The sequence below is a fragment of the Neorhizobium descurainiae genome (genome assembly GCF_051400715.1).
GTDB lineage: Bacteria > Pseudomonadota > Alphaproteobacteria > Rhizobiales > Rhizobiaceae > Neorhizobium.
Genome location: NZ_JBLFFK010000018.1, coordinates 54,177 through 110,541, shown reverse-complemented (window position 1 = coordinate 110,541; position 56,365 = coordinate 54,177). Strand labels below are relative to the sequence as shown.

General features: G+C 63.7%; 48 protein-coding genes, 1 tRNA gene and 1 riboswitch (1 of these 50 running past the window's edge). Of the genes, 17 read left to right on the top strand and 32 right to left on the bottom strand.

Annotated features, from left to right (window positions below):
• The 3 genes from ACMGE0_RS25110 to ACMGE0_RS25100 form a co-directional block, all read right to left on the bottom strand.
• On the bottom strand, positions 1–1,425 hold the 5' portion of the coding sequence (locus ACMGE0_RS25110) for a tannase/feruloyl esterase family alpha/beta hydrolase (protein ID WP_436818618.1). The gene continues 150 nt to the left of window position 1, outside the view; 1,425 of the gene's 1,575 nt are visible here — the first part of the coding sequence; it begins with the start codon at positions 1,423–1,425; its stop codon lies beyond the left edge, outside the window.
• 111 nt (positions 1,426–1,536) lie between these two features.
• Positions 1,537–1,929, bottom strand: a complete 393-nt coding sequence (apaG, locus tag ACMGE0_RS25105; RefSeq protein ID WP_436818617.1) for a Co2+/Mg2+ efflux facilitator ApaG/CorD — start codon at positions 1,927–1,929, stop codon at positions 1,537–1,539.
• A gap of 153 nt (positions 1,930–2,082) precedes the next feature.
• Positions 2,083–3,276, bottom strand: coding sequence for an O-succinylhomoserine sulfhydrylase (locus ACMGE0_RS25100; protein WP_436818616.1), 1,194 nt, complete (start codon positions 3,274–3,276; stop codon positions 2,083–2,085).
• A gap of 48 nt (positions 3,277–3,324) precedes the next feature.
• Positions 3,325–3,403, bottom strand: a riboswitch (SAM riboswitch).
• A 73-nt stretch (positions 3,404–3,476) separates the two neighbouring features.
• Here ACMGE0_RS25100 and ACMGE0_RS25095 point away from each other — a divergent pair.
• A complete protein-coding gene (locus ACMGE0_RS25095; protein ID WP_436818615.1) occupies positions 3,477–4,571 on the top strand; it encodes a 2'-deoxycytidine 5'-triphosphate deaminase in 1,095 nt (364 codons plus the stop codon).
• 52 nt (positions 4,572–4,623) lie between these two features.
• Positions 4,624–4,697, top strand: a tRNA-Gly gene (locus ACMGE0_RS25090).
• 8 nt (positions 4,698–4,705) lie between these two features.
• Here the strand turns inward: ACMGE0_RS25090 and ACMGE0_RS25085 are convergent.
• Both ACMGE0_RS25085 and ACMGE0_RS25080 read right to left on the bottom strand, forming a co-directional pair.
• The gene (locus ACMGE0_RS25085; protein ID WP_436818614.1) at positions 4,706–4,978 is read right to left on the bottom strand and encodes a hypothetical protein; all 273 of its coding nucleotides are present in this window, start codon (positions 4,976–4,978) and stop codon (positions 4,706–4,708) included.
• An 84-nt stretch (positions 4,979–5,062) separates the two neighbouring features.
• Positions 5,063–6,988 (bottom strand): glycosyltransferase family 2 protein, encoded by a 1,926-nt coding sequence (locus ACMGE0_RS25080; RefSeq protein WP_436818613.1) that lies wholly within the window; start codon positions 6,986–6,988, stop codon positions 5,063–5,065.
• Positions 6,989–7,047: 59 nt separating this feature from the next.
• Between ACMGE0_RS25080 and ACMGE0_RS25075 the strand changes: the two genes are divergently transcribed.
• Positions 7,048–7,929 (top strand): transporter substrate-binding domain-containing protein, encoded by an 882-nt coding sequence (locus tag ACMGE0_RS25075; RefSeq protein WP_436818646.1) that lies wholly within the window; start codon positions 7,048–7,050, stop codon positions 7,927–7,929.
• A gap of 83 nt (positions 7,930–8,012) precedes the next feature.
• Here ACMGE0_RS25075 and ACMGE0_RS25070 read toward each other — a convergent pair whose 3' ends face one another.
• The 3 genes from ACMGE0_RS25070 to ACMGE0_RS25060 all read right to left on the bottom strand — a co-directional run bounded on the left by ACMGE0_RS25070 (position 8,013) and on the right by ACMGE0_RS25060 (position 10,030).
• On the bottom strand, positions 8,013–8,678 hold the full coding sequence (locus tag ACMGE0_RS25070; RefSeq protein ID WP_436818612.1) for a S24 family peptidase: 666 nt from the start codon (positions 8,676–8,678) through the stop codon (positions 8,013–8,015).
• Between the two features lie 199 nt (positions 8,679–8,877).
• Positions 8,878–9,525 (bottom strand): response regulator, encoded by a 648-nt coding sequence (locus tag ACMGE0_RS25065; RefSeq protein ID WP_436818611.1) that lies wholly within the window; start codon positions 9,523–9,525, stop codon positions 8,878–8,880.
• Positions 9,526–9,610: 85 nt separating this feature from the next.
• On the bottom strand, positions 9,611–10,030 hold the full coding sequence (locus ACMGE0_RS25060) for a hypothetical protein (protein ID WP_436818610.1): 420 nt from the start codon (positions 10,028–10,030) through the stop codon (positions 9,611–9,613).
• Between the two features lie 81 nt (positions 10,031–10,111).
• Here ACMGE0_RS25060 and ACMGE0_RS25055 point away from each other — a divergent pair, with 81 nt between their 5' ends.
• Complete coding sequence (locus ACMGE0_RS25055; protein WP_436818609.1) at positions 10,112–10,462, top strand: DUF952 domain-containing protein; 351 nt, start codon at positions 10,112–10,114, stop codon at positions 10,460–10,462.
• A complete protein-coding gene (locus tag ACMGE0_RS25050; RefSeq protein WP_436818608.1) occupies positions 10,459–11,550 on the top strand; it encodes a quinone-dependent dihydroorotate dehydrogenase in 1,092 nt (363 codons plus the stop codon). The genes ACMGE0_RS25055 and ACMGE0_RS25050 overlap by 4 nt, the downstream gene beginning before the upstream one ends.
• Here ACMGE0_RS25050 and ACMGE0_RS25045 read toward each other — a convergent pair.
• The 3 genes from ACMGE0_RS25045 to ACMGE0_RS25035 are packed head-to-tail and all read right to left on the bottom strand — an operon-like array spanning position 11,526 to position 13,638.
• Positions 11,526–12,878, bottom strand: coding sequence for an MATE family efflux transporter (locus tag ACMGE0_RS25045; protein WP_436818607.1), 1,353 nt, complete (start codon positions 12,876–12,878; stop codon positions 11,526–11,528). The genes ACMGE0_RS25050 and ACMGE0_RS25045 overlap by 25 nt on opposite strands.
• Positions 12,879–12,881: 3 nt before the next feature.
• Complete coding sequence (locus ACMGE0_RS25040) at positions 12,882–13,370, bottom strand: CAP domain-containing protein (protein WP_436818606.1); 489 nt, start codon at positions 13,368–13,370, stop codon at positions 12,882–12,884.
• 1 nt (position 13,371) lies between these two features.
• Positions 13,372–13,638 (bottom strand): DUF6460 domain-containing protein, encoded by a 267-nt coding sequence (locus tag ACMGE0_RS25035; protein ID WP_085422267.1) that lies wholly within the window; start codon positions 13,636–13,638, stop codon positions 13,372–13,374.
• Between the two features lie 130 nt (positions 13,639–13,768).
• Between ACMGE0_RS25035 and ACMGE0_RS25030 the strand changes: the two genes are divergently transcribed.
• Together ACMGE0_RS25030 and ACMGE0_RS25025 are read left to right on the top strand one after the other, a co-directional pair.
• The gene (locus ACMGE0_RS25030) at positions 13,769–14,698 is read left to right on the top strand and encodes a class I SAM-dependent DNA methyltransferase (protein WP_436818605.1); all 930 of its coding nucleotides are present in this window, start codon (positions 13,769–13,771) and stop codon (positions 14,696–14,698) included.
• A gap of 103 nt (positions 14,699–14,801) precedes the next feature.
• Complete coding sequence (locus ACMGE0_RS25025) at positions 14,802–15,443, top strand: YitT family protein (RefSeq protein ID WP_436818604.1); 642 nt, start codon at positions 14,802–14,804, stop codon at positions 15,441–15,443.
• Positions 15,444–15,458: 15 nt separating this feature from the next.
• Here ACMGE0_RS25025 and ACMGE0_RS25020 read toward each other — a convergent pair whose 3' ends face one another.
• On the bottom strand, positions 15,459–15,920 hold the full coding sequence (locus ACMGE0_RS25020) for a carboxymuconolactone decarboxylase family protein (RefSeq protein WP_436818603.1): 462 nt from the start codon (positions 15,918–15,920) through the stop codon (positions 15,459–15,461).
• Positions 15,921–15,943: 23 nt separating this feature from the next.
• Positions 15,944–16,444 carry an RrF2 family transcriptional regulator gene (locus ACMGE0_RS25015; RefSeq protein ID WP_436818602.1) on the bottom strand — a complete coding sequence of 167 codons (501 nt, stop codon included), beginning with the start codon at positions 16,442–16,444 and terminating at the stop codon, positions 15,944–15,946.
• A gap of 19 nt (positions 16,445–16,463) precedes the next feature.
• Between ACMGE0_RS25015 and ACMGE0_RS25010 the strand changes: the two genes are divergently transcribed.
• Positions 16,464–19,061 carry a ligase-associated DNA damage response DEXH box helicase gene (locus ACMGE0_RS25010; RefSeq protein WP_436818601.1) on the top strand — a complete coding sequence of 866 codons (2,598 nt, stop codon included), beginning with the start codon at positions 16,464–16,466 and terminating at the stop codon, positions 19,059–19,061.
• A 188-nt stretch (positions 19,062–19,249) separates the two neighbouring features.
• A complete protein-coding gene (gene pdeM, locus ACMGE0_RS25005) occupies positions 19,250–19,960 on the top strand; it encodes a ligase-associated DNA damage response endonuclease PdeM (RefSeq protein WP_436818645.1) in 711 nt (236 codons plus the stop codon).
• Positions 19,961–19,985: 25 nt separating this feature from the next.
• Here pdeM and ACMGE0_RS25000 read toward each other — a convergent pair whose 3' ends face one another.
• The 3 genes from ACMGE0_RS25000 to ACMGE0_RS24990 all read right to left on the bottom strand — a co-directional run bounded on the left by ACMGE0_RS25000 (position 19,986) and on the right by ACMGE0_RS24990 (position 22,139).
• Positions 19,986–20,423 carry a universal stress protein gene (locus ACMGE0_RS25000; protein WP_436818600.1) on the bottom strand — a complete coding sequence of 146 codons (438 nt, stop codon included), beginning with the start codon at positions 20,421–20,423 and terminating at the stop codon, positions 19,986–19,988.
• Between the two features lie 63 nt (positions 20,424–20,486).
• Positions 20,487–21,440: an alpha/beta hydrolase family protein gene (locus ACMGE0_RS24995; RefSeq protein ID WP_436818599.1), complete on the bottom strand. Its 954-nt coding sequence runs from the start codon at positions 21,438–21,440 to the stop codon at positions 20,487–20,489.
• 138 nt (positions 21,441–21,578) lie between these two features.
• Positions 21,579–22,139 carry a dihydrofolate reductase family protein gene (locus ACMGE0_RS24990; RefSeq protein WP_436818598.1) on the bottom strand — a complete coding sequence of 187 codons (561 nt, stop codon included), beginning with the start codon at positions 22,137–22,139 and terminating at the stop codon, positions 21,579–21,581.
• A gap of 96 nt (positions 22,140–22,235) precedes the next feature.
• On the opposite strand from ACMGE0_RS24990, the gene ACMGE0_RS24985 reads away from it, so the two are divergent.
• Positions 22,236–22,754, top strand: coding sequence for a winged helix-turn-helix transcriptional regulator (locus ACMGE0_RS24985; protein WP_436818597.1), 519 nt, complete (start codon positions 22,236–22,238; stop codon positions 22,752–22,754).
• Here the strand turns inward: ACMGE0_RS24985 and ACMGE0_RS24980 are convergent, their stop codons facing one another.
• From ACMGE0_RS24980 to ACMGE0_RS24970, 3 genes are all read right to left on the bottom strand, one after another.
• A complete protein-coding gene (locus ACMGE0_RS24980; protein ID WP_436818596.1) occupies positions 22,755–23,558 on the bottom strand; it encodes a TIGR02186 family protein in 804 nt (267 codons plus the stop codon). It abuts the gene before it with no gap.
• Entirely contained in the window at positions 23,558–24,484 is a 927-nt protein-coding gene (locus ACMGE0_RS24975; RefSeq protein ID WP_436818595.1) for a sulfite exporter TauE/SafE family protein, read from the bottom strand. Before ACMGE0_RS24975 ends, ACMGE0_RS24980 begins: the two co-directional genes overlap by 1 nt.
• Before the next feature lie 262 nt (positions 24,485–24,746).
• Positions 24,747–28,640 (bottom strand): peptidoglycan-binding protein, encoded by a 3,894-nt coding sequence (locus tag ACMGE0_RS24970; protein ID WP_436818594.1) that lies wholly within the window; start codon positions 28,638–28,640, stop codon positions 24,747–24,749.
• A 480-nt stretch (positions 28,641–29,120) separates the two neighbouring features.
• Here ACMGE0_RS24970 and ACMGE0_RS24965 point away from each other — a divergent pair, with 480 nt between their 5' ends.
• From ACMGE0_RS24965 to ACMGE0_RS24955, 3 genes are all read left to right on the top strand, one after another.
• Complete coding sequence (locus tag ACMGE0_RS24965) at positions 29,121–30,914, top strand: acyl-CoA dehydrogenase C-terminal domain-containing protein (protein WP_436818593.1); 1,794 nt, start codon at positions 29,121–29,123, stop codon at positions 30,912–30,914.
• A gap of 210 nt (positions 30,915–31,124) precedes the next feature.
• On the top strand, positions 31,125–32,333 hold the full coding sequence (locus tag ACMGE0_RS24960) for an acetyl-CoA C-acetyltransferase (RefSeq protein ID WP_436818592.1): 1,209 nt from the start codon (positions 31,125–31,127) through the stop codon (positions 32,331–32,333).
• Positions 32,334–32,470: 137 nt separating this feature from the next.
• Entirely contained in the window at positions 32,471–34,687 is a 2,217-nt protein-coding gene (locus ACMGE0_RS24955) for an FAD-dependent oxidoreductase (protein WP_436818591.1), read from the top strand.
• A gap of 43 nt (positions 34,688–34,730) precedes the next feature.
• Here ACMGE0_RS24955 and ACMGE0_RS24950 read toward each other — a convergent pair whose 3' ends face one another.
• The gene (locus tag ACMGE0_RS24950; RefSeq protein ID WP_436818590.1) at positions 34,731–35,381 is read right to left on the bottom strand and encodes a LysE family translocator; all 651 of its coding nucleotides are present in this window, start codon (positions 35,379–35,381) and stop codon (positions 34,731–34,733) included.
• Positions 35,382–36,078: 697 nt separating this feature from the next.
• Complete coding sequence (locus tag ACMGE0_RS24945; RefSeq protein ID WP_436818589.1) at positions 36,079–37,362, bottom strand: cystathionine gamma-synthase family protein; 1,284 nt, start codon at positions 37,360–37,362, stop codon at positions 36,079–36,081.
• 198 nt (positions 37,363–37,560) lie between these two features.
• Here ACMGE0_RS24945 and ACMGE0_RS24940 point away from each other — a divergent pair, with 198 nt between their 5' ends.
• Entirely contained in the window at positions 37,561–38,970 is a 1,410-nt protein-coding gene (locus ACMGE0_RS24940; RefSeq protein ID WP_436818588.1) for a mannitol dehydrogenase family protein, read from the top strand.
• Positions 38,971–38,981: 11 nt separating this feature from the next.
• On the opposite strand, the gene ACMGE0_RS24935 is transcribed toward ACMGE0_RS24940, so the two are convergent.
• From ACMGE0_RS24935 to ACMGE0_RS24895, 9 genes are all read right to left on the bottom strand, one after another.
• Positions 38,982–40,259, bottom strand: a complete 1,278-nt coding sequence (locus ACMGE0_RS24935; protein WP_436818587.1) for an L-fuconate dehydratase — start codon at positions 40,257–40,259, stop codon at positions 38,982–38,984.
• An 18-nt stretch (positions 40,260–40,277) separates the two neighbouring features.
• Positions 40,278–41,012: an SDR family oxidoreductase gene (locus ACMGE0_RS24930; RefSeq protein ID WP_436818586.1), complete on the bottom strand. Its 735-nt coding sequence runs from the start codon at positions 41,010–41,012 to the stop codon at positions 40,278–40,280.
• Between the two features lie 32 nt (positions 41,013–41,044).
• The gene (locus ACMGE0_RS24925; RefSeq protein WP_436818585.1) at positions 41,045–41,374 is read right to left on the bottom strand and encodes an L-rhamnose mutarotase; all 330 of its coding nucleotides are present in this window, start codon (positions 41,372–41,374) and stop codon (positions 41,045–41,047) included.
• A 10-nt stretch (positions 41,375–41,384) separates the two neighbouring features.
• The gene (locus ACMGE0_RS24920) at positions 41,385–42,392 is read right to left on the bottom strand and encodes a zinc-binding alcohol dehydrogenase family protein (RefSeq protein WP_436818584.1); all 1,008 of its coding nucleotides are present in this window, start codon (positions 42,390–42,392) and stop codon (positions 41,385–41,387) included.
• Positions 42,393–42,396: 4 nt separating this feature from the next.
• A complete protein-coding gene (locus ACMGE0_RS24915; protein ID WP_436818583.1) occupies positions 42,397–43,215 on the bottom strand; it encodes an amidohydrolase family protein in 819 nt (272 codons plus the stop codon).
• A 3-nt stretch (positions 43,216–43,218) separates the two neighbouring features.
• Positions 43,219–44,232 (bottom strand): aldo/keto reductase, encoded by a 1,014-nt coding sequence (locus tag ACMGE0_RS24910; protein ID WP_436818582.1) that lies wholly within the window; start codon positions 44,230–44,232, stop codon positions 43,219–43,221.
• 63 nt (positions 44,233–44,295) lie between these two features.
• On the bottom strand, positions 44,296–45,237 hold the full coding sequence (locus ACMGE0_RS24905) for an ABC transporter substrate-binding protein (RefSeq protein WP_436818581.1): 942 nt from the start codon (positions 45,235–45,237) through the stop codon (positions 44,296–44,298).
• A gap of 96 nt (positions 45,238–45,333) precedes the next feature.
• On the bottom strand, positions 45,334–46,362 hold the full coding sequence (locus ACMGE0_RS24900) for an ABC transporter permease (RefSeq protein WP_436818580.1): 1,029 nt from the start codon (positions 46,360–46,362) through the stop codon (positions 45,334–45,336).
• An 8-nt stretch (positions 46,363–46,370) separates the two neighbouring features.
• The gene (locus ACMGE0_RS24895) at positions 46,371–47,903 is read right to left on the bottom strand and encodes a sugar ABC transporter ATP-binding protein (protein WP_436818644.1); all 1,533 of its coding nucleotides are present in this window, start codon (positions 47,901–47,903) and stop codon (positions 46,371–46,373) included.
• 314 nt (positions 47,904–48,217) lie between these two features.
• Here ACMGE0_RS24895 and ACMGE0_RS24890 point away from each other — a divergent pair, with 314 nt between their 5' ends.
• Together ACMGE0_RS24890 and ACMGE0_RS24885 are read left to right on the top strand one after the other, a co-directional pair.
• Complete coding sequence (locus ACMGE0_RS24890; protein ID WP_436818579.1) at positions 48,218–48,919, top strand: FadR/GntR family transcriptional regulator; 702 nt, start codon at positions 48,218–48,220, stop codon at positions 48,917–48,919.
• Between the two features lie 49 nt (positions 48,920–48,968).
• Positions 48,969–50,501: a UxaA family hydrolase gene (locus tag ACMGE0_RS24885; protein ID WP_436818578.1), complete on the top strand. Its 1,533-nt coding sequence runs from the start codon at positions 48,969–48,971 to the stop codon at positions 50,499–50,501.
• Between the two features lie 218 nt (positions 50,502–50,719).
• On the opposite strand, the gene ACMGE0_RS24880 is transcribed toward ACMGE0_RS24885, so the two are convergent.
• Positions 50,720–51,952 (bottom strand): OpgC family protein, encoded by a 1,233-nt coding sequence (locus ACMGE0_RS24880; RefSeq protein ID WP_436818577.1) that lies wholly within the window; start codon positions 51,950–51,952, stop codon positions 50,720–50,722.
• 197 nt (positions 51,953–52,149) lie between these two features.
• Complete coding sequence (locus tag ACMGE0_RS24875; protein ID WP_436818576.1) at positions 52,150–55,665, bottom strand: hybrid sensor histidine kinase/response regulator; 3,516 nt, start codon at positions 55,663–55,665, stop codon at positions 52,150–52,152.
• Positions 55,666–55,851: 186 nt separating this feature from the next.
• On the opposite strand from ACMGE0_RS24875, the gene mscL reads away from it, so the two are divergent.
• On the top strand, positions 55,852–56,280 hold the full coding sequence (gene mscL, locus ACMGE0_RS24870; protein ID WP_436818575.1) for a large conductance mechanosensitive channel protein MscL: 429 nt from the start codon (positions 55,852–55,854) through the stop codon (positions 56,278–56,280).
• Positions 56,281–56,365: the final 85 nt, after the last annotated feature.

The window sequence follows — 56,365 nt, the reverse complement described above, 5'->3', positions numbered from 1 at the left end:
GTTTTCGACCCAGTCCATCAGCGGCGTAAAGGCGTCGAAGACGTCCGTGCCGTAGCCCATGCTGCAGTGGTACATGCCGGGCACCATGAAGAGGCGGTAGAATTCCGCCGTCCGGTCCGCGCCCATCTGCTTGCGGACGGATTCGTAATAGTTGACGCCCATCATCGGGTTGAGCGCCGGGTCCGACCAGCCGAAATAAGTGATCATCCGCCCGCCGCGCTTTTCGAACGCGCTGAGGTCCGGGTTGGTGGCGTCGACGATCTCCCGGATCATGCCGATCTTCGGATATTCCTTGTCGAAGTCGAAGGTCTTCCAGTCGATCGCCTTGCCGGAGGCGGGCAGCATGGCCATGTTCTTCACGAAAGTCTCGCCATAGGCGAGCTGCCGGCTCGGCCCCTCCTCGGAAACCATCCACATGTCCCAGCCGCTCGTGCCGGAAGCGTCGACGCCCTCGGTGCCGAACTGTACGCCGGGAAACACCGTTTCGCCCTTGATCTTCACGCCGCCGGCCAACGTCTTCAGCGTTTCCACCTGCGCATTGGTGAAGCAGTCGGAACCGCCGGCCTCGCAGATCTTCAGATCCTTGGCGGCATCGAAATTGCATTGGCGCGGATCGGCGATCAGCCCGTCCTTGGCGCCGTCTATCGCGTCGCATTTGTCCATCACGGCCTTGGCCAGGACGGGAAGCTGCGCCTTGCTGATCGGCGCCTTCAGGAGCGCCTGGGCATTCCAGACGCCCCAGATCTGCGTGTTGGTGAGGTCGAGCACCGGCGCACCGGCGAGGATGCCGTCGAAATCGTCGGGATGACGCTGCGCCGAGATAAGCCCCTGGCGACCGCCGGTGGAGCAGCCGTCCCAATAGGAGAAGGAAGGATGCCGGTCGTAATAGCGCGCGGCGATCGCTTTTGCCGTCCCGACCGTCACATGTACGGCGCGGGAACCGTAATCGATCAGGAGGTCGAGATCCTGGGCGAAATCACCGAGCCTGTAGGTGACGGCGTCATGGCCGGTATTCTGCTGTACGGTCAGGAAACCCTTCGAGAGGGCGGCATTGCGGGTGGCGATGCGCGACGGAGCCGCAAGGTCTTCGCCCGCATAGCCCCCGTTGCCGAACATGTAGAGCCGCCGGTTCCAGTTGTCGGGCAGCGTGATCTCGAAACGGATCTGCGGGCGGATATAGCCCGTCACCTGGCAATGGCCCGGCACGGTGCCGACGCCCGCCACATGCGTGGCCTTCAGGGTGGTGACGTCGGCAAAGGACTGGCCGTTCAGCATGCCGCAGGCGATCTGCGGCGAGACGGTCGCGGCCGAAAGATCCGGCCTGTCCTTTTGATCGATGAAGCTGCTTTTGTTCTGGGCGAGCGCAGGGGTGAACGCCGCCAGCGCCACCAGAGCGCAGGACGCAGACAGAATGAGCCGTGTCACAGGTTCTCCTCCCAAAGACTGTTGCACGGCGCGAGCATGCCGAAGACGCAGGGAGGCAACAAATAGAAAAGCCGATGTGGCCCATAACTTATCGGCTATGGACGATCCGCGTCAGTTCAGCACCCGGAGGAGACCGGGCGAATCCAGCGAGAAGGCGGGGATCGTCACCTTGAAAGTCTCGCCTTCGTCCGTCTGCATGTCGTAGTGGCCGAACATCATGCCCGAGGGCGTGTCGAGCGGGCAGCCCGAAGAATATTCGTAGGAATCGCCCGGTCTCAGCCGCGGCTGCTCGCCCACGACGCCGGGCCCGTCGATCTCGTCCACCACGCCGTTCTGGTCGGTGATATGCCAGTAGCGATGGACGAGCCGCACGGAAACGAGCGAATGGTTTTCGATGACGATGCGGTAACCCCAGACATAGCGGCTCTCTTCCGGATTGGACTGGTCCTCCAGATAGTAGGGCTCGACGGCGACTTCGATGTCTCTTGTCCGGGCGCTATACATGCTGCACCTCAACAATACTCAGCTATCCGATATTGTACCTGATTACCGGAACGTCAAGAAATCTCCCGGTTTGAACAACCGAGTGTGAGCGTTTCTTGAAGTTAGGGATAACCGATATGGTGAATCCGGTAGCCGGATTCACCATGGCGGACGTCAGGCCGGGATCTTGGACAGCGCCTTGGCGAAATCCTCGATCAGGTCTTCGGTGTCTTCGATGCCGGCGGAGAGGCGCACGGTGCCGGGCGAGATGCCGAGTTCGGCGCGGGCCTCGTCCGTGAGGTTTTTATGCGTCGTCGTCGCCGGATGAGTGATCAGGCTGCGCGTATCGCCGAGATTGTTGGAGATCGTGACGATATCGAGCGCGTTCTGGAACTTGAACGCTGCTTCCTTGCCGCCCTTCAGCTCGAAGCAGACCAGTGTCGAGCCGCCCTTCATCTGCTTGGCGATGATATCGGCCTGCGGATGGTCCTTGCGGCCAGGATAGATGACGCGGGCGACCTGTTTCTGCTCGGCGAGGAAGTCGGCGATCTTCGAAGCGTTCGCCGTCTGCTGCTTCACGCGCAGCGGCAGCGTCTCGACGCCCTTCAGCAGCGTCCAGGCGTTGAACGGCGACATGGCCGGGCCGGTATGGCGGAAATAGTCGTGCAGGTTCTCGTCGATCCAGGCCTTGTCGGAAAGCACGACGCCGCCGAGGCAGCGGCCCTGGCCGTCGATATGCTTGGTCGCCGAATAGACGACGATATGGGCGCCGAGCTCCAACGGTTTCTGGAAGAGGGGCGTGGCGAAAACGTTGTCGACCACCACCTTGGCGCCGATCTGGTTGGCAAGCCTGGCGACGCCGGCGATGTCGACCACTTCCAGCGTCGGATTGGTCGGGCTTTCCAGAAAGAAGACCTTGGTCTTCGGGGTGATCGCCTTTTCCCAGTTTTCGAGGTCGCGCCCGTCGACCAGCGTGCAGCCGATGCCGTATTTCGGCGCGAGCGTCTCGACCACCCAGCGGCAGGAGCCGAAGAGCGCGCGTGCCGCGACGATATGATCGCCGGCTTTCAGTTGGCAGAGGATCGCCGCCGTGACGGCGGCCATGCCGGATGCGGTGGCGCGGGCGTCTTCGGCGCCTTCCAGCATGCACATGCGCTTTTCGAACATGTCGTTGGTGGGGCTGCCGTAACGGGCATAGATGAAGCCGTCCGTCTCGCCTTTGAAGCGCGCCTCGGCGGCCTCGGAATTTTCGTAGACGAAGCCCTGGGTCAGGTAGATCGCTTCAGACATCTCGCCATATTGCGAACGTAACGTGCCGCCATGTACGAGCTGGGTTGCCGGGCGCCAGGAGTTGGACGACTTGGTCATGCTAATCCCCACTTTCAAACAACAAAAAAACCGGCCGCAAAAAGCAGACCGGTTTCGCACCCGGTCCTTTTAGCCACTTGTTTAACGTGGCTGCAAGCCGACCGGCCAAATCACCACGGGATAAGAGTGGCATAGCGCCGCTCGCCGCTTGCGTCAATGGCCCCGATTTGGTTTTGTCGGGCGCGATATTTGGAAGAGACATGATGGCTCGTGTAACAGGCATTCTGGCGGACCGCGCGATTGCGGCACTTTTCGAAAGCGGACGGCTGATCTCCGAGCGTGAGCTCGATCAGGACCAGATCCAGCCGGCAAGCCTGGACCTGCGCCTCGGCTCGAAGGCCTTCCGCGTCCGCGCGAGCTTCATGCCCGGCCCGGTGAACCTCGTTTCCGACAAGCTCGACCGGTTGAAGCTGCATGTCATCGACCTGTCCGAGGGCGCCGTTCTCGAAACCGGTTGCGTCTATATCGTGCCTTTGATGGAGCGCCTCGACCTGCCGGCCGACATGTCCGCCTCGGCCAATCCGAAGAGCTCCACCGGCCGCCTCGACATCTTCACCCGCGTCATCACCGATTATGCGCAGGAATTCGACAAGATCCCGGCAGGTTATTCAGGCCCGCTCTATCTCGAAATCTCGCCGCGGACCTTCCCGATCGTCGTGCGCCGCGGTTCGCGCCTGTCGCAGATCCGCTTCCGGGTCGGCAATGCTCTGCTCGGCGAGCCGGAACTCCTTGAGCTTCATCGCGAGGAGATTCTCGTTGCTGCCAGCAGGCCGAACGTGTCCGGCGGCGGCATTGCGCTGTCGATCGATCTTTCCGGCGACAAGCAGGGCCTGATCGGTTATCGCGGCAAGCATCACACGGCTGTCGTCGACGTCGACAAAAAAGGCGAGCACGACATCTTCGACTTCTGGGAGCCGCTTTATAGCCGCGGCCGCAACGAGCTGATCCTCGATCCGGATGAATTCTACATCCTCGTTTCGCGCGAGGCCGTGCATGTTCCGCCGCTCTATGCGGCCGAGATGACGCCTTTCGATCCGCTGGTCGGCGAATTCCGCGTCCACTATGCGGGCTTCTTCGATCCGGGTTTCGGTCACGAGGCGGCCGGCGGGCGCGGCAGCCGCGCGGTGCTGGAAGTGCGCAGCCACGAAGTGCCCTTCATTCTGGAAGACGGCCAGATCGTCGGCCGCCTCGTCTACGAACATATGATGGAGCGGCCGGAAGGGCTTTACGGCACCGGCCTCGGATCGAACTACCAGGCGCAGGGGCTTAAGCTCTCCAAGCATTTTCGTGTTTGACGCGCCGGCCGCTTGACAGCCGGCGGCATCTGTTGGAAGTCTCGGAGCCGACGCGGGTGTAGCTCAATGGTAGAGCAGCAGCTTCCCAAGCTGAATACGAGGGTTCGATTCCCTTCACCCGCTCCAGTTTCCGGCTACATCAGCCTGCCCCATGCGGGGTTCCATTCAACGCCTTCCGAGAGCTCCACGAAGATCGGCGGCTTGTCCGGTCCACGGTTCTTGTTCTCCGCCATCCGGAAAGCCTCCTCCGGCTCCATCTCCTCGCCGGGAAAGATCGTGTCGTCCTCCACGGGATCTGCGATCTTGCGGATATAGCCGCGGATCTGGTCGCCGGAATGGTAGAATTTGATGATCAGCGCGCCGGGAGCCGGTTCTCCGCCGCGATAGCGATAATAGGTGTGCATCATTCTCCTCCAGTTGTCAGAGCCTGTTACCTGACGCCCGGAGATCCGAAAATGTTCCGGAATTCTGAACAGGAAGGCGGCCTTCCGTCATTTTCTGTTGCCGCTAGGTTCGTGCGGCGTCTTGTTCCAGAAGAAGGGTCTGGAGCGGAGTTCCAGCACGGCGCGCCATGCGGCAGCCGAAGTCATCAGCCAGTAGAGCGGCACTCCGGTCCAGCGCCAGCCGATCAGCCGCCTTTCATGTCCGATCATCGGCCCCCACCCGAGACCGAGGAAGGTGAGATAGCTGCCGAAAATGTTGATCGTATCGATCACGAAGAGCGAAAGCACGCCGGCCGGAATATCGTCTGCCGGCGCCGCCAGCAGGGAATAGGCACCGAGCGCCATGAAGACGATGATCAGCGGGTGGAGGAGCGAGGAGACCAGCATGCCTCCGATCATCAGCTGCGAAATGCAGAAGGCCGCAGGGCCCATCTCCCGGATGAGCCGGCCGGGATCGCGCATCAGCACCAGCCAGGTCTGCAGCCAGCCCTTGAACCAGCGGCTGCGCTGTCCCATCCACACCCGCATCGTCGTGGGCGCATCCTCCAGCGTCTGACGGCCGATGACCCCGGAGCGATAGCCGAGCCGATAGAGACGCAGCCCGAGATCGGCGTCCTCCGTGACGTTGAACGGGTCCCAGCCGCCTGCGGCATGCAGCGCTTCGGTGCGGAAGTGGTTGGACGTGCCGCCGAGCGGCAGCGGCATCCGCGCGTTCGCGAGCATCGGCAGCAGCCCGCGGAAAAGAGCCGCATATTCCAGCGAGAACAGCGCGCTGATCCAGGAGTGCTGCCCGTTGGTGATGATCAGCGGCGCCTGCAGGCAGGCAAGCTCCCGCGGCGACGTCCGGAAACGCTGATAGGCCTCGCGCAGCTGCTGCGGATGCGGCCGGTCCTCCGCGTCGTAGATCGCCAGGAACTCGCCGCGGGCAGCGCCCAGCGCATAGGTGAGCGCCTTGGGCTTGGTGCGCGGCTCGGACGGCGGCACTTCGACAATCTCGAAATGGGCGCCGGCCGAGAAGGCTTTCAGCGCCGCGATCGTCTCCCGGTCGTCCGCCTCGCAGACGAGCTTGACGTCGAGCAGCGAATGCGGCCAGTCGAGCCGCTTGAGGCTGGCGATCAGCTGCTCGGCCACCGCGGCTTCGCGGTAAAGCGCCACCATCACCGTATAGCAGGGAAGGGGGCCGTGCCGGGGCCGCAAAGCCGCCGGCACGACTGCCCCGAACCGTTGCCGCGTCAATGCCGCGAGCCTCAGAAGCAGGGAGGCGAAATAGACGAGCGACAGCAGGACATGCAGCAGGAGCAGCGCCGTAAGCGGCACGACGATCAGGGCTGAGGCCAGCGCGGCAAGCCCGATCCCCGCACGGAAGCCCTGGTTGCCGGTAAGCACGACACGGGCGGAAAACGCGGGGAAACGGTCGAAGAGCTGATTGACCGTGTCGCGTACCCGTCTTCCGGCGCCGGCGTGCCATACAGCCCGGCGGATCGCCGAAGGCGTGGTGATCGCGAGATCGCGCCCGAGCGGGGGCATGGCGGAAAGGGCCGCTCCGAGGTCGGCGAGCCGCAGGGCTTCCGGCACCACGGCCACCTGCGGAGCCCGATAGCGATAGTTGATGCGGATCTGGTTCGGGCGCTGCAATTGCGTATCGAGAGAAGGCGTGTCGGCGACGGAAGCCGGATCGATCGTCTCGACGAAGGGCAGGCGCAGGAAACGGGCGATCGCGCCGTAATAGGCCGCCTCGTCCACCTGGCCGCTATGGAGCAGCTCGCTCTCGATGCTGGTGCCGTTCCGCCGCGCCCTTTCGGCAAGCGTTGCAAGCAGCGGCTTTGAAAAACCGAGCGCGGCAAGGGCGGCGAGCTCCGGGTCCTCGTCGGAATCATGGATATGGTCTGCCGGCCCGTCCGCGGGTGAGGCCGAATCCGGCCACGATCCATCTTGCACCGGCGGCGATGCCGGTGGATATTCCTGCAAATGCATGACCCTGCCACACCGCCGGAAAGCGGATGCCCCAACCTGTCCCGATCTGGATCATAGAGATGCGCCCCATGATTGCATCCCCGAGAATCAGGGGTTTTTTCAACCTGCTGCAGCTTTTCCTTGTGGCGGGAGGATTTCTTGTCTGCGCCGGGCCGGGACATGCCGCCGACGGCCATACGCTTCCGCTGATGTTCGACGCCAGGGAGCGGCTGTCGCGGCCCGATCTTTCCGAGATCGTGCGGGTGCGGGTTCTCACGACCGTCGATTTCCCGCCCTTCAATTTCGCCGACCAGACCGGCCGGCTTGCCGGCTTCAACGTCGATCTTGCCCGGGAGATCTGCACCGAACTGAAGATCGAAGCGAAGTGCCAGATCCAGGCGCTGCCTTTCGAAGAGCTGGAGAAGGCGCTGGAAAGCGGCGCCGGCGAAGCCGTCATGGCGGGCATTGCGGTGACGCCGGAGCGGCGCCAGCGCTTCGCTTTCTCGCGGCCCTATCTCGGCGTGCCGGCCCGTTTCGCCCGTAATTTGGCGGCCAAGATCGGCGGCGACACGGCCGCCGCGCTTGCCGGCAGGCCGGTCGGCGTGGTGAGGGGCACGGCCCACGAATTGATGCTCAAGGCCTTTTTCCCGAAGGTGAACGCCACGCCTTTCGACACTTACGAGGCGATGCTGGACGCGCTGAAAGCCGGGAAGGTGGAGGCGGTCTTCTCCGACGGGCTGAGGCTGCCCTTCTGGGTGGCGGGCGAGGCGTCGGCAAAATGCTGCGCGCTTTTCGACGGCCCCTATCTCTCGGAAAAGTTCCTGGGCGAGGGCCTCTCCGTCATGCTCCGCAAGGGCGATCCGACGCTGGCGGCGGCTTTCGACCAGGCGCTCGGCGCACTCTCGCGCAACGGCCGCCTGCAGGACATCTATCTGCGCTACTTCCCGAACGGCCTTTACTGATCGCTGCCGCTTGTGAATTCTTTCCTATTCGCTATTCGCTATTCGCTATTCGCTATTCGCTATTCGCTATTCGCTATTCGCTACTACTGGCTCGCCCAGATGATCCGCGCCACCCATTCCACTTCGGAAAGGTCGAAGACGCGGTTGGGGTGTTCGGGGTTGAGGGAGAGAAGTTCCACCGTGCGGGCGCTCTGGCGGGCCAGCACCTTGGCCATCACCTCGCCCTCCTTGGTTTTCAGCACCACGCGGTCGCCGCGGCGCACCTGCGCGCCGGGCTCGACGATCAGCACGTCGCCGTCACGATAGAGCGGCATCATCGATTCGCCCTGGACCTCGAGCGCATAGACGCCGGCCTTGCGGGACGGGTCGACCGGGAATTCCACCACGTCCCAGCCCTGGCCGGCCGGAAAGCCGCCATCGTCGAAAAAACCGCCGGCACCGGCCTGCGCGAAACCGAGCAGCGGGATCGTGCCGCCCTGGGGCGGGAAATTGCCGTCGGGAAGCGTCGAGCGGCCGGAAGCGGCGGGCAGATAGCTCATGAACTGGTCGATCGTGGCCCCCGTCGCCTCCAGCACCTTGGCGATCGATTCCGTCGAGGGCCAGCGCAGCCGCCCGTCGGGGCCTAGCCGCTTCGATTTGTTGAAGGAGGTAGGGTCAAGCCCGGCACGCCGCGCAAGCCCCGAGGGCGTCAGCTGATGGCGCTCGGCCAGCGTGTCGATCGCGTTCCAGATCGTTTCATGTGACAGCATCTTGCCCGTACCCGTGATCTTCCCCGGACCAAGGGCGCGCGAGGCAGGGCCGGACAATCCGGCGCTCGGCGGCACCCTTCGATCAAAACCCGTGTCGCGGCCTTCAAGCGGAAAGGAGGCTCGCGCATACCCCCGGATTTTAACGGAGCCGCGGCCCGGCGTAAAGGGACGAAAGGAATAAAATCCTGTTTTCGTTCGCTCAGGCCACCAGCGCCATGTTGATCTTGCCGAGCTTGATCACCGCCTGCGTGCGGCTGTCGACATTGAGCTTCAGGAGGATCGCCGAGACATGCGCCTTGATGGTCGCTTCCGAGACGCCGAGCTCGTAGGCGATCTGCTTGTTGAGCAGGCCCTCGCCGAGCATGGTCAGCACCCGGCTTTGTTGCGGGGTGAGCGTCTTCAGCCGTTCGATGAGTTCGGTAAGGCCGGGGTCTTCCTCCTGCGCGGCGAAATCGCCCTTCGGCGCCCAGATATCGCCCTCCAGCACCGCCTGGATGCCGGCGCGGATGTCGTCCAGCCCGGAGGATTTCGAGATGAAGCCGGAGGCGCCGAGCTCCAGGGCTCGCCGGATGGTGGTGCAGTCGTCGCTTGCCGAGACGATGACGATCGGCAGGCCGGAGAATTCGGCCCTGAGCGTCATCAGCCCGGAAAAGCCGCTGACGCCCGGCATGGCGAGGTCGAGCAGCATCAGGTCGGCATCGGGATTGTTTCCGGCGGCAAGCCGCGCGGCCTCGAAATCGCCCGCCTCGATGATGACGAGCTCCTCGGCAATGCCCTGGACGGCCTGGCTGAGCGCGCCGCGAAACAGGGGATGGTCGTCTGCGATGATGATCGTGAGTGTCTGCATTCCCACGCTCCCTCCCAAGAGCATAGCCGGGCCTGCTTCTTTGAGAAGTTGTAAACCTCCCGTGAGCCGGAAACAAGTGCGGGAATCAGGTGCGGTCGGGTTGCGGTTCGTTCGCCCGCCGTTCATCCACAAATTCTCCGACGATCGCCATGAAGCGCCGCATGAATTTCTCCATGATGGAGAGCGACTGCTCCACTTCCTCCTCGCTCGGCAGCGCTTTCGGCGGCGTCTGGCTCAATCGCTCCTCGAGCGCGGTCACGCGTTTTTCCAGCCTGTCGAGCTCCTGTTCGTAGGCCGCCCTTTCGTCCGGCTGCATGCGGCAGGCAAGCGAGCCGTTCTCCTCGCGGCAGAGCGTCATGGCGCCGGTTTCGGTGTCGAGCCGAACGATACCGCTTTCCGTGCGTTCGAGCTGGAAGCGGCTGGGCTGTGTCTGCTGATGGGCCTGCTGGGCATTCGTGCCGGTCGAAACGAAAAGCATCGCGATCGCCACTGCTGACGTTTTCATCCTGTGGTCCTCCTGTTGCCGGGTGGACAAGCGCCGGGCTTTGCGGCAAACGCTGCGAGTATAACACATCCCAGAGAGCTCATGATGACGGATATAGTGTACAAGATCGTGCCGGAAACGCTCTGGCGTCGGGCCAAGGAAAAAGGCGTCTTCGAAGGCGCCGAAATCGATTTGAAGGACGGCTATATCCATTTCTCGACCGGCGCCCAGGCGCGGGAGACGGCGAGGCTGCATTTTGCCGGCGTCGCGGGCCTGCTCCTGGTGGCGGTCAACGCGCTCACCTTGGGGGAGGCGCTGAAATTCGAACCCTCGCGCGGCGGTGATCTCTTCCCGCATCTCTACGGCGTCCTGCCGTTCTCCGCGGTCCTCTGGGAAATGCCGCTCCTGATCGGTGCCGACGGCCTGCATGCCTTCCCGGAGAAGATGCCATGATCGGCCCCTTTGCCGGGCTCGCTTCCCGCGGTCTGTTCGTCTTCGATCCGGAAACCGCTCACGGGCTTTCGGTGGCCGCGCTGAAGACCGGCCTCGTGCCCGCCTGCAGCGTGCCGGCCGATCCGCGGCTGGCCCAGACGGTTGCCGGCATCAGGTTCTCGAACCCGATCGGCCTTGCGGCGGGTTACGACAAGAATGCCGAGGTTGCGGATGCGATCCTGAGGCTCGGCTTCGGTTTCACGGAAGTGGGCACGGTGACGCCGAAGCCGCAGTCCGGCAACGACAGGCCGCGCATCTTCCGGCTGATCGAGGATCGCGGCGTCATCAACCGGCTCGGCTTCAACAACGAGGGCCACGAGGCCGCTTTTGCGCGGCTCGCCGCCCGCCGCAATGCTCCGGGGATTATCGGCGTCAATATCGGCGCCAACAAGGATGCGGCCGACCGTGTTGCCGATTACGTCCTCGGCATCCGCAGGTTCTACGGCCTCGCCACCTATTTCACCGTCAACGTCTCCTCGCCCAACACGCCGGGCCTGCGCGATCTCCAGGCGCGCGACAGTCTCAAGGCGCTTCTGGAAGCCGTGCTCGCCGCCCGTGCCGAGGAGGCGGTGCGGCACGGAAAGTCCGTCCCGGTCTTCTTGAAGATCGCGCCTGATCTGACCGAGGAGGGGCTGGACGATATCGCGGCGGAAGCGATCTCCCATCCGCTCGACGGGCTCGTCGTTTCCAACACCACGCTCGCCCGCGACGGGCTGAAGGACCGGATGCAGGCAAAGGAGGCCGGCGGGCTTTCCGGTGTGCCGCTCTTCAGGCGTTCGACCGCCGTGCTCGCGAAGATGCGCAAGCGCGTCGGGCCGGCTCTGCCGATTATCGGCGTCGGCGGCGTTTCCAGCGCCGAGGATGCCCTGGAGAAAGTTCGCGCCGGGGCCGATCTGGTGCAGCTCTATTCCTGCATGGTGTACGAAGGGCCGGGGCTCGCGGCGGCGATCGTCAGGGGCCTGTCTTCGCTCCTCGACCGGGAAAAGGTCTCCTCGATCCGCGAGCTGCGCGATAGCCTCCTCGACTACTGGGCGGATGCGAAACTCTGACGCGCCTTGCGCGGCACCATGGCCGCCAGGAAGAAACCGCGCATCAGGAGGAACAGGTTGAGGGACAGCCACAGCCCGTGATTGCCGAAAGGCGGCACGAGCAGGACAAGGCTCGCGCAATAGCCCGCGAACGAGACCAGCATCATGTTGCGCATCTCGCGCGACCAGGTGGCGCCGATGAAGACGCCGTCCATCTGGAAGGCGAGCGCGCCGGTCAGTCCCGTCACCGCCGCCCAGGCAAGATAGGTATAGGCCTCCTGCCGTACCTCTTCGGATGTCGTGAGCAGATGGATGATCGGCTGGCCGAAGGTGATGAAGAAGAGGCCGACGACGGCGGCCATGGCGAATGACCAGAGGCCTGTGAGCTTTAAGGCTCGGTCGAAGGAAGGCCGGTATTGCGCCCCGACCGCGCGGCCCGCGAGCTGTTCGGCGGCCCCCGCCAGCCCGTCGAGAAAGAAGGCCGACAGCATGAAGATATTCATCAGCACGGCGTTCGCGGCCAGCGTCACGGCGCCGAAGCTGGAGCCCACGCGGGTGAGCAATGCAAACGCTCCGTTGAGGATCAGCGAACGGATCAGGATGTCCGCATTGAGCTGGAAGAGCTGCTTCAGCTTCGCCGTGTCGAATATCTCGGCCCGGCTCGGCTGGTCGGCGGCGGAAAACTGCCGGCTGACGATGACGAGGCCGATCGCCACGGCGCTGGTTTCTGCCGTTGCCGTCGCCCAGGCCACGCCCGCGACGCCCCAGCCCAGGATGAGGCCGAACAGGATGGCGAGTACGATATTCGTGCCGTTCAGAATGATCTGCAGGGTGAGCCCCAGCACGCCCTGACCGCGTCCGAGCACAAAGCCGAGGATAGCGAAATTGGCGAAGGTCGCCGGGCTCGTCAGCACCCGGATGCCGAAATATTGCCGTGTCACCTCGGCAACGGCCGGATCGCTGGTCATCAGGTCCGGCGCGAAGGCGAGGATCAGCGGCGAAAACGCCAGCATGAAGAGGCCGAGCGCGAGCGCGCTCAGGAGCGCCCGCCAGAAGACGGCCTGCTGCTCGTGCCGGTCGCCGCGTCCGAACGCCTGCGCCACGAGCCCGGTGGTCGAGGTACGCAGAAAGCTGAGGCTGCCATAGATGAGGTCGAAAAGGATGGCGCCGATCGCCAGCCCGGCCAGCGCTTCCGGTTTTCCGAGATGGCCGGCCACGGCGGTATCGGTAAGGCCCAGCAGCGGCGTCGTCAGGAAGCCGAGGGTCATGGGGATTGCGATACCCAGCACCAGCCGGTGCGTCACCTCGAATGGCCTGATGGTCTCTCCCTTGTGCCCTCCGCCCTCCACGGATCAGCCCGAGAGAACCATGGCCCAATAGGGCGGGGCGCCGGTGGACGTGCGCGCCATGGCGACGCCGAGGCCTCTGTAGGAGCCGAGCATGTTTTCCAGATGCTTCGGCGAATCGATCCAGGCCTGTACGGCGGCTTCCACCGTGTTCTGGCCGCTCGCGATGTTCTCCGCCGCCGGCAATGGCACGCCGTTCTTCCTCATCCTGCCGCCGAAATCGTCGCCGAAGCCGATCAGATGGCTCATTTCGTTGGCTTTGGCCATGCGCACCGCCTGCTGGACGGCCGCCCTGCGGGCCGGGGTGTCGAGCGACAGCGACGACCGGTTGCGGCTCTGCCTGAGCCTGTTCACCATCGGCAATGCCGCTTCCGTCTCATCCTCGGCACTCGACGTGGGCGTGAGGACATTGGTGGTCGAACAGCCGGCAAGAAGAAGCCCCATGCCGGAAAGGACGAGGAAACCCCGCCGGGTGGGAAGGACGAAGGCGGTCATGTCAGCGGCGGTAGCTCAGGAGACGCAGGATGACGAAGATCGGTATGACGACGATCGCGCCGAGCAGCAGATAGTCGCCGACCCGTCCGAGCGCCCGGAAGCCGTTATACCAGAGGTCCAGGAACCAGTAGCGGATGGTGCCGACGATATTGTCCGGCGTGAAGCCGAAGAACGCGAGAACGAAGCCCACCACCAGGCACACGACGATCAGCTTGACGATCGTGCGGCCCAATGAATCGCCCAGAAACCTGTTGACCCCGTCTGCCATCCTTGTCCTTCTCCGAACTGCAACTGAGAGATAGTCGGCGGCAGCTTCCGCCGCAAGCGTTTCCCCTTAGATAGAACTTGAGTTTTTTTGTGGCTTCGGCGAAGAACCCGCACCTTCAGGGATCATTCCGATGCTGCCCAGCCAGTTTTCTTCCGGCGACGTGATCGCCGACCGCCGCGCCGACTATGCCCGCATGCTGGCGGAGGGGGGCGATTTCGCGGCCGCGGCCGAGCTGATGGAACAGGCGCTGGAGATCGCGCCTTCTTGGGCCGCCGGCTGGTTCCGGCTCGGCGAGTACAGGGAAAAAGCGGGCTTCGAAACCGCTGCGGACGCTTATCGTCGGACGCTCGACCTCGCGCCAGACGACGTCTTCGGTGCCCGATTGAAGCTCGCGCTGCTCGGCGCGGAGGACGTGCCGGACCGGCCGCCGAGCCGCTATGTCGAAGGTCTCTTCGACGATTATGCCGATCGTTTCGATACGGCGCTCGTCGAAAGGCTCGACTATTCCGTTCCCGGCAAGCTTGCCGCGCTCGTCGCGCCTTACGGGCCGTTCATGAACACCGTCGATCTCGGTTGCGGCACCGGCCTCTTCGGCGCCGAAATCCGCGACCGGACGGGCCGCCTCGAAGGCTTCGACCTCTCCCTGAACATGCTGGCAAAGGCTGAGGCCAAGGAGCTCTACGATCACCTCGGCCAGTCCGACCTCAGCCTTTCCCCGGAAGAGTCCGGCCTCTTTTCGGCCGGTCTCGCGAAGCATCGCGCCGATCTTGTCTCGGCGGCCGATGTGCTGATGTATCTCGGCTCGCTGGAAACCGTCTTCCCGCTCGTGCCGGAACTGCTGGCACCGGCCGGCCTTTTCGCCTTTTCGGTCGAGGACGCAGGCGAGGGGGCGACATTTACGCTGCGCGATTCCCTCCGCTACGCCCATTCGGAAGCCTATATCCGCGCCTTGCTGACCGGCTACGGCCTCGATCTTCTCCGGCGTGAGAAGACGGTCATTCGCCTGGATGCCGGCAAACCTGTCCACGGCATTCTGTTTCTGTCGCGAAAGCCCGGCTGATCGATCGTTTCTTGCTTTTTTCCTCGCCGGCTCGTCACCCCTTGAACGCCCTTGATGGCGGTTTTATTGCAGTGCAATATCATCGAAAATAAAGGGGCGAGTGTTGGCTGAGCGAGAGAAGCGTGGCCTTGGTTTCTACAGTCTGGATCCGTCGCAGCATACGCTGCTGGAGGATGCGCAAGGCCTGTTCACAGGCGCCATGGTCGCCGCTCTCGGCTTCTACATGCTGAACAAGGTCGGGCTGCTGACCGGCGGCACGGCGGGCGTCGCCTTTCTCCTGCACTATGCTTTCGGTATCTCGTTCGGCCTGCTGTTCTTCATCGTCAACCTGCCGTTCTATTACCTGTCGTTCCGGCGGCTCGGCTGGGCCTTTTCCCTGAAGACCTTCATCGCCATCGGCCTCGTCTCGGTGATTTCCGAAATCGAGAGCCGCTTCTTCCTGATCGATTACCTGCACCCGTTCTGGGCGGCACTGCTCGGCGGCCTGCTCCTGGGCTATGGTCTCTTGGCGCTTTATCGCCATCGGGCGTCGCTCGGCGGCGTCGGCATCCTGGCGATCTATATCCAGGATCGTTTCGGCATCCAGGCGGGCCTCATCCAGCTTGCCTTCGACCTCGCCGTCATGGTCTGCGCCTTTGCGGTCGTCAGCCCCATGACGGTGGTCTGGTCGGTCCTGGGTGCGGTGATGCTGAACCTTTTCCTCGCCATCAATCACCGCTCCGACCGTTATATCGTCGTGCGGTGATCGCGGGGAGAAGGATCAGGCAGCCTTTGCCGGCTGGTCCACCGGATGCATGGCCCGGAAGCCGACGCAGAGCCGGTTCCAGACGTTGATCACGCCGATCGCGACCGTGATCTTGACCATGTCCTCTTCCGTGAAATGTGCCCTCAGCGTCTCGTAGGCGCTGTCCGGAACATGGGTATCCGCAACGCGGGTGACCGCATCCACCCAGGTTAAGAGCGCGCGTTCCTTCTCGTCATAGATCGGCGATTCCTCCCAGGCGCTCATCAGGTTGATCCACTGTTCGGAAAGCCCGTCGTGGCGGCTTTCCTTCACATGCATGTCGATGCAATAGGCGCAATGATTGATGATCGAGGCCCTGAGCTTGATGAGGTGGATGTGGCGGGGCTCGAGGCCGCATCCTTGAACATAGTTTTCGAGATTTTTGACGGCGTTGTAAGCTTCTTGCGAGGCTTTGAAGAAATTCAAACGGGGCTGCATGGCTTCTCCTTGGTTGCGCCCTCTCAACGGGCTGTTTTGCGTTCGTGGATTTCGAGGAAGGCGCAGCCGCGCGCGGCGATCCCGCCGTCGTCGGTAACCTCCAGGTCCGCCAGGATGTCGGCGATCGACACCTTGGCGAGTTCGGCGCGATAGGCCTTTTCCGCTTTCAGCATCGCGGCGTTGATGCCGCAGGGTTTTGCAAAATAGCGGCCCGGCAGCGGGTTCGGCCCGCGCTGGCGGATTTCGGCGCAGCGGAAGGCAGGCGCCGGGCCTTCGACGGCCAGCACGATGTCGAGCAGAGTGATCTCCTCCGGCGTCTTCGCCAGCCGGTAACCGCCCTTCGGCCCCGGCACCGTATCCACCAGCCCGGCGCCCGAGAGCGCCTGCATGTGTTTCAGGAGATAGCTTGTCGAGACGCCGTGAAACTCCGCCAGCGCCGCTGCCGACAGAACGCCGCCTTCGGAAAGGCGCGAAAGCATGGTCACGCAGTGGATTGCCTGTTCGACGCCGTCGCCGAGTTTCATTACTTGTCTCCAATCGCGGATGATTTTTATCCATGATTATGCGGAAGCGTCAAGCACTCTTCTTTTTCGCCGCTTTCCGCTTATCTTGAGCCTCGTGGACATCGTCGAAACCAAATCCTCCGGCCGAGATGCCGCGCTTCTGCCCCGGCCGTTCCAGACGTGGTTCGCCGAAAAGGGCTGGCAGCCCCGCGCCCACCAGTTGGAATTGCTCTCCCGCGCCACGGCCGGCGAGAACATGCTGCTGATCGCGCCGACCGGCGCCGGCAAGACGCTCGCCGGTTTCCTGCCCTCGCTCACCGATCTCACCCGCCGCGGAAAGATCCCGCCCGGCTCGGCCTTCGTGGGCATCCACACGCTCTACGTTTCGCCCTTGAAGGCGCTGACGGTGGATATCGAGCGCAACCTGATGAAGCCGGTCACCGAAATGGGGCTTTCCGTCACCGTCGAGAACCGTACCGGCGATACGCCGCAGGCCAAGCGCCAGCGCCAGAAGCTCAATCCTCCGGACATCCTGCTGACCACGCCCGAGCAGGTGGCGCTCTTGCTCGCCAACAAGGAGGCGGAACGCTTCTTCAAGGACCTGAGATACGTCGTCCTCGACGAGCTGCATTCGCTGGTCACCTCCAAGCGCGGCCACCTTCTCTCGCTCGATCTCGCGCGCATCCGCAGGCACGCCCCGCACGTGCGGACGATCGGCCTTTCGGCCACCGTCGCCGATCCCATGGACCTGCAGCGCTGGCTGGTGCCGCAGGGCGAGAGCCCGGCCCCGCCCGCCGGCCTCGTGCATGTCACGGGCGGCGCGGCGCCCAACATCGCCATCATGAAGACCGACGACCGCATTCCCTGGTCGGGCCATGTCTCGACCTATGCGATGCCGGAGGTCTACGAGGAGATCAAGCGCCACAAGACGACGCTGATCTTCGTCAATACCCGGTTCCAGGCGGAGCTTCTCTTCCAGACGCTCTGGACGATCAACGAGGACAACCTGCCGATCGCGCTGCATCACGGTTCGCTCGATGCCGGTCAGCGCCGCAAGGTGGAGGCCGCCATGGCCGCCAACAGATTGCGCGCCATCGTCGCCACCTCCACGCTCGACATGGGCATCGACTGGGGCGACGTCGATCTCGTCGTGCATGTCGGCGCGCCGAAGGGGGCGTCGCGGCTCGCCCAGCGCATCGGCCGCTCGAACCACCGAATGGACGAGCCCTCGAAGGCGATCCTGGTCCCCGCCAACCGCTTCGAGGTCATGGAATGCCAGGCGGCGCTCGACGCCAACTATCTCGGCGCACAGGACACGCCGCCGGTCGGCGAAGGCGCGCTGGACGTGCTCGCCCAGCACGTGCTCGGCATGGCCTGCGCCGAACCTTTCGATCCTGTCGAGCTGTACGAGGAGATCACCTCGGCCTCGCCCTATGCCAACCTCTCCTGGGAGATGTTCGAACGCATCGTCGATTTCGTCGCGACCGGCGGTTACGCGCTGCGCTCCTACGAGCGTTATGCCAAGATCCGCAAGACGAAGGATGGCCGCTGGCGCGTCTCCAATCCGCAGGTCGCCCAGCAATACCGCCTGAACCTCGGCACCATCGTGGAGGCGACCGAACTCAACGTCCGGCTCGTGCGGCGTAATGCCAACGGCTCGCTGGGCCGCGGCGGACTTTCGCTGGGCAAGGTCGAGGAATATTTCCTCGAACAGCTGGTGCAGGGCGATACCTTCCTCTTCGCCGGCAAGGTGCTGCGCTTCGAAGGCATCCGCGAGAACGAATGCCTCGTTTCCAACGCCTTCTCGCTCGATCCGAAAATCCCCGCCTATGCCGGCGGCAAGTTTCCGCTCACCACCTATCTGGCGGCTCAGGTCCGCTCCATGCTGGCCGATCCCGACCGCTGGCGCGTATTGCCGGACCAGGTGCGTGACTGGCTCAATATCCAGCGCGACCGCTCGATCGTGCCGAAGGACGACGAGTTGCTGATCGAGACCTTTCCCCGCGGCAAACGCTTCTTTCTGATCGCCTATTGTTTCGAGGGCCGGCTGGCGCACCAGACGCTCGGCATGTTGCTCACCCGAAGGCTCGACCGCATCGGCGCCCATCCGCTCGGCTTCGTCGCGACGGATTATTCGCTCGCCATCTGGGGTCTCTCCGACATGGGCGCGATGATCAGGTCGGGCCGTCTCAGCCTTTCCGATCTCTTCGACGAGGACATGCTGGGCGACGATCTCGAAGCCTGGCTGAACGAAAGCTACATGTTGAAGCGCACCTTCCGCAATTGTGCTGTGATTTCCGGCTTGATCGAGCGCCGCCATCCGGGCAAGGAAAAGACAGGCCGGCAGGTGACGGTCTCGACCGACCTGATCTACGACGTGCTCAGAACCCACGAGCCGGACCACGTGCTCCTGGAGGCGACGCGGCGCGACGCGGCATCCGGGCTTTTGGATATCGGCCGGTTAGGCGATATGCTGAAGCGAATCAGGGGGCACATCACCCACCGCGATCTCGACCGCGTTTCGCCGCTCGCCATCCCGATCATGCTGGAGATCGGCAAGGAGCCGGTGCCGGGCGAGGCGCAGGATGCGGTGCTGCAGGAAGCCGCTGAGGATCTGATCGCGGAGGCGTTGGGGTGACCAAGTGTCCTCCGTCATTCCTGTGCTTGTCACAGGAATCCGGCAGCCGCGTCTGAGGCGCAAGAGACTCCTTTCACGCGAAAGACCTCGCGTGGTTGGATCCCTGTGACAAGCACAGGAATGACGACGTTAGGGCATTGGAAAAAACGAAATTGATGCACCGCCTCGGGCTTGCAGCCCGTTCGACAATGATGACCGGAACCGCCACAGGCGCGGAAGAGATCGTCGTGAACGGCGTTGCCGCCGTCTGCGATCCCATGGGCGGCCTCTATTTGCCGGAAAGCGGGCTGCTCGTCGTTTCCGACCTGCATCTCGAAAAAGGCGCGGCCTTCGCCCGCCGCGGCATGATGCTGCCGCCCTATGACACGATCGCCACGCTCAACATCCTGTCCGCCGTCATTGCCCGCTACGATCCGAGGATCGTCGTCTCGCTTGGCGACAATTTCCATGATCGGAAGGGCTCGGAGCATCTGCCGCAAGAGCTGCGTTCGCTGATCGGCGCCATGGCCAGTGGCCGCGACTGGATCTGGATCAACGGCAACCACGATCCCGACGGCACCGTCGACCTGCCGGGCACCTGCGCCGACGAGCTGTTTTATGGCGGCCTCGTCTTCCGCCACGAGCCGAGCCTGATTTCGGGCCCAAGGGGAAGCAAAGGCGAGATCGCCGGTCATCTGCACCCCGCCGCCACCGTCCGCCGCCGGGAAAAGTCCGTCCGCCGCCCGTGCTTCGCGGGCGACGGTTCGCGCCTTCTCATGCCGGCCTTCGGGGTGCTGGCAGGCGGTCTAGATCTCCGCCACCCGGCCATGCGCGGCCTCTTCGATCATGAGACGCTGGTCGCGCATCTGCTCGGCCGCGACCGCATCTATTCGGTACGTTACGCCAATCTCATCGGCTGATCGGGACGGCATCCCGCTCGAGGCTTCAACGGTAGACCAGCACCGGCGTCTTGGAATTGGCCAGCACCTTCATGGTGACGCTGCCCAGCATGAACGCCTTGAAGCCGGAACGGCCGTGCGAGGCCATGGCGATCAGGTCGCAATTGTACCTGTCGGCCGCCTCGATGATCGTGCTCGCCGGATCGATGCTTTCGAGCTTCACCGTCTCGCAGGCAACCATCCGCTGCTTCGCGGTCTCCGTGGCAGCAGCGAGGATGCGGTCTGCCGCCTCGTTGTTCTGACGGTCGTATTCCGCATAGGCGATTTCCATGCCGGTCGGATTGAGCGTGAAGACCTGCAGCGGTTCCATGACGATCAGTACCGTTGCTTCCGCACCGATTGCATGGGCGAAATCCAGCGTCTCTTCGAGCGCCTTGGTGGAAAGCGGCGAGCCGTCGGTCGGGATGAGAATGTGCTTGTACATATGCGCCTCCGTGATCTTGCAGCCTCAGAATGGCAGCCAGAGTAAGCGCTTCATTGACATTGCTCAATTGTCCCGCACATCCGGCCATGGGTTCTCTCCGTCCCGCAGCCATCTGAGAGTATCCCGCCAGAAACCATGCATATGCCGGGAATGGAACAGGCTGAAATGCCCGATCGCCTCAAGATCGTAGTCCGCGGGTTTCAGCAGCACCTGAGTGACCGTTGCGTTGCGATAGTAGGCGAGCGCCCGCCGGACCGCGGCGACCGTGCCGATATCGTCGTCCGAAATGGCGATGGCCAGGATCGGCGCCTTCACTGCCGCAAAGCGCCGCAGCACGTCTTCCCGCTCACCTTCGGGATGCGTCAGCTCCATCCGGGCGCCCCGAAAGCTCCATTCGTTGGCGATGCCGGCCGGCAGGTCCTCCAGCCAGCCGAGCCGTTTCCCCGGAAAATAGCCGTAGAGTGCCGTCAGCACCGGCATCACGATATGCCACTTCCAGAACAATCTTGCCCGATGCCCGGCCGCATAGTCCCGCCAGTAGGCATATTGCGCGCCGACGGTCAGCATACGGTCGATCCGCTCCGCGCGAGGAGAAAGGCCGGGCAGATAGCCGCCGATGCTGTGGCCCACCACATGGAGCGGCTGTCCGGGCCGGGCCTCGTCCATGAACCGGAGTGCGGCGTCGAAGTCCTGCTCGCCCCAGTCCCGCCAGCGATAGCGGCATCCCCGCAGCGCCTCCGGCCGTGAGAGGCCGATGCCGCGATAATCGTAGGTGAGCACACCGAAGCCCTCCTGAGCGAGGAAATCCGCGTAATAGTGGTAATAGCGGGCAAGCACGCCGGTCGCGGGGTTGATGATGACGCTCCCGAGCGCTGCACCTTTTGCCGGCCAGAGGTGCCCGTGCAGAACCACGCCGTCGCGGCAGGTCAGCGTGACCGGCTCGCCGGCCGGCCGCGGCTTTGATGTTTCCGCTGTGCCGGGGGTTTCGCGGACGGACATGGGTTCTGTGCTGCTCATTGCCTTCCTCCCTTGGCGGGAGGTGAGCATATTCAGCCCTGTGTGCGGCGCAATAAGCCAAAAGATGAAGGCGCCTGCCCCCCTGTGTGCGCCCCGAGGGAGGGCTTGGCCCTTGCCAGGCCTCTCCCTTCATAGCGTTCATGCCTGTTTTCCGACCTCGTAGCGCAGGATGACCGCCCCGTTTGCCGCCGTGGCGGAGGAGATGAGCTTCAGCTCGGTCAGTTGGTCCGCTTTCTTGAAGAGCGGATTGCCGGAACCGAGCAGCACCGGCACGATGCAGATGCGGTATTCGTCGACCAGCCCTTCCTTCATCAGCGAGGCGAGCAGCTCGGCGCTGCCGAAGATGAGGATCGTCCTGCCGTCCTGCGCTTTCAGCGTCTTGAGCTCCGCGACCGGATCGCTGACCACGCGCGTGTTGTTCCAGGCGGCATTCTTCATGGTCTTCGAGACGGCGAGCTTGGCGATGCTGTTCATGTAGTCCTTGACCGGACCTTCGTTCTCGGCCGTCGGCCAGTAGGCCGCCATGCCCTCATAGGTCTTGCGTCCGAAGACCAGCAGATCTCCTTCCTGGCCGAACTGTTCGGAAAGCTCCCGGAGCTCCGGTCCCCAGGCATAGTTGTGAAACTCCAGGTCCCAGGGCTTCTCCCCCTCGAAATATCCGTCCAGCGTCATCAGGTTCCAGGCCACCAGCTTTCTCATGTCATCCTCCATCGCGTTAAAACCAGTTGCATTTAGCAAGCAGTTGAAAGTTAGCGAAACTGATTTTATAATGCAAGCGGTTTTTTGGAGAAAGAAATGGAAGAACTGCATCGGTCGGGCTGCCCGATCAATCTGACGCTGGAGGTTCTCGGCGACCGCTGGAGCCTCATCGTCATCCGCGACATCATGTTCGGCAACCGCCGCCATTTCCGCGAGCTGCTGCAGAATTCGGAGGAGGGGATTGCCTCCAACATCCTGGCCGACCGTGTGAAGCGCCTGGTGGAGCGGGGACTGCTCACCCGCGAGGACGATCCGAGCCACAAGCAGAAGGCGATCTACAGCCTGACCGAAATGTCGATCCGGCTGGTGCCGATCTTCGCGGAGATGGGCGCCTGGGGCCGGCGCTTTCTTCCCGTTTCGGAGGAGCTTTCGATCCGCGCCCAGCTCCTGGAGGAGGGCGGGCGGCCGCTCTGGGAGGATTTCATGCAGGAACTGCGCGTCCTGCATCTGCACGCCCCGCGCGATCCCGACAAACCGTCCGTCTTCGATCGCCTGCGCGCCGCCTATCTCGAAGTCGTCGCCCGCAACAGGGCTGCCGCCGAGGCGGCGGAATGATCAGTCCTTCCGGAAGATCAGGCTGGCGCCCCAGCCGGTGATGACGGCGATCAGCACGCAGAGGAAGCCGTAAGCGATCGGCCGGTTATGCGCGGCGTCGGTGATCGCCTGTTCGATGCCGGTCTTGACGACGCGCAGCGGCAGCTCCTTCTGGAGAATGAGCTGGCCGCTCTTGAAGAGATAGGCGCGCACCACGTGAACCCCGTCCGGAATGTTGGCCGGCAGCCTCAGCGAGGCACGGAAGAGGCTGGACGAGACGAAGCGCACGCCGCTCGTGTCGCGCTGGTAGAGCCCGCTGGTGAGCTTCAGCCGCCGGTAGGCGTCGCGGAATTCGCCGATCAGGCCGGAATCCGGAATGTAGCCGACCGGGTTGAGCGCCAGATGGTCGATGCCGACGCCGATATTGTTGAGGCTCGTCGGCTGGTCGATGCTGTCGATCTGGCGCGTGCTCGCCATCGAATAGCTTTCCGGCACCTGTTCGAAGGTCATCGACTGCGTATTCATCCAGATGCCGAAGACGCGCTCCTTCCTGCGCACCGTCGCATAATCCTTCGGGCCTTCCAGCGTCACCACCAGGTCGTATTGCCCGATCGCCAGGAACAGTTCGTCCGCGTTGGTAAGTGCCCCGAAGATCGTCAGATCCGCGCCGCGGAAGTCCGAGGCGATGGCGATTTCGCTGGTCGAGGCGCCGATCTCCAGTCCTTCCCTCACCGTCGAAGCCTGTCCGAACGGTACCTGCGCCATTGCGGGCGAGGCGAGCGCCGCGAATACGAACAGCAAGGTGGAGCGGAGGAGCCGGCGCATCAGTAGGACAATCCCCCGACCGCGACCGAATAGATGTCCTCCGGCGTCACGATGAGCCCGATCGCGAGGCGGATGCCGACGGCCAGCACGAGCAGCGCCAGCAGCGCGCGAAGCTGCTCGCCGCGCAATTTCTGGCCCACCCGCACCCCGTATTGCGCGCCGATCACGCCGGCGACCATCAGGATCGAGGCGAGCACGATGTCGACGGAATAGTTGGTCGCCGCCTGCACCATGGTCGTATAGGCGGTCACGAAGATGATCTGGAAGAGCGACGTGCCGACGACCACGTTGGTCGGGATGCGCAGGAGATAGATCATCGCCGGCACCATGATGAAGCCGCCGCCGACGCCCATGATCGAGGTGAGCACGCCGATGCCGAAGCCGAGCGTCACGATCGGAACGGCGCTCAGATAGATCTTCGATTTCTTGAACCGCATCTTGAAGGGCAGCCGGTGCACCCAGATGTGCTGGCCGGGGCGCTTCAGCGGCATCGGCTCGTTGCTCTTCGCCCGTTGCATCGCGCGCAGGCTTTCCTGCAGCATCAGCGCGCCGATCGTCCCGAGCAGCACCACGTAGAGAAGCGAGATGAAGAGGTCGAGCTGGCCGACCCGCCGCAGCCAGGAAAAGACCCAGACGCCCGCCGTCGCGCCCAGGAGGCCGCCGACAAGCAGCACCGAGCCGAGCTTCATGTCCAGCGTGCCGCGCCTGAAATGGGTGATCGCGCCGGAGATCGAGGAGGCGACGACCTGGTTGGCGCCGGTTGCGACCGCCACCACGGGCGGAATGTTGTAGAAGATCAGGAGCGGGGTGATCAAAAATCCGCCGCCCACGCCGAACATGCCGGACAGGAAGCCCACGGCTGCGCCCATGCCGAGAATGATGAAGATGTTCACCGAAAGCTCTGCGATCGGCAGGTAGACAGTCACGGCCGAACCCCGAAAAGGCAAGAATCACCGCCTCGCGGGGCGGCGCGATGGTGTGTCCGCCCGCTGCGGCGATGGGATTGTGCGCGACCCTGACCCCTTGAAATTGCCGGCCGGGCGCCTGTTTCCACATGCGCCCGGCACGAGCTGCGAGTCAATTCGCAAGTGTCAGATAATTCGGCAATTTTACCGTTTTTATGGCGGCGTGATTAATAACGCGCAACTCTTCAAACCCGGTCGGGTAAGTAGACTTGGAGAGCTAAGCCTATTTGTTCCGCGCGAGCAGTTCCTTCACCAGCGCATCGTTGATCCTGCCGTTCGGCTCCTGCCCGACCGAGGTCTGGAAGGCCTTGATCGCCGCGGTGGTCCTGGCGCCCATCTTGCCGTCCGGCTGGCCGGCGTCGAAACCGTTCTTGTTGAGGATCGCCTGGATGTTGCGGATCGCCTTCTCCATGTCGACGGAGGCCGTGGTGAGCGGCTTGCCGGAAGCCCATTCGTCCGGCAGGTTGATCGAATTGGCCTGGGGATCGAGCGGCTGCACCTTCCAGTGCTCCGCCTTGGCGCGGGCGCTTTCGAGCTGCTCCTTGCGCATGGCGTTCGCCACCTCGTCGCGCTTCTGGGCGGCGTCCTTGTCGCCGTCCTTAGCCGCGACCGCGAACCATTTGTAGGATTCCTCGAGGTCCTGCTTCACGCCGTTGCCGCGCGCATAGAGGATCGCGAGGTTGAACTGGCTGTCGGCGATGCCGAGATCGGCAGCCTTGCTGAACCATTCCACGGCTGCGGCATAGTCCGGCTGCCCGTTGGCGCCGGAGGCGTAGAGCACGGCGAGATTGTGCATGGCGCTCGCATTGCCGGCCTCTGCCGCCTGTTTGTAGTAGGTCATCGCCCTGGTGAGGTCGCGCGTAACGCCGGTTCCCTTCTCGAAGAGGTTGGCGAGCCGGTACTGCGCCGGGGGGAGCCCCCGGTCGGCGGCGAGCTTGTACCAGTTGGCGGCCTCCGAGAGGTCGGCCTGGACGCCGCGCCCTTCGGTGAAGCGTGCGCCGATTTCGAAGAGGGCGTTGGGATCGCCCGCCGCTGCCGCGTCGGCGAGCGACTTGGGCTCGATGCCGCCGGGAACGGCGATCGCCGCCGGGACGTCGGGATTGAGACCGGGGGCTTCCGTCCTCGGCGCGGCGACGAAATTGTCCTGCGCCTCCGGGGCCGTGCCGGCCGGTTCCATGAGGGAGGGTTCGCCGGCCGCCGGGTTGGGATCGGTGAGATGGGGCGATGCGGCTTCGGGCGCGGGTGCGGTCTCCGCCGGAACTGCCGGCGCGGCGGCGATTTCCGCATCGCTGCCGATGCTGTCGGCGGCCGAGTTTTCGGGTGCGGTGTTCCCGCTGCCGCCGGCCATATCGGCCGGAGCGGGCTCGGCGGGTGTCTCGATCGTTGCGACGGCAGCTGCAGGCGCCTTGGCTCCGCCGGTCAGCGTCTTGGCGAGCGGCATCGCCATCAGTGCCAGAAGCACGGCGCCGACGGCCATCAGGATCGGTCGGCGATGCCGGGAAAATATCGCGCCGATGCCGGTGCCGGAGGGTTTGGCGGCCTTTCGCGGGTCTTTTGCCGGCGAGGCGCCCTGCGAGGGATCGGTTTCCTGCGCGGCGGCCTTGGCGGCGCGGCGGGCGGCGGCGATATAGTCGGCCCGCTCGGTGTTGCCCGGCCGGTCGCCGTCGAATGCGCCGGCGGCCTGGCTGGCGCGGACCCGTTCCAGGATCTTCTTCACATCCGGAGCCCCGGAGCCCGGTTCCAGGAGATCGTTCTCGTAGTCGGACGGCAGCGCATCCGAGGGATCGAGCGAAGGCGCGGGCTCGACGACGGCACGGCTGCTCTTTGCAGCTTCGCCCTTGCCGCCCGGCAGGAAGCGGCGGGAAAGTTCGGTGAGCAGGCTGGGCTTGGCGGTCTTGTCGTTCGGCGCGGTCTTGGTGTCCGCCCGAAGCGGCGCGTCGGTCTCGGCGACTTCGCCGGCGGCGGTTTCGCGGGTGCCGAAGGCTGCGGCCGGTTGCGGCAGTCTCTCGGCGTTCATCACCTCCTCGGGCGATGTGGCGGAAAGCGACGCGGCAGCCGGCGTGGCGGGGGCGGAAAGGCGGGCTTCGTATCGCTCCGCCGCGCCGTAATGCCGCTCCCGCTCCGCCTGGGCGGAAACGGCAAGGCTTTCTTCCATGCCGTCCAGACGGTCGGCGATCTGCACCAGCGTGCCGTGCAGGGCTTCGAAGGTCCGATGCGTCCGCTCTTCCGAGCTGCGCGTCAGGTCTTCGAGATGCCGCAGATCGTCGGCGAGCGCGGAAAGCGCGGCCATGTCGGCGGCGGCGACCGGAGCGCCGGAGGCCGTTTGGCGCGAATAGGCTTCGACGACGGCTTCGGCCGCCTGGCGGGCCGCCTCGATGATGTATTCGTCATTGGTCGCCATATAGCTTTCGATCGCCGTCATGCGGCCGTCGAAATCGGCAGGTAGCGCGCCGGGGTGTGGCTGGCTGATCAGCGCCGAAAGATGGGCGATCTGTTCCTCGAGATTGCGCAGCGCGCCGTCGTCGCTTCGCGGCGCGGCTGCCGCCTCGTTCAGACGGGCGGCGATGTCGCTCAGCCGGTCCTCGATGCGGCCGACTGCATTCTCATCCATCGCCGGCTGCATGCGCGGCTGATAGTCCATTTCCTCGATCCGCCGCGCGAGATGGTCGAGCCGTTCTGCAAGCACATCGTTGACGGAGCCCTTTTCCAGGCCCTCGATCCTGCGGGAAATGTCGGCAAGATGGTGAAAAATCTCCGGCTGTTCGGTCGGCTTCTGGGCCTGTTCGAGGATTAGCGAAAGCTGCTCCAGCCGGTCTTCCAGGCGCAGGGCGGCCTGTTCGTCGGTCAGCTCTTCGATGCGGCCCGTGAGCGCTTCGATACGGGCCGAAAGCAACTCGGTCGGATCCGCCTGATGGTGAGACGCCTGGCTCAGTGCGTCGATCTGATCGGCCAGCGCGCCGATCCGTCCTTCGAGCCGCTGCAGGAAGGACTGGTCGATCGATGCGGCGGCGGAAGCGCGCCCGCCGGCTGCGATCGCCCGGCTGATTTCGTCGAGCCGCTGGTCGAGGGTGGAGAAATGCTCGGAGAAGGCCGCGCTGCTCGGCTGCATGTGCGAGCCGAGCTGCTCCATGGCGCTGGCAACGGTGATCAGCTTCTGCTCCAGCGCCCGGATGACCGGGTTGTCGCTCATCTCGCCGAGCTGGCTCTTGATGTCGTCGATGCGATAGGCGAGCGAGACGAGTTCCTCGCGCAGCGCTGCCGAGTCGAGGTCGTGCATGCGCTCTTCGAGCCCCTGCCAGCGGCTTTCCATCCGCCGCACGGAATCCTCGCGGGCGAGCCCTTCCATGACGGTGCGCAGCTCCTCGAACTCGGCGCGCAGGCCGGCCGCCTCCGGCGTCGCCTGGTATCCGAGCTGATTGATGCCTTCCGCAAGCCGGGCAAGATCTTCGCGCAGGTCCTCTGTGAAGTGCTGGTCCTCGGCGACGGATATGATCGAGCGGATTTCGCTGCGGAGGGCGTTCATCTCGCGCGCGACGCCTTCGGAAATATCCTGCTTCAGCTCCTGGCGCAGGCTCACCAGAGCCTGGGCGATATCCCGCATGCCGCTGTCGGCCTGTTGCGCCGGCATGTGCGGTGGTGCAGCCGGACGGGCGAATTCCTCGCGGCGCGGCGGGGCCGCGTAGCGCGTTTCCGCATAACCGGACGTTTCGGCGCGTCCTGCCGTCTGGCGCTCGCGAGGCCGGTAGGCTTCCGGCGGTCGCACGTCGCTCGGCCGCGGCCCGGCAGGGCGGGGCTCTTCGCGCCGCGCCTCGGGCGCGGGCTGGCGGTCGGAGCGGACGCTGCGGTCGCGACCGGTTTCGAGCATGCGCTGGCGCTCGCGGATCTGGGCGAGCGGATCGCCGGCGAATTCGGGAGCGCGATGGGGGACCGTGGCCGGCGCCGGGCGCCGTTCCTGGCGCGGATCCCGGTGTTCGAGGCTCTTCGATGAACGGGGATCGCGGCCGGCTCCCGACATCAGCCCCTCGATACGAGCCTCCAGCCCTTCGATGGTGCGGTTCAGCGCATCCAGGGAAGAGCGGTCGCCATGACGGTGAGGAGTCGATCGTGATCCGTTCATTTTGCTCGCTCGTTTCGACGTTGTACTTGCCGGCCCTCGTCAAGGCCACGCCGGAGGAATCGTCTCCACCCGTGGAATCAGCCTTATATTAGGGGTACCTTACGCAAGACTTGCCATTCCGACGGGCATTGCTTTTCCCAAAGCAAATACGCCGCGTCGGCTGAGAACCCACTATTTCCTGAAACGTGGTAAACAAGTCGTTAATCGACGTAAAAATTTAACCTTTTTGATGCATCGGTCCCTGCATCGAGGTGATGACGTTCGCCCCGCGCTCCCTATCTTCCCGCTCTTCCGTCCGGCTCACGAACGCTCCACCGGCCGGAACATGTGCGCGAGGCGGCATTGCAGCAGTGAGGGGTAGCGAAATTACGGGCCGTGAACATTTGACGTTTACGCAAACGTCAATTATTCATGATAGAGGAAATTCGGACCGCGCCATGCGTCGAAGGTCCGGGACGAGGATATGGAGGAAGCTCGACAATGCCAGTGTACAAGGCGCCGGTGAACGACACGCTTTTCATCTTGAACGATGTGCTGGGACTGGAGCGCTACGGCAATCTGCCGGGTTTTGCCGATGCCACGCCGGACATGCTGGAGGCGATCGTGGGCGAGGCGGCCAAGGTTGCGGAAGACGTGCTTTTCCCGCTCAATCTCTCCGGAGACCAGGAAGGCTGCACCCGAAGCGATGACGGGTCGGTCTCGGTGCCGAAGGGCTTCAAGGAAGCCTACGACCAGTATTGCCAGGGCGGCTGGATCGGGCTTGCAGTGCCCGAGGAATTCGGCGGGCAGGGGCTTCCCTATACGCTTCACGCCGCCGTCGGCGAATACATGTCGTCGGCCAACATGTCGCTGATAATGTATCCGGGCCTCACCCAGGGCGCGATCGCCGCGATCCTCGTTCACGGTTCGGACGAGCAGAAGAAGACCTACCTGCCGAAGATGGTGGAAGGCACCTGGTCGGGCACCATGAACCTGACCGAGCCCCATTGCGGCACCGATCTCGGCCTTCTCCGGACCCGCGCCGTGCCGAACGGCGACGGCTCCTACAAGATCTCCGGCCAGAAGATCTTCATCTCCGCCGGCGAGCACGGCATGACGGACAACATCATCCACCTTGTGCTGGCCCGCATCGAGGGCGCGCCGGAAGGCACCAAGGGCATCTCGCTCTTCATCGTGCCGAAGTTCATGGTGGGTGCCGACGGTTCGCTGGGCGAGCGCAACGGCGTTTCCTGCGGCGCGATCGAGCACAAGATGGGCATCCACGGCAACGCCACCTGCGTCATGAACTACGACGAGGCGACCGGCTATCTCATCGGCGCCGAGAACAAGGGCCTCGCCGCCATGTTCGTGATGATGAACGAGGCACGTTTGGGCGTCGGTCTCCAGGGGCTGGCGATCGCCGAGACCGCCTATCAGAACGCCGTCGCCTATGCCCGCGAGCGTATCCAGGGCCGTTCGCTCTCCGGTCCGAAGGCGCCGGACAAGAAGGCGGACCCGATTATCGTGCATGCCGATATCCGCCGCACGCTGATGACGATCCGCGCCTTCAACGAGGCCGGTCGCGCCTTCCTGCTTTGGACCGCGCTGAAATCCGACATCGCCCACCGCTCGGAAGATGCGGCCGAGCGGCAGAATGCAGACGATCTACTCGGTCTCGCGACCCCCATCCTCAAGGGCGTCATGACCGACAAGGGCTTCGATCATGCCGTCATGGCCCAGCAGGTCTTCGGCGGCCACGGCTATATCGAAGAGCACGGCATGAGCCAGTATGTGCGCGATGCGCGCATCACCATGATCTACGAAGGGGCGAACGGCATCCAGGCGCTCGATCTCGTCGGCCGCAAGCTGGCGCTGAACGGCGGCCGCGCCGTCATGGCCATGTTCAAGGAGATCGGCGATTTCTGCGAGGAAAACCGCGCCGACGAGAACATGGTCCTCTTCACCAAGGGCCTCAAGAAGGGCTTGAACGACCTGCAGGCCGCAACCATGTGGTTCATGCAGAACGCCATGGCCAAGCCCGACAATGCCGGCGCCGGCTCGACCGATTACATGCACCTCTTCGGCCTCGTGACGCTCGGCTACATGTGGGCGAAGATCGCCAAGGCCGCGCAGGAGAAGCTTGCCGCGGGCGACGCCCGGGAGGATTATCTGAAGAACAAGCTCGTCACCGCGAAGTTCTTCATGGAGCGCATCATGCCGGAAACGGCGCTGCGCAAGGCCCGTATCGAAACCGGCGCCGATACGATGATGGAACTGGCTGCGGAAGCGTTTTGATTGGAACTACCCCCTCTGGCCTGCCGGCCATCTCCCCCACAAGGGGGGAGAAGACAAGTGGCAACCGCTTGCCTTAAACGAGCGTCGGCAGAGCGGCGGGGTTAAGCCCTCCCCCTTGTAGGGAGGGTTTGGGAGGGGTCTTCTCTCCCGCATTGATATTGAGGCAAGGTAAATTGCCGCCCCCAAAGGGTAAACGGGAGAGATGACACCATGACCGAAGTCTTCATTTACGACCATGTGCGCACCCCGCGCGGTCGCGGCAAGAAGGACGGATCCTTGCACGAAGTGCCGTCCGTCCGTCTCGCCGCCAAGACGCTGGAAGCGATCCGCGACAGGAACGGCCTCGATACGACGACCGTCGACGATATCATCATGGGCTGCGTCGATCCGGTCATGGATGCCGGCGCCGTCATCCCCAAGGCCGCCGCCTTCGAGGCCGGCTATTCCACCCGTGCTCCCGGCATGCAGATCTCCCGCTTCTGCGCCTCGGGCCTCGATGCGGTGAACTTCGCGGCCGGCAAGGTCGCGGCCGGCTCCGACGATATCGTCATCGCCGGCGGCGTCGAGAGCATGTCGCGCGTCGGCATGGGCATGTCCGGCGGCGCCTGGTACATGGACCCGTCCGTCAATTTCCCCGCTTTCTTCATGCCGCAGGGCGTCTCGGCCGATCTCATCGCCACGAAATACGGCTTCTCCCGCGATGATGTCGATGCCTATGCCGTCGAGAGCCAGAAGCGCGCCGGCAAGGCCTGGGATGCCGGCTATTTCAAGAACTCCGTCATTCCGGTGAAGGATCAGAACGGCCTCACCATCCTCGACCGCGACGAGCACATGCGCCCGACCACCGACATGCAGTCGCTCGCATCCTTGAACCCGTCCTTCCAGATGCCGGGCGAGATGGGCGGTTTCGAAGCCGTCGGCATCCAGGCCCATCCGGAAATCGAGCGCATCAACTACGTCCACCACGCCGGCAATTCGTCGGGCATCGTCGATGGCGCGGCGGCCGTCCTCATCGGCTCCAAGGCCGGCGGCGAGAGCATGAGCCTGAAACCGCGTGCCCGCATAAAAGCCTTCGCCAATATCGGCTCCGATCCGGCGCTGATGCTGACCGGCCCGGTGGATGTCACCGAAAAGCTCCTGAAGCGCTCCGGCATGAAGCTCTCGGATATCGATCTCTTCGAATTGAACGAAGCCTTCGCCGCCGTGGTGCTGCGCTACATGCAGGCCTTCGACATTCCGCATGACAGGATCAACGTCAACGGCGGTGCGATCGCCATGGGCCACCCGCTCGGCGCCACCGGCGCGATGATCCTCGGCACGGTGCTGGACGAGCTGGAACGCCGCGATCTCAATACCGCGCTGGTGACACTCTGCATCGGCGCCGGCATGGGCACCGCGACGATTATCGAACGGGTTTGAGGGCCAACCCTCCCCCTTGTGGGGAGGGTCGAGCGAAGCGAGGGGAGGGGTCTTTGGACACCAATTCCCCTCCCCAACCCCTCCCCACAAGGGGGAGGGGCTAGCCGACAGAATTCTAGGGAAGAGGAAATCCCGATATGAGCACCTACAAGAACTTCACCGTCGAAACCGACGCAGACGGCATCGCCCTCGTCACCTGGGACATGCCGGAAAAATCGATGAACGTCTTCACCATGGAGGTGATGGACGAGATCGAAAAGATCGTCGATGCCACGGTCGCCGATAGCGCCGTCAAGGGCGTGGTCTTCACCTCCGGCAAGTCCTCCTTCTCGGGCGGGGCCGATCTCACCATGATCAAGGGCATGTTCTCCATGCTCGCCGAAGAGCAGGCGAAGGACCCGGCGACGGCCGCCCGGAAACTCTTCGATGCCGCCGGCCGCATGTCGCAGCTTTGGCGCAAGGTCGAAACCAACGGCAAGCCCTGGGTCTCGGCCATCAACGGCACCTGCATGGGCGGCGCGTTCGAACTGTCGCTCGCCTGCCATGGTCGTGTCGCCGCCAATTCCAAGTCGGTCAAGATCGCGCTGCCGGAAGTCAAAGTCGGCATCTTCCCGGGCGCGGGCGGCACGCAGCGCGTGCCGCGGCTGGCGAACGCGCAGGATGCCCTGCAGATGATGACCACCGGCCAGAGCCTGACGGCGCAGCGCGCCAAGGCTATGGGCCTCGTGCATCAGGTGGTCGAACCCGCCGAACTCGTCAATGCCGCCAAGCAGATGATCAAGGACGGCCTGAAGCCCGTCGCCCCGTGGGATGAAAAGGGCTTCAAGGTGCCGGGCGGCGGCGTCTGGACCCCGGCGGCGGCGCAGCTCTTCCCGGCAGCCCCCGCCATCCTCCGCCGCGAAACCGGCGGCAATTATCCGGGCGCTCTGGCGATCTTGAAATGCGTCTATGAGGGCCTGCAGCTTCCCTTCGATACGGCCCTCAAGGTCGAGCAGCGTTATTTCACGGAAATCCTGCAGACCACCGAAGCCTTCTCGATGATCCGCTCGCTCTTCGTCTCCATGCAGGAGCTCGGCAAGGGCGCCCGCCGCCCGGCCGGCGTCCCGAAGACGGAGTTCAAAAAGGTCGGCGTCGTCGGCGCCGGCTTCATGGGTGCCTCGATCGCCTATGTCACGGCCGCCGCCGGCATTCCCGTCACCCTCATCGACCGGGATCAGGAAGCCGCCGACAAGGGCAAGGCCGTCTCCGAAAAGCTGGTGGCCGATTCTATCGGTAAGGGAAGGATGACCAAGGAAGAAGGCGAAAAGCTGCTCGCCCTCATCACCCCGACGCCGGATTATGCGACGCTCGCCGATGCCTCGCTCGTCGTCGAAGCCGTCTTCGAGGACCGCGCGGTCAAGAAGGCGGTCATCAACCAGGTCGAAGCGGTCATTCCGGAGACCACCGTCTTCGCCTCCAACACCTCCACCCTGCCGATCACCGGGCTTGCGCAGAATTCGAAGCGGCCCGACCAGTTCATCGGCGTGCATTTCTTCTCGCCGGTCGAGAAGATGATGCTGACCGAGGTGATCCTCGGCGAAAAGTCCGGCGACAAGGCGCTGGCGGTCGCGCTGGATTATGTCGCGGCGATCAAGAAGACGCCGATCGTCGTCAACGATACGCGCGGCTTCTATGTCAACCGCTGCGTCTTCCGCTACATCAACGAAGCCTATGACATGCTGATCGAAGGCGTGCCGGCGGCGATGATCGAGAACGCCGCCAAGATGGCCGGCATGCCGGTCGGCCCGCTGTCCCTGAACGACGAGGTCGCCGTCGATCTTTCCCAGAAGATCATGAAGGCCTCCATCGCCGATCTCGGCCCCAACGCCGTCAAGGTGGAGCACATGGCGCTCATCGACCAGATGGTGGATGTCTTCGACCGCCGCGGCCGCAAGAACGCCAAGGGCTTCTACGAATACCCCGCCAAGCCCGCCAAGAAATATCTCTGGCCGGAACTGAAGACGCTCTTCCCGCAGAAAAAGGCGGAGGATGTGGATGTCAATGTGCTCAAGCAGCGCCTTCTCGTCACCATCGCGCTCGAAGCCGCCCGCACCATGGAAGAGGGCATCGTCACCGATCCGCGCGAGGCCGATGTCGGCTCCATCCTCGGCTTCGGCTTCGCCCCCTATACCGGCGGCACGCTCTCCTACATCGACGGCATGGGCGTGAAGAAATTCGTGGAACTCTGCGAGAAGCTGGCGGCATCCTACGGCGACCACTTCAAGCCGACGGAGCTCTTGAAGGACATGGCGGCAAACGGCGAGACGTTCTACGGACGCTTCGATCCGTATGGGGAGGGAAAGAAGGCGGCGTGAGGCGGCTTTCTTTATTAGTTAGGGGCGATGAAGTCAGGCCGGTCTATTTCTTCTGATTGCCCGCAAAAGCGGCCGTCAGGCCAAGGCCAATATAGACGAAACCGCTGACCCAGCGTTCAGCCTTCAGATAGACGGGGCTGCGCTTTAGCCAATTACCGGCCGTTCCGGCAGCAAGTGCGTAGGTGCTATCCGTCAGAACGCCGATCGCTGTGTAGAGAATTCCGAGAAAAGCGATCTGCATTGCCACATGGCCACGGTCGACCTCAACGAACTGCGGCAGGAAAGCCAGAAAGAACAGCGCTGTCTTCGGATTGAGGAGGTTGACTATAAAGCCCTCACGAAAGAGGCGCATGCGGCTGCGCGCTGGTAAACCGCCCTCGACGTCGGGAATGCCCGACGGGCCGAAGAGTTTCTTGAGGCCAAGCCAGATCAGGTAGGCCGCGCCGGCATACTTCACCACGCTGAAGGCGAGCGCGGACGACGCCAGGAGCGCCGACAGCCCCACAGCAGCGGCGGCGACATGAACAAGCGTGGCCGTGTGGATGCCAAGGATCGAAACGAGGCCGGCAGAACGGCCCTGCTCGACCGAGCGCGCGAAGATGTAAAGGACTGCTGGTCCCGGCACGAGAAGCAACACCAGGGTCGCGCTGACGAACAGGCTGAGATTGGTTGCACTGGGAATTGCCAAATCCATGATTGTCTTGCCCCGTTTCCTACGGCAGTAGCGATAGCATTGGACTGCGTCCAAGGCGAGGTAAACCTGCAGCTTTGGGTCGAAAGCGGTCTCTACATATGTTCCTCGTAGGACAAAACCACCACCTCTCCCCAATCCCATCAACCACTTAACCCCTTTCTCATCCCCGCCCCCAAAACCTGTGCCTACAATCTTCCCGTTCCGTCACGGATACACCGGCAGGCGTGCCGGCGAGGCGGAACCGGCGCGGGTCATGAGGGTAGGACGCAAAACCTCATGATCCGGGTTCGCGGAAAATGGTCTCCCTCCGGCGACACGGGGAGAGATGACGGGTTTCGGACCGGCCCATCATCTCTTGATGCCCGAAAGAGCGCGCCGGGCGTGCCTGTGCGGCACACATGGTGGCTCTATGGATGGTTTCGCCGGATGTCGAAAGTCCGCCGAAAACATCGGGAAGCCGGCGGCGGCCGTCTGGATTATTGGCGATAACTCGGTTCGCCCGTGGTCCGGATGGTCAGACGAACACCCTCCGGAAGGGCCACGGCAGAGAGACCGGAGTCGCGGATAAAAACCGCCGAACGGGGCGCTGAGAGGTGTCACCTAAAACTAAAACTTACGAGGCAGCTTTCAGCGCCCCGTCCCACATGAAAATATCGAGATCGCCAAGGGAGGAGTGTGCCCGGTCGTTGCCTCGGCCTCACGCCTTGTCCAGCGCCATCGTCAGGTCGGCGATCAGGTCGTCCGGGTGCTCGATGCCGATCGACAGGCGGATGGTGCTGTCCAGCACGCCGATCCGCTCGCGCACGTCGGCGGGGACGCCGGAATGCGTCATGGTCGCCGGGTGGCTGGCAAGCGATTCCGTGCCGCCGAGGCTCACGGCCAGCTTGAAGATCGAAAGCGCATTGAGGAAGCGGAAGGAGGCCGGCTGGCCGCCCTGGATGTCGAACGAGAAGGTCGATCCGCCGCCCGTGCATTGCCGGGCGAAGACTTTCCCCGTCGGCGAGGCCGGATCGTCGAAGGGCAGGTAATGCAGCTTCTCGACCTTCGGGTGATCGCGCAGGAAGGCGGCGACGGCGGCCGCATTGGCATTCGCCTTTTCCATGCGCAGCGAAAGCGTTTCCAGCGAGCGGCCGAGCATCCAGCAGGAATGCGGGTCGAGCTGCGTGCCGATCGCCCCGCGCAGCGCCTTCACCTGTTTGATGATGGCCTTGGAGCCGAGCGCGGCACCCGCGATCAGGTCCGAATGGCCGCCGACATATTTGGTCAGCGAATAGAGCGAAATGTCGGCCCCATGCTCGATCGGCCGCTGGAAGACGGGGCCGAGCAGCGTGTTGTCGCAGACGATGATCGGTGTATGCCCCTGCCGCTTGCCGATCGCGTCGGCCACCCGGCGCATCATCGAAACATCCACCAGGCTGTTGGTGGGGTTCGCCGGCGTCTCGACGAGGATCACCGAGACGCGGCCCTTCGCCATCGCTTCTTCCGCTGCCGCCGAGACCGTCTCCTCGTTCACCCCGTCCGAAAAGCCGACCGCCGCGACCCCGAAATTGAGGAAGGTTTTCGCAAGCAGCGTCTCGGTGCCCCCGTAGAGTGGCTGGGAGTGCAATATGCTGTCGCCGGGCCTCACGAAGGCCATCAGCGTCGTGGCGATCGCCGACATGCCGGAGGAGAAGAGCGCGCCGCTTTCCGCCTGTTCGTAGACCGCCATCCGGTCCTCGACGATCTCGCTGTTCGGGTGGTTGAAGCGGGAATAGACGAGCCCTGCGCCGGTGCCGGGCGGCGGCTCACGGCGCCCGGCGACGAAGTCGAAGAAGTCGCGGCCCTCTTCGGCGGACTTGAAGACGAAGGTGGAGGTGAGGAAGACCGGCGGCTTCACGGCCCCTTCGGAAAGCTCCGGGTCGTAGCCGTAGTTCAGCATCTGCGTTTCAGGGTGGAGCCTGTGGTTGCCGATATGCGTCTTGGAGGGGTGCGGCGCGGTCATGATCGGTCTCCTGCGGATGAGAAGCTGTCCCGTGAGGAGATAAGGCCGCAGGCCGCATTCTCAAGCGCTGCGGAAAGCACGATATCGGGAGTGGAACGTAGGATGCATGCCGTTGACCGCGCCGTTCCGGCAGGGCTATCACTTTCCCGTCTTGAAACGGGAGGATGCCCACTGGTCGCGGGCATCGATGATGAAAAAATGCCGCGCCTTTCCGCATCCACGCCCCTTCCGGCCCATGTTATGAAACCGGGCTACGACCGAGGATCTTTGAAGCCCGGCATCCTGCATATCGGCGTCGGCGCGTTCCATCGGGCGCATCAGGCGGTCTATACGGATGCCGCGCTGGCAAAGGAGTTCGGCGACTGGGGAATCGTAGGCGTCAGCTTACGTTCGGTGGATATCGTCCATGACCTGCGGGCGCAGGACGGGCTCTATACGGTCATCGCCCGCAGTGCGGCGGGCGACAGCGCCCAGGTCGTCGGTTCGGTGGTGAGGGGGCTTTCCGGCACGGAGGACCGGGAAGATATCCTGGCGCTGATGGCCGATCCGGCGATCAGGGTCGTCACCGTCACGGTCACGGAAAAGGCCTATGGTTATGATCCGGTCTCCTGCGGGCTCGACCGTAACCATCCCTCGGTCGCGGCCGATCTTGCCGGTCCCGGAGCCCCCGTCGGCGTTATCGGTTATCTCGTCGAGGGCCTGTCCCGCCGCCACGCCGCCGGCCTGCCGCCGTTCACGGTGCTCTGCTGCGACAACCTGCCGACCAATGGCCGCATCGTCCGGCGCCTCGTGATCGAGATGGCGGGCGCCCATGATCCGGCGCTCGCCAACTGGATTTCGGGGCAGGGCGCCTTTCCCTGCAGCATGGTCGACCGCATCGTGCCGGCCGCCACCGAAGAAACGCGAGCCCGCGCCGAAAGGCTGATCGGCGCGAAGGACGAGCTGGCGCTCGACACGGAGCCGTTCATGCAGTGGGTGATCGAGGATCACTTCATCTCCGGCCGGCCGAAATGGGAGGCCGGCGGCGCTCTCTTCGTCGCCGACGTCGAGCCCTACGAGAAGATGAAGCTGAGGCTCCTCAACGGCTCCCATTCGCTGATTGCCTATCTCGGCCAGCTGAAAGGCTTGGAATTCGTCCGCGATGTCATGGCCGTGCCGGAATATCGCGCTCTGGTCCGCCGGCATATGCAGGAGGCGGTGAAGACGCTCGATCCGGTGCCGGGTATTGATCTTGCCGGTTACATGGATCAGCTGATCGAGCGGTTCGAGAACCCGACGATCGCCCACAAGACTCAGCAGATCGCCATGGACGGCACCCAGAAACTGCCGCAGCGCATTCTCGCCGGCGCGGTGGAGACGCTGGCGAAAGGCGGCGACGCGTCATCGGCTGCTTACGTCATAGCGCTCTGGATCGCCTATGCACGGAAGACTGAGGAGATCAACGATCCGCGCGCGGCCGAACTCAAGGCTGCCGCGGCAAACATGGCGGCGGGTGATCCGTCTGCATCCTTCCTCGCGATCCCGCGCCTGTTTCCGCAGGCCCTCATGGAGAATAGCCTATGGCGTGCGCGGGTGAATGCGGAGCTTGAAAAGCTGAACGCCGGCTGAGATCGCCTCAATTAGCCCCCGAACGTATAATCCGAGATCGATTGCGGTTTCATCTCGATCGAGAAACCCGGCCGCGAGGGCGGCATGTAGGCGGCGTTGCGGATGATGCAGGGATCGACAAAATGCTCGTGCAGATGGTCGACATATTCGATCACCCGCCCGTCCTTGGTGCCGGAAACGGCGATATAGTCGATCATCGAGAGATGCTGGACGTATTCGCACAAGCCCACGCCGCCGGCATGCGGCCAGACGGGCAGCTCGTATTTCGCGGCCACCAGCAGCACGGCCAGCACCTCGTTCAGCCCGCCCATGCGGCATGAATCGATCTGCACGATGTCGATCGCGCCTTCCGCGATGAACTGCTTGAACATGATGCGGTTCTGGCACATCTCGCCGGTCGCGACCTTCACCGGGCCGATCGCCTCCCGGATTTTCCGGTGGCCGGCGATATCGTCCGGGCTGGTCGGTTCTTCGATGAAGAAGGGTTTGGCGAAGGCAAGCTTCTTCACCCAGTCGATCGCCTGGCCGACGTCCCACACCTGGTTGGCGTCGATCATCAGGTAACGGTCGGGACCGATCACCTCGCGGGCAATGGTGAGGCGCCGTATATCGTCCTCGAGGTCGCGGCCGACCTTCATCTTGACGTGGTTGAAGCCGGCATCGACGGCCTCCTGGCAGAGGCGGCGCAGCTTGTCCTCCGGATAGCCGAGCCAGCCGGCCGATGTCGTGTAGCAGGCGTAGCCCTCGCGTTTGAGGGTTTCGATGCGCCCCGCCTTGCCGGCCTCGGCCTTTTCGAGGATTGCGATCGCCTCCTCGCGGGAAAGCACGTCGGTCAGGTAACGGTAGTCGACGATATCGGCGATCTTCTCCGCGGGCATTTCGGAGACGAGCTGCCAGACAGGCTTGCCTTGCTCCTTGGCATAGAGGTCCCAGAAAGCGTTGACGACGGCGCCGGTGGCGAGATGGATCGCGCCCTTTTCAGGCCCGATCCATCGCAGTTGGCTGTCGCTCGTCAGGTGCCGCCAGAATTTGCCGGGCGCCCCGGCGAAAGCCTCCAGTTCCTGGCCGACCACCAGATGCCGCATCGCCTCGATCGCCATGCAGCAGATGTCGTTGCCGCGGCCGATCGTGAAGGTCAGGCCGTGGCCGGAAAGCCCGTCGCGATCGGTATCGAGGATGACATAGGCCGCCGAGTAATCCGGATCCGGGTTCATCGCATCGGAGCCGTCGAGGCTTTGCGATGTCGGGAAACGCAGATCGAAGACGCGGAGATCGGTGATGCGGGTCATGGGGTCACTCGGTGGTTTTCAGAGGGCCCAGCCGCCGTCGATGGCATAGGCCTGGCCGGTTGTGTAGGTCGCGCCGGCGAGATAGACGGCGAGTTCTGCGATCTCCTCCGGCGTGCCGAGCCGGCCCATCGGCTGGCGGGCGATGAAGGCGGCCTTGGCGGTCGCGTAATCACCCTGCGCCTTCATGCGGTCCTGCAGCGAGGGGCTTTCGACCGTGCCGGGGCAGATCGCGTTGCAGCGGATGCCCTCAGTCACGTAATCGGCGGCGACGGACTTGGTGAGGCCGATCACGGCCGCCTTGGTGAGGCCGTAGGCGAAGCGGTTCGGCACGCCCTTGATGCTGGAGGCGACGGAGGACATGTTGATGATCGCACCGTCCTTCTGCGCCAGCATGCCCGGCAGCACGGCGCGGATCGTGCGCACCATCGACTTGACGTTGAGTTCGAGCGCGAATTCGAGCTCGCTGTCCTTCATCTCGAGGATCGAGCCGGCATGCACGAAGCCGGCGCAGTTGAACAGGATGTCGATCGTGCCGGCCTTTTCGACGAAGGCCCTGACGGCGCCGTCGTCGAGCACGTCGAGCCGGGCGGTCGTGAGATTGCCGATGTTCGGCAATGTCGCGAGCAGCGTTTCGTTGATATCGGTCGCATGAACCGTGGCTCCGGCTTCCGCGAAGGCGAGCGCCGTCGCGCGCCCGATGCCCTGGCCGGCGGCGGTCACAAGTACGGTTTTTTCATCCAGTCTGGTCGTCATGTCATGTCCTCGATTTTTCCTGGCCCAGCGGATCAGTCATGATGGAACACCTCCTCCATCATCGCCCACCACTCGCCTTCTTTGCGGCTTGCAAGCGGCCTCTGGCAAGGGATGGTGAAGGACCACCATCCCTGATTTTTCGGATCGGCGGCCATTTTCGCCATATCGGCCTCGAAATCCGTGCCATGATATTCCCAGGTGCCGAAAAGGAGGTTTTCCGGTTCGCGCAGGAATATCGTGTAGTTTCTGATGTTGCAGCGGCCGATGAGAGCGAGGATTTCCGGCCAGACGGCCGCATGCAGCCGCTTGTATTCCGCGATCATGTGGGGCTCGACGCCGATCACCATACCCATCCGTCGCATCGCTCTCTCCTCAGACTTCCACCAGCGCCTTTACGACGCCGGCGGCCGGATCGGTCAGTTTCGGAAACCTTTCCGGCACGTCCCGCAGCATCATCCTATGGCTTATCAGGGCCTCGGGGATGCTGCCGGCCCGCATAGCCTGCATGACCCGCTCGAAATCGGCGCGCGTGGCGTTGCGGCTGCCGAGCAGCGAAGTCTCCCGCTTGTGGAATTCCGGATCGGAGAAAGCGATGTCGCTCGAGACGATGGAGACGAGCACATAGGTGCCGCCATGGCCGACGAAGCCGAAGCCCCGCTCGATCGCCTTGGGACTGCCGGTCGCATCGAAGACCGTATCGAAGAAATCGCCCTCTGTGATCGCGGAAAGCTGCTCCCGGTCTCCGGCACCGAGCTGGACGGTGGAGGTGATGCCGAGATGCCGCCGCCCGAATTCCAGCCGGTCGGCCCGGCCATCGAGTAGGGTCACGTCGCCGCCGTCGAGCTTTGCGAAGATGGCGACTGCGAGCCCGATCGGCCCGGCCCCCGTCACCAGCACCTTCTGGCCGGGTTCGATGCGGGCGCGGGCCACCGCATGGGCGCCGATCGCCAGGAACTCCACCATGGCCGCCTGGTCGAGCGAGAGCCCGTCGGCCTTCAGCACGAACTCCTCGGGCAGGCTCAGATATTCGGTCATCCCGCCGTCGCGGTGAACGCCGAGCACGCCGATATTGCGGCAGCAATTGGTCCTGCCTTTCAGGCAGGCGTTGCAGCGCCCGCAGGAAATATAGGGAATGATCGACACCGTATCGCCGGCGGCAAGCCGGCTGCCGGCGGGCGCCTCCTCGACGGTCGCCGCAAGCTCGTGACCCATGACGCGCGGATAGGAGAGATAGGGCTGGTTGCCGGTGAAGATGTGCAGGTCCGTGCCGCAGATGCCGATGCGGCGGAGCTTCAGCAGCACCTCGCCTTCGCCGCGCAGAGGCTTGGGACGGTCGATGGCGCTGAGCTTGCCGGGTGCTTCGCAGATGACGGTCAGCATTGACTTACGCTCCGAGCCGATAGAAGCGCTGCGCATTGCCGCCGGAGACCGCATCGTGGTGCTCCGCCGGCACGATATCGAGGCATTGGTCGAGCCAGGTCCGATAGTCGCCTGCGAGCCTGAGCACCGGCCAGTCGCTGCCCCAGACCACCCGGTCCGGGCCGAAGAGGTCGAGGATGGTTTCGGCGTAGGGCCGCACGGCTTGCGGCTTCTGGTCGCCGGCTTCCGTCAGCAGGCCGGAGAGCTTGCAATGCACGTTGGGCAATTCTGCGAGGACTTTCATCCGCGCATACCAGCCGACGAACCGGCCCTCCGATATCGGCGGCTTTGCGCCATGGTCGATGACGATGGGGAGGCCTGGGTGACGGCGGGCGAAATTCGCAAGCGGTTCCAGATGCCGCGGCAGGACCAGCGCGTCGAAGACGAGATGGTGTCCGACCATTGCCGCGACGGCGGCGTCGAGTCGGGGATCGTCGATCCAGCGGTCATCTGCGATATCTTGCAGCATCGGGCGGAAACCTTTCAGCTTCGGATGCCGTGCCAGCCGGGCGATATTGGCGGGAGCGTCGGCGGCCTTCATGTCCGTCCAGCCGACGACGCCGAGGATGAAAGGGGTTTTGTCCGCGAGGTCCAGCATGAAGGCCGTGTCCGTCTCGTTCTCCATCGTCTGCACCAGCACGGTGCCATCGATCCCGGCATCGGCGAGCAGCGGTTGCAGGTCCTCCGGCAGAAAATCGCGATGGATGGCGGCAAGCTCCGGCGGCGGCCATTGGCCGGTCCGGTCGGCGATCCGCCAGAAATGCTGATGCGCGTCGATCCGCATCGCTCAGGCCCCTTCGCCGGGGACCGGCGCGCCCTCGGCGATCAGCCCGCGCTCCTTCAGCCGCATCCAGAAGGAGCCGGGGATTTCCTCCGCAAACCAGCCGACATTCGAGCTGATCTGCCCGGCGGTGCGTGCACCGGAAACAATGGTCATCGCAGCCGGATGGGCGAGTGGAAATTGCAGCGCAGCGGCCTGCAGCGTGACGCCTTCCGCTTCGCAGGCCTTGGTGAGCACGTCGACGCGAGCAAGGATTTCCGCCGGCGCATCGGCGTAGTTGAACTTCCTGTTGCCGGCGAGCAGGCCGGAATTGAACGGCCCGGCGATGACGATGCCGACGCCCCGTTCGGCGCAATCGTCCATGAAGGCGAGGCTCTGCTGTTCGAGCAGCGTGTAGCGGCCGGCAAGCATGGCGACGTCGATGTCGAAGACCTTCATCGCCTCGGCGATAATCTCCCATTCGTTGACGCCGAGCCCGACAGCCTTCGTAAGGCCTTCCTCACGCAGCTTGCCGAGCGCACGGAAGCCGCCGCCGTCGGCCAGTTGCCGCCAGTAGTGCTGGTGCTTTTCGCCATGGGTCATGCCGCCGATATCGTGGATGTAGAGGATATCGGGCTTCAGGATGCCGAGCCGCTGCCGGCTCGCCTCGAAGGAGCGCATGATGCCGTCATGGGAATAGTCGTAGACCGGGCGAAAGGGCAGCGGCTCCACATAGCCGTCCTCTTCCGGCCCCACCGTCTCGTCCGGCTGCATCACCCGGCCGACCTTGGTGCTGAGCACGTAATCGCCGCGCGGCAGGTCGGTCAGCATGGTGCCGAGCCGCCGCTCCGAGCGGGTATAACCGTAGAAGGGCGCGGTGTCGTAATAGCGGATGCCCGCCTCCCAGGCCGCCCTGAAGGCGCCGGCCGCTTCCTCATAGGAGGTCTTGCGATAGAGATTGCCCATCTGCGCGCAGCCGAGACCCATGACGGTCAGTTCGACGGGAGCGTTGGGCAGCTTTCTACGGTCGGCGACGTTCATCTGACATTCCTTGAGAATTGACGGACGCGCACCATTCGCGATGCGCGCCCGCAGGGGTAGCACTCAATAGAGGACGTTCTTGGCTTCCGGCTTGTCGATATTGTCCTTGGTGACGATCACGACGCCGGTATCGACGAATTTCTCGACCTTCTCCTTGTTCATCACCTTGAGCACGGTCTGGATGCCGAGTTCGCCCATCTGGAACGAGCCCTGCACGGCGATCGCGGCAAGCGTGCCGTCCTTGACGAATTCCTGCAGGTCCTGGTTTCCGTCGAAGCCGATCGCCACCACTTTGCCCGCCTTGCCGGACTGTTTGAGCGCCCGGCCCATGCCGATCGCGGTCGGCTCGTTGGCGCCGAAAATGCCCTTGAGATCGGAATTGGCGGCGAGCACGTCGGTCGTCTGGTTGAGCGCGGTCGCCATCTGGGACTGCGAGTAATAAGGCCCGACGATCTGAAGTTTCGAATGCGCCTTGATATGGTCGGTGAAGCCGCCGACGCGGCCGATTTCCGAACCTGCGCCCGCCACGTAGGACATGACCGCGATCTTGCCTTCGGTGCCCACCTTGTCGATCAGCGCCTGGGCGGCGAGTTCGCCGGCCTTCTTGTTATCGGTGGCCAGGAAGGACTGGTAATATTGCTCGGCATCCTTGGAGAGCATCGAATCGATGATGATGACCGGGATACGGGCTTCCCACGCCTTCTTGACGGCCGGCACCAGCGCGTCCGGATCGGAAGGCGCGAGCACGATGCCGGAGACCTGACGGTTGACGGCGTTCTCGACCATGTTGACCTGGTCGGCGATGGCCGATTCCGCCGCCGGACCCTGGAAGGTCATGGTGTTGTCGCCGGCGCCGGCTTTCATGGCGGCATCGGCGCCCTTCTGGACGTTCTGCCAGAAGGTGGAATTGACGGTCTTCACGATGACGGCGATTTCGCCCGCCTGGGCCGGGATCGCGGCAAGGGCGATCGCGGATGTCAGCAGCGCGGCAGCTAGCTTTCTCATGTCTTCCTCCTCTTGTTCTCTGGCCTGACCGGCCGGTTTTCGGGAGACTCCTCACTCCCTGAAGTTTTCGCGGATAAAGGTCCGCGCACCTTGTCCTCAACGGCGGTTGCGCAACTGGTCGATCCAGACGGTGACCAGGATGACGAGGCCGATGATGATCTGCTGGGTGAAGGCGGAGACGCCGTTCATGTTCAATCCGTTGCGCAGGATGCCGATCACGAAGGCGCCGATCGCCGTGCCCGAAATCGTGCCGACGCCGCCCATCAGCGACGTGCCGCCGATGACGGCGCTGGCGATCGCGTCGAGTTCGTACATCACGCCCTCGTTCGGCTGTGCCGTGACAAGGCGCGACATCAGCACGCAGCCGGTGAGGCCGGCGAGCGTGCCGGACAGCACGTAGGTGAAGCTGACGATGCGGGTGACGTTGACGCCGGAAAGCCGTGCGGCATCCGGATTCGAGCCGACCGCATAGATATGCCGGCCGAGCACCGAGCGGTTCAGCATGAAGGAGACGGCGAGCGCGATCGCCACCATGAGGATGACCGGATAGGGAATGCCCGGAAATACGATGGTCGGAAAACCGTCGTCGCCGATGTTGACGATCCGCAGGAACGAGCCGTTGCCGAGCTCGCCGAAGGATTCGCCAAGTCCCGAGACGGCGCGTGCGCCGGTGATCTGCAGCGCCACGCCGCGGGCGATCATCATCATGCCGAGCGTGGCGATGAAGGGCGGCAGCTTCATCTTGGTGACGAGCAGGCCGTTGATGAAGCCGCAGAGCGTGCCGGTCAGGATGCCGACGAGCATGCCGAGCCAGACGGGCGTGCCGAAATCCTTGACCGCCAGCGCCGCGACGACGCCGGACAAGGCCAGCACGGAACCGACGGAAAGGTCGATGCCGCCCGTGATGATGACGCAGGTGGCGCCGATGCCGAGCAGCGCGATGGAGGTGACCTGCAGCGCGATCGTCATGCCGTTGTTGACGGTGAAGAAGGCGCTGCTCGTCAGCGAGAAGACGGCGATCAGCACGAACAGGCTGCCGAGCGCGGCGAATTTCTGGATGATGTCCTTCTGCCGGTCGCTGAGCGAGACGCTTTTCTGCTTCGAAACTTCGGTGATTTCGGCCATGTCTTTCCTCATCCCGCCGGTCGCGCATAGCCGGAGGCGTATCGCATGATCTCTTCCTGGGTCGTCTTTCGCGTCTCGAGCACGCCGGTGATGCGGCCCTGATGGAAGACCGCGACGCGATCGGTCATGCCGAGGATTTCCGGCAGTTCCGAGCTGATCAGCACGACGCCGACGCCCTCGGCCGCAAGCGCGTCCATGATCCGGTAGATCGACAGTTTCGCGCCGACATCGATGCCGCGCGTCGGCTCGTCGAAGAACAGCACCTTCGATTTGCGGAACAGCCATTTGCCGATGATGATTTTCTGCTGGTTGCCGCCGGAGAGCAGTCGCACCGGCTGCTTGATCGACGGCGTGCGGATGTTGAGAAGGCTGACGTAATCCTTGGCCGCCCTGGTCTGCTTCGCGAAGTCGATCAGGCCGAAGCGGTTGGACACCGCCTCCATGTTGGCGAGCGTCATATTGGCGTCGACCGGCATCTTGACCGCCAGCCCCTGCGCCTTCCGGTCCTCGGAAAGATAGGCGATGCCGGCGGCGATCGCGTCGCGCGGGGAGGTGATCGAGAGCGTCTTTCCGTGCAGCGTCACCGTGCCGGCGTCGCGCGGATCGGCGCCGAAGACGGCGCGGGCGACTTCCGTGCGGCCGGCGCCCATCAGCCCGGCGAAACCGAGGATCTCGCCGCGCCGCAGCGTGAAGGAGACGTCTTTGAAGACGCCGGCGCGGGTCAGGCCTTCGGCGGAAAAGATGATCTCGTCGCTCGGGGTCGAGGTACGGTCGGGGAACTTCTCCTCCAGCGACCGGCCAACCATTCTGGAGACGATCGCATCGATGCTGGTCGAGGCAAAATCGTCGGTGGAGATATAGCGCCCGTCGCGCAGCACCGTGACGCGGTCGACGATCTCGGCCATCTCGTCCAGCCGGTGCGAGATATAGACGATGCCGACGCCGGAGGCCTTCAGGTCGCGGATGACCTTGAAGAGGAGACGCGTCTCTTGCTCGGTGAGCGAGGAGGTCGGCTCGTCCATGATCAGCACTTCCGCGTCGAGCGACAGCGCCTTGGCGATTTCCACCATCTGGCATTGGGCGACGGAGAGCCCGCGCATCGGACGGTCCGGGTTGATGTCGACGCCGAGCCGGTCGAGGCAGCGTTTGGCGTCGGCGCGCAGCTTCTTCCGGTCGACCAGGAAACCGCCCCCCATGAAACGGCGGCGCGGTTCGCGGGCGAGATAGATGTTCTCGGCGACCGAAAGATGGGGGACGAGGTTGAGTTCCTGGTGGATGATGGCGATGCCCGCCGCCTCGGATTCACGCGTAGAGGAAAACTGCCGTTCCTCACCCTTGTAGAGGATTGTGCCGCTGCTCGGCTGATAGACGCCGCTGATGATCTTCATAAGGGTCGATTTGCCGGCGCCGTTCTCGCCGCAGACGGCATGCACCTCGCCGCGGTTGAGGTCGAAATGGACGTTGGAGAGCGCTTTGACGCCCGGAAATTCCTTGCTGATATTGTCGAGGCGCAGCAGCGGCTCTCCACCGGAAGCCGGCATGAGGCGCCCGGTCGCGATGGCGGTCTCATGGGCATTCGGGCGAATCTCCGCCGGCCGATTTTCCATGCTTTCCTCCTCGGGCCCGAAGGCTCATCCGCCCCGGCTCCTCCCGCTGGCGTTGTTCAATGGGTAAACCGGAGCCGAAAACTGGTCAAGCCAATTTTTTGGAGCGCGGGGAGAGATGGATGGCATGGGAAGATCCATCTCTCACAACTTGGAAGAAAGATAGTTATATTTCAAAGGTGTATTCTGAAGCTTGCCCTGCAGTGCTTCCATGGTTATGGTAAGGCCAAATCTTCAGGACGACGAAATCCATGAACGGGCTTATCAAGGCGGCGGAGCCGCGACGGCTGTACCAGCAGATTGCCGACCAGATCCGGGCGCTCATCCAGGCGGGGCAGTTTCCGGCCGGCGCGCGCCTGCCGGCGGAGCGGGAGCTCGCCCAGCAGCTCGGCGTCTCGCGGCCTTCGCTGCGCGAGGCGCTGATCGCGCTTGAAATCGACGGCAGCGTCGAAATCCGCATGGGCTCCGGCATCTACGTGACAGCCGAGCCGGACCGGCGGCAATGGCAGACGGGTTCCATGGGCGAGAGCCCGCTGGAGCTGATGCAGGCGCGCGCCACGGTCGAAGGCGCGGTCATCCTGCTGGCCGCGGCGAAGATCGCGCCGGAGGCGTTGCGGTCGCTCCGCCAGACCCTGGACCAGATGCGGGCGGAGATCGCGGAAGGGCGCAAACCGCTCGATCTCGACCGGCTCTTTCACCTGACGATCGCCAATCAGTCGGGCAATTCGGTTCTGGCGCACATCGTCGGCGACCTTTTCGACGAGCGGCACAGCCCGATTTCGGCGCAGATCCGCGTGCGCTTCGAAACGCCGGAGACCTGGGGTTTCGCGCTTGCGGAGCACGAGGCGATCTATGCGGCGCTGGAGGCGCGCAATCCGCTTCTGGCGCAGGCCATGATGCACGCGCATCTGGAGGAATCCAAACAACGCTGGATGAACAACGAGGCGCGGTGACCATTGCGCCGACCCCTGAAAGGCGGCAGGCATAAGCGAGGCGGCAGGCATGAACGAGGCGGTTTCGCCGATCATCATTCTGAACCCGATCGACGACGTGGGCGTCGCGCGCCGGTCCGTGCCGGCCGGCGGCCCGACCGGTTACGGCGACCTTCTGGCGCGCGAACTGATCGGCCGCGGCCACAAGGTGGCGATCAGGCCGATCGCAGCCGGTCACGAGGTGAAGAAATACGGCCAGGTGATCGGCGTCGCGACCGGGGACATCTCCCCCGGCAGCCATGTGCATCTGCACAATCTCGCCATGCTGCCCTCCGAGCACGAGCACCAGTTCAGCGTCGATATCGAAGAAAGGGGCATGCTGCCGGAAGCCGGGCGGCGCACGTTCCTCGGTTACGACCGGGGTTTGGGCGGCGCCGGCACGCGCAACTATATCGGCGTCATCTCTTCGGTGAACTGTTCCGCCACGGTATCGCGCTATATCGCCGATTATTTCAACCGCATGGGCGGGCTCGACGGTTTTCCGAATGTCGACGGCGTCGTGGCGCTGACCCATGGCGGCGGCTGTGCGCTCAATACCAGGTCGGAAGGCTACCGGCTGCTGATCCGCACCATCCAGGGTTATGCGAAGCACCCGAATTTCGGCGGCATCCTGATGATCGGGCTCGGTTGCGAGACGAACCAGATCGCGCCGATCCTCGAACATTACCGCATGGAAGAGGGCGACCGGCTCAGGACCATGACGATCCAGCAGCACGGCGGGACGAGAAAGACGATCGACGCGGCGATCGCCATCATCAGGGAAATGCTGCCGGGCGTGAACGCGGCGGCTCGCACGCCGCAGCCGCTGTCGAAACTCAAGCTGGCGCTCGAATGCGGTGGATCGGACGGCTATTCCGGCATTTCCGCCAATCCGGCGCTGGGTTACGCCTCCGACCTGATCGTCCGGAACGGCGGCACGACGGTTCTGTCCGAGACGCCGGAGATCTACGGCGCCGAACATCTGCTGACGCGCCGGGCGGTGACGCCGGAAGTGGCGCGCAAGCTTCTGCAGCGGATCGACTGGTGGCGGGATTACACCGCCCGCAACGGCGACGAACTGAACAACAATCCCTCGCACGGCAACAAGCTCGGCGGCCTGACCACGATCCTCGAAAAGTCGCTTGGGGCGGTTGCCAAGGGCGGCTCGATGCCGCTGAAGGCGGTCTATGAGTTCGCCGAAACCGTCACGGAACAGGGTTTCGTCTTCATGGATACGCCGGGCTATGACCCTGTAGCGGTGACCGGTCAGGTGGCGGGCGGCTGCAACGTCATCTGTTTCACCACCGGCCGCGGTTCGGTCTCTGGCTTCAAGCCGGCGCCCTGCATCAAGATCGCCACCAACTCCGAAATGTACGAGCACATGAAGGAGGACATGGACTTGAACTGCGGCGGCATCGTCACGGGCGAGGAGACGATCGAAGAAGCGGGCACGCGGATTTTCGAGGATGTGATCGCGGTGGCTTCGGGCAAGAAGACGCTGAGCGAGATCTACGACTACGGCGACAACGAATTCGTGCCGTGGCAGGTGGGGGCAGTAACGTAAAAGCCGACGACCTAGGCGGCCACCCTCAGGTTATTGATGAGGAGCACTCCGCCGTCATGCCCGGGCCTGTCCCGAACATCTGCAACGGCCAGCTTGATGAGACGGCTTAGATCCTCGGCACAAGGCCGAGGATGATGTCGAGAACGTTGCTAGGTTCGTACGGTCCAAGGACAGTAGCTGATCCACTCCCCGAGAACTGCTTGTGTTCGAAAGTTGCCTTACCGGATGGTCATCTGCTGCGGTCCGGCCGGTTTTGGCCGCTGGACCTTGACCGGTGCAGGCTCTGCCGTGCCGAAGAACCTGTCGCGTTCCCGCCAGAGCGCCGGGATCGAGAGCAGCGCGATCGATACCAGTGCGATCGCCGTCTTCGTGAGCTGACTGAGCTCCGGCGAACGTCCGTCGAAATAGTAGACGAAATAGACGATCGCGACGTGCCACACATAGACATAGAGGGAGTGGCGGCCGAGGAGCTGCAGGTATTTCAGCGAGAAGACCCAGGTCAGCGCGCTGGCGATGCGGCGCACCCATGCGGCCTTGTGCTTCGGACCGGCAACGATCAGCCAAGTGACGAGAAGGGCCACCGAGGCGAAGTTCAGGAGATAGACCGGACCGAAATCGGCGCGGATTTCCATCGAGGCGAACTTGCCGATCATGTGCGGCGGCATCAGCTCATGTGCCGTGATGAGGCGCAGCGGCAGGAAGAACAGCACCAGAACCAGGGCCACCTTCGGAATGAAGGTGTTTTCCGGCGAGAGAATTTGCTTCCAGTCGATCTTGCCGGCCGAGGTCAGCGCGCCGAGCACCAGCGCCGAGTAGAAGACGATCTGCCAGCCGAGCAGGTTGAACGACGCGCGGATGCCCTGGTCGTCCGCGCCCATGACGAGGTCGTTGAGCGGCGTCGTGGCGATCTGCTGCAGGCCGAGCTGCGCCGTCATCCAGAGGATGATCGAGCCGGCAATCACATAATGCCACTTGTCCTCCAGCACGAGCTTCACCAGCATCGGTGCGAAGAGCATATAGACGATATATTGCGGCAGGATGTCCATGAAGGTCGGCTGGTACAGGAAGGTCGCGATCGCGGCCAGCCGCAGCGGATCGTCGAAATTCGTATAGCCGAGCCAGTTGAACCAGATGGTGTAGGCGCCGGGCAGCAGCATCTGCGCCACCAGCACAACCAGTACGATGCCCATCGCATAGCGATAGAGCTCGAAGGCGCGGCTGTAGATCGCCGCACGTCCGGCCGCATAGCCGTTCTTCAGCATCTTCTTGGCATAGACCATGCCGATCAGCAGGCCGGACAGAAAGACGAACCCTTGGGCGTCCTCCACGAAGGCGAGCTGGTTGTGGTTGATTTTGACCAGCCAGTAGCCGCCGGCGAAGATCAGGTGGTTGATCAGCATGAAAACGAGGAAATATCCTCGCATACCATCAATAATATCAAAGCGTTTCATCGGTCGCGGTCTCCATCTCTGCCGGTTCCGATGGCTCGCGCCGGTCGGTCCGTAAGGCCTCTGCGGGCCAGGAAGTCACGCGCCTAAACGTCCCGAAAAGCCGGAGGGTTCCGCCTTGCGACGCCTAAGCATGTTACGATCGTAAACTATGCGTGATGACTCTCAGATGAACGGAGGTTGGTCCGGAATTTTGGCGCTTATTCGGCGGCGACGCGTTTCAGGCTTGCAACCTGCGTGAGATAGGCGCGCATGGCGGCGGGCTTCACGGGCTTATGCTGCACGCCGATATCGTGCCTTTCCGCCTCGGCGCGGACCTCCGGCGTGCGGTCGGCGGTGATGATGAGCGCGGGGATGTCCGCCTGGTATTTCGCTCTCAGTTTGAGGATCGCCTCGATCCCGTCGCCGTCGTCGAGATGGTAGTCGGCGATGATGATCTCCGGTGGCGGCTCCCGGCGTGCGACGATCTCGTCGAGGGCGGCGATCGAATCCGCCTGGCCGACCGTGCAGCCCCAGCCGGTGATGAGCAGCGCCATGCCTTCGAGGATGCGCGGCTCGTTGTCGATGCAAAGCACGCGCAGCCCGTTGAGCGGCTGCGAGCGCTTGCGGCGTTCCGGCTGGTCTGCGGCCCGTGCCGCCTGCGATGCCGGATTATCCATCGGGACCTCGACACGGAAAATGGTGCCGCGTCCGGGCGTCGAGGCAAGCCGGACGGGATGCGTGAGCACGCGGGAAATACGGTCGACGATCGACAGGCCCAGCCCGAGCCCGGCAGCCGTCTTCGCACCTTCGTCGAGGCGGGCGAATTCCTTGAAGACGGTGCGGAATTTCGAGGGCGAAATGCCGATGCCGGAATCGAGCACTTCGATGATCACCTGATCGCCTCGCCGCCGCGCGCCGACCAGCACCTTGCCGTCGATCGTGTATTTGATCGCGTTGGAGACGAGGTTCTGCACCAGGCGGCGCAGCAGATTGGCATCCGACCGGACCCGGAGCGATGTCGGCATGACGACGAATTTCAGGTTCTTCTCGCGCGCCATGGGCGCATAGTCGGTCTCGATGCGCCTGAAGAGATCCTCGAGCGGCACGGAGGTGAAGCGCGGCTTCATCGCGCCTGTGTCGAGCCGGGAGATGTCGAGCACGGCGCCGAGAATGGCTTCGACGGATTCGAGCGCGGAATCGATATTGCGGACCAGGGTGCCGTTATTGTCTGTGGTGCCGAGGCGTTCCACCAGCGCCGAGGAGTAAAGCCGGGCGGCGTTGAGCGGCTGGAGAATATCGTGGCCGGCGGCGGCGAAGAAGCGCGTCTTGCCGATATTGGCCTCGTCGGCGGAGGCGCGCGCTTCGGCAAGTTCGCGGTTCACGCGCGTCAGCTCGGCCGTACGCTCGCCGACGCGCTGCTCCAGCGTCTCGTTCGCCTGTTTCAGCGCCTTGTCGGCGGCGACGCGCTCGGAAATGTCGGTGAAGGTCGCGACGATGCCCTTGTCCGGCATCGCGTTGGAGCGCACTTCGATGATCCGTTCGCCGCCGTCGAGCACCAGCGAGAAGGGGGCGTCGAGCGTCTGGAATTGGCGGATCACCTCCGCCTGGTCGGCGGCGGCGATATCGCCGCGGTCGGAGAGGATGGCGACGATGTCCGCGAGCGGAAAGCCGACCTGCCCCACCTGTTCCGGCAGGTCGAGGAGATTGCGGAAGCGCCTGTTCCAGATGGTGAGCCGCTCGGAGTTGTCGAAGACCGCGATGCCCTGGTCCATCTGGGAAAGGGCGGTCTGCAGCATGTCCTGGTTATATTGCAGCGCCTCGCTCGCCTGGTCGAGCAGCCAGGCCGTATCGGCATTGGTGTCCTCCGCCTTCTGCAGGATGAGCGAGAGAACGAGGCGTGCCGAGGAGGAGCCGATCGCGCTGCCGAGCAACTGTTCGGAGAAATGGATCATCGCCATGTCGGCCGGCTGGTCGTCGCGGAATGTCCGTCCGGCGCTCTGCTCGTAGTTGGAAAAGGAGCGCCGCATGCGTTCTTCGCCGAGATAGCGGGCGATTGCGGTTTTGAGGTCGCCGACGCCGACGCGGGTCTTCCAGCCGCGGGTGGCGAATTGCGAGCGCAGGTGCCGTTTGACGAAGATGCCGGCCTGAATGCGCTCCACCGGCCGCGGGTTGCGCGACAGCGAACCGAGCACGAAGGCGAGCGTGTTGAGCGTCAGGCTGAAGATCGTGATATTGACCAGAGGATCGGTCTCCGGTCCGGAGAAGATGCCGGTGCCGGGAAAGAGAAAGTTCAGCACGGCCGCCGCGACATGGGAATTGTCCGGTCCACCGAGGCTCGGCAGGAAAAGCAGATAGGCCCAGGCGAGAAAGCCGAGCGACATGCCGAGGATCGCGCCGCGGGCATTCGCCCGCCGCCAGATCAGCCCGCCGAAGAGGGCCGGGGCGACCTGCGCGATCGCCGCGAAGGCGAGCAGGCCGATCGAGGCGAGGCCGGACTGGCTGTCGGCCATGCGATAGTAGCCGTAGCCCAGGATCAGCACGGCGAAGATCGCCAGTCTGCGGATATTCAGGAGCGTCCGGGTAAAGTCGTTCCGCTGGCCGGAGCGCGCGGCCATCAGCCTTTGCCTCAGGAAGATCGGGATGACGATGTCGTTGGAGACCATGATCGACAGCGCGACCGATTCCACGATCACCATGGCGGTGGCGGCCGAAAACCCGCCGATGAAGGCGATGAGGGAGACGACCTTGAGCTCGCCGGTGAGCGGCAGGGTCAGCAGGTAGAGATCGGCGTTGCCGACGCCGCCGAAGGCGATCAGCCCGGCCATGGCGACGGGCAGCACGAAGAGGTTGATGGCGACGAGATAGAGCGGCAGAAGGACGCCGGCCATCCTGCGTTCCTTTGTCGTGCGGTTCTCCACCACCGTCACATGGAACTGCCGCGGCAGCAGGATGATCGCAAAGGCGGAAAGCACGGTCAGGACGAGCCAGCGGCTGAGCGGCGTCTCGTAGGAGAGGGCGGAACTGACCAGCAGGTTTTCCGACGCCTTGGCGAACAGGTCGGCCGGTCCGTCGAAGAGGATGAAGAAGACGGAGAGGCCGACGGTCAGGAAGGCAAGCAGCTTGACGACCGATTCCATCGCGACCGCCAGGATCAGACCGTCCTGATGCTCCGTCGCATCCGTGTGGCGGGTCCCGAAAATGACCGCGAAACAGGCCATCAGAAGAGTGACGATCAGCGCCAGGTCGATGAAGTAGAGGTTGCCGCTGCCGATCCCGTAGTCCGACGGATTGACCATCGCGGCAACCGAACTCGATACGGCCTTGAGCTGCAGCGCGATATAGGGGACGGCGCCGACGAGGGCTATGATCGCCACGATCATCGCGACGGTGGAGTTCTTGCCGTAACGGGCGGCGATGAAATCGGCGACCGAGGTAAGCTTTTCGGCCTTGGCCAGTTCGACGATGCGCTTCAGCACCGGCATGCCGAGCGTGAAGGCCAGGATAGGGCCGATATAGATGCCGGTGAATTCCAGCCCCCTCTGGGAGGCGAGCCCGACGCCGCCGAAATAGGTCCAGGACGTGCAGTAGATCGCAAGGCTGAGCGCATAGACGATCGGCCGGCCGTTTTTCGGCACGCCCAAAAGACGGCTACGCCGGTCGCCGTAGCTTGCCACCGCGAACAGCAGCAGGACATAGGCGAAAGCCGAACCGAAAATGACCCAGCCTGGCAGCATGGCTTCTCCCCGCAAGATTGCGGCAACTTGAACATTAGGGGAAAAGCATTCGCTTGGAAATCAGCGGCGTTATCGGCAAAAAGTCCAATAGACCTTATGCTAAGCCTCTGGTCGCCTGCATCTTTCCAGGTCCGGCAAATGCGCTATGTTGCTCACGACGCAACCTGAAAGTCGGGGGTATAAACCATGTCGGTAGTCAGCGAATTCCGTTCCTTCATCGCCAAGGGCAATGTGATCGACCTCGCCGTCGGTATCATTATCGGCGGCGCCTTCACCGGTATCGTCAACTCACTGGTGAACGATATCGTGATGCCGATCGTCGGCGCCGTCACCGGGGGCGGTTTCGATTTCTCGAACTATTTCCTGCCTCTTTCGAGCGCCGTCACCGCTCCCACCCTCGCCCAGGCCCGCGAGCAGGGGGCGGTCTTCGCCTACGGCAGCTTCATTACGGTGATGATCAACTTCCTGATCCTCGCCTGGATCATCTTCCTGATGGTCAAGGCCGTGAACAGGCTGCGCATGATGGAGGAGAAGAAGGAAGAAGCCGCACCCGCTCCCCCGCCGGCCGACGTCCAGCTTCTGACCGAGATCAGGGACCTCCTGAAAACCAAGTGATCTTTTGATCACATTTGCCGGATTCATCATCGGAATCGATCGCCGGCTCACGGATTATCATGGGATTTTCTGGTTTTCCTGCGTT

Bases quoted from the DNA above. Each gene is read 5' to 3' on its own strand.
- ACMGE0_RS24895 (WP_436818644.1), bottom strand. From the start codon at position 47,903: ATGCCGGCTTCCGGTGGAGAGCCGCTGCTGCGCCTCGACAATATCAGC.
- ACMGE0_RS24925 (WP_436818585.1), bottom strand. From the start codon at position 41,374: ATGCGACGGATGGGTATGGTGATCGGCGTCGAGCCCCACATGATCGCG.
- ACMGE0_RS24875 (WP_436818576.1), bottom strand. From the start codon at position 55,665: ATGCTGCCAGGCTGGGTCATTTTCGGTTCGGCTTTCGCCTATGTCCTG.
- ACMGE0_RS25035 (WP_085422267.1), bottom strand. From the start codon at position 13,638: ATGGCAGACGGGGTCAACAGGTTTCTGGGCGATTCATTGGGCCGCACG.
- ACMGE0_RS24955 (WP_436818591.1), top strand. From the start codon at position 32,471: ATGAGCACCTACAAGAACTTCACCGTCGAAACCGACGCAGACGGCATC.
- ACMGE0_RS25010 (WP_436818601.1), top strand. From the start codon at position 16,464: ATGATTTTTATCCATGATTATGCGGAAGCGTCAAGCACTCTTCTTTTT.
- ACMGE0_RS24930 (WP_436818586.1), bottom strand. From the start codon at position 41,012: ATGACGACCAGACTGGATGAAAAAACCGTACTTGTGACCGCCGCCGGC.
- ACMGE0_RS24915 (WP_436818583.1), bottom strand. From the start codon at position 43,215: ATGCGGATCGACGCGCATCAGCATTTCTGGCGGATCGCCGACCGGACC.
- ACMGE0_RS24900 (WP_436818580.1), bottom strand. From the start codon at position 46,362: ATGGCCGAAATCACCGAAGTTTCGAAGCAGAAAAGCGTCTCGCTCAGC.
- pdeM (WP_436818645.1), top strand. From the start codon at position 19,250: ATGATGACCGGAACCGCCACAGGCGCGGAAGAGATCGTCGTGAACGGC.
- ACMGE0_RS24950 (WP_436818590.1), bottom strand. From the start codon at position 35,381: ATGGATTTGGCAATTCCCAGTGCAACCAATCTCAGCCTGTTCGTCAGC.
- ACMGE0_RS24965 (WP_436818593.1), top strand. From the start codon at position 29,121: ATGCCAGTGTACAAGGCGCCGGTGAACGACACGCTTTTCATCTTGAAC.
- ACMGE0_RS24940 (WP_436818588.1), top strand. From the start codon at position 37,561: ATGCCGCGCCTTTCCGCATCCACGCCCCTTCCGGCCCATGTTATGAAA.
- ACMGE0_RS25095 (WP_436818615.1), top strand. From the start codon at position 3,477: ATGATGGCTCGTGTAACAGGCATTCTGGCGGACCGCGCGATTGCGGCA.
- ACMGE0_RS25020 (WP_436818603.1), bottom strand. From the start codon at position 15,920: ATGCAGCCCCGTTTGAATTTCTTCAAAGCCTCGCAAGAAGCTTACAAC.
- ACMGE0_RS25030 (WP_436818605.1), top strand. From the start codon at position 13,769: ATGCTGCCCAGCCAGTTTTCTTCCGGCGACGTGATCGCCGACCGCCGC.
- ACMGE0_RS25015 (WP_436818602.1), bottom strand. From the start codon at position 16,444: ATGAAACTCGGCGACGGCGTCGAACAGGCAATCCACTGCGTGACCATG.
- ACMGE0_RS24970 (WP_436818594.1), bottom strand. From the start codon at position 28,640: ATGAACGGATCACGATCGACTCCTCACCGTCATGGCGACCGCTCTTCC.
- ACMGE0_RS25075 (WP_436818646.1), top strand. From the start codon at position 7,048: ATGCGCCCCATGATTGCATCCCCGAGAATCAGGGGTTTTTTCAACCTG.
- ACMGE0_RS24905 (WP_436818581.1), bottom strand. From the start codon at position 45,237: ATGAGAAAGCTAGCTGCCGCGCTGCTGACATCCGCGATCGCCCTTGCC.
- mscL (WP_436818575.1), top strand. From the start codon at position 55,852: ATGTCGGTAGTCAGCGAATTCCGTTCCTTCATCGCCAAGGGCAATGTG.
- ACMGE0_RS25055 (WP_436818609.1), top strand. From the start codon at position 10,112: ATGATGACGGATATAGTGTACAAGATCGTGCCGGAAACGCTCTGGCGT.
- ACMGE0_RS24890 (WP_436818579.1), top strand. From the start codon at position 48,218: ATGAACGGGCTTATCAAGGCGGCGGAGCCGCGACGGCTGTACCAGCAG.
- ACMGE0_RS25080 (WP_436818613.1), bottom strand. From the start codon at position 6,988: ATGCATTTGCAGGAATATCCACCGGCATCGCCGCCGGTGCAAGATGGA.
- ACMGE0_RS25060 (WP_436818610.1), bottom strand. From the start codon at position 10,030: ATGAAAACGTCAGCAGTGGCGATCGCGATGCTTTTCGTTTCGACCGGC.
- ACMGE0_RS25065 (WP_436818611.1), bottom strand. From the start codon at position 9,525: ATGCAGACACTCACGATCATCATCGCAGACGACCATCCCCTGTTTCGC.
- ACMGE0_RS24885 (WP_436818578.1), top strand. From the start codon at position 48,969: ATGAACGAGGCGGTTTCGCCGATCATCATTCTGAACCCGATCGACGAC.
- ACMGE0_RS24935 (WP_436818587.1), bottom strand. From the start codon at position 40,259: ATGACCCGCATCACCGATCTCCGCGTCTTCGATCTGCGTTTCCCGACA.
- ACMGE0_RS24880 (WP_436818577.1), bottom strand. From the start codon at position 51,952: ATGAAACGCTTTGATATTATTGATGGTATGCGAGGATATTTCCTCGTT.
- ACMGE0_RS24995 (WP_436818599.1), bottom strand. From the start codon at position 21,440: ATGAGCAGCACAGAACCCATGTCCGTCCGCGAAACCCCCGGCACAGCG.
- ACMGE0_RS24985 (WP_436818597.1), top strand. From the start codon at position 22,236: ATGGAAGAACTGCATCGGTCGGGCTGCCCGATCAATCTGACGCTGGAG.
- apaG (WP_436818617.1), bottom strand. From the start codon at position 1,929: ATGTATAGCGCCCGGACAAGAGACATCGAAGTCGCCGTCGAGCCCTAC.
- ACMGE0_RS25040 (WP_436818606.1), bottom strand. From the start codon at position 13,370: ATGACCGCCTTCGTCCTTCCCACCCGGCGGGGTTTCCTCGTCCTTTCC.
- ACMGE0_RS25070 (WP_436818612.1), bottom strand. From the start codon at position 8,678: ATGCTGTCACATGAAACGATCTGGAACGCGATCGACACGCTGGCCGAG.
- ACMGE0_RS24920 (WP_436818584.1), bottom strand. From the start codon at position 42,392: ATGCTGACCGTCATCTGCGAAGCACCCGGCAAGCTCAGCGCCATCGAC.
- ACMGE0_RS24990 (WP_436818598.1), bottom strand. From the start codon at position 22,139: ATGAGAAAGCTGGTGGCCTGGAACCTGATGACGCTGGACGGATATTTC.
- ACMGE0_RS24980 (WP_436818596.1), bottom strand. From the start codon at position 23,558: ATGCGCCGGCTCCTCCGCTCCACCTTGCTGTTCGTATTCGCGGCGCTC.
- ACMGE0_RS25000 (WP_436818600.1), bottom strand. From the start codon at position 20,423: ATGTACAAGCACATTCTCATCCCGACCGACGGCTCGCCGCTTTCCACC.
- ACMGE0_RS24910 (WP_436818582.1), bottom strand. From the start codon at position 44,232: ATGAACGTCGCCGACCGTAGAAAGCTGCCCAACGCTCCCGTCGAACTG.
- ACMGE0_RS25050 (WP_436818608.1), top strand. From the start codon at position 10,459: ATGATCGGCCCCTTTGCCGGGCTCGCTTCCCGCGGTCTGTTCGTCTTC.
- ACMGE0_RS25100 (WP_436818616.1), bottom strand. From the start codon at position 3,276: ATGACCAAGTCGTCCAACTCCTGGCGCCCGGCAACCCAGCTCGTACAT.
- ACMGE0_RS24960 (WP_436818592.1), top strand. From the start codon at position 31,125: ATGACCGAAGTCTTCATTTACGACCATGTGCGCACCCCGCGCGGTCGC.
- ACMGE0_RS24945 (WP_436818589.1), bottom strand. From the start codon at position 37,362: ATGACCGCGCCGCACCCCTCCAAGACGCATATCGGCAACCACAGGCTC.
- ACMGE0_RS25085 (WP_436818614.1), bottom strand. From the start codon at position 4,978: ATGATGCACACCTATTATCGCTATCGCGGCGGAGAACCGGCTCCCGGC.